Here is a 51928-nt window from a genome sequence, read left to right as displayed (position 1 = left end):
AAAAACCAAACATACTGCTGCAAACTCAATCATTAAAGATCAACACGCCCTACTCAAATAAGCAGCGAGGTGATTCTCGCTGTTTATTTTTATTGGGCGATTACTATTTATGGCTAAAAATTCGCGTTAATAAGTCTGTGTAAATGGCCTCAATTTTAAGTAAATCATCAACCGGAACATGCTCGTTTACCTGATGAATGGTACTATTTTTAACGCCGCACTCAATAACTTGGGTATGCTGGTTTGCAAAAAATCGCCCATCCGAAGTACCGCCACTGGTACTTAACATGGGGTAACTCCCTGTTTGCGCATAAATGGTGTGCTCTAACTGCTGCAATAAACTCCACCCGTTTGTTGGTGGCGTATAATAGGGCTCACACGCTCGCTCCCATTCAACCTCAAGGTGCTGAGCGTATTCACTCAGCGCCGCTGATATACAGTGCTTTATTGCATTGCTTGTATAACCATGGCTATATCGCACATTAAAGGTAATTTCGCATTCACTAGGCACTAAATTATCAACAACATTATTTATATTAATGCCGGTCACTTGCAAGGTGGTTTTAGAGCTTGGCTCATCGTCAGGCCATGTTAAATTACTTAAACAATTTACAATATTACCTGCGATATGCGCAGCGTTTATAGTGTTCTGTGGGTAGGCAACATGTCCGGCCTTGCCGTGAACTTTTATACGAGAAGAAATAGCGCCTCGGCGACCATTTTTAATTGTATCGCCTACGTGTGTAGAGCTTGTCGGCTCACCAACAATACAGCCATCAAGTTGTATGTTATTTTTTGCTAAACGCGCGGCTATTACCTCTGAGCCAAATTCAGCCTCTCCTTCCTCATCGGAGGTAATAAGCCAATAAAAACGCCCTTTTTTACTTTTAGTCTCTTTTAATAGTGCCTTAGTAGCACCAAGCATAGCCGCCACACCGCCTTTCATATCGGCAGCGCCGCGACCATACACGGCATTATTAATAATATTGCCGGCAAAAGGCGGGCTTAGCCAGTCGCTAGACTCTGCGGGCACAACATCAATATGCCCAGAAAACGCAACACAATGTCCTTCTTGTTCAAAACTAACGTAGGCAATTAAATTGGTAACGCCTTCACAAATAAACTGCTCACAGTTAAAGCCAAGCGCAGTTAACTCATTGCTAAGCCAATCTATGGCACCGCCTTGATTAGGCGTTACAGACTCAAACCTAATAAGCGTTTGCGTATTTTTTACCACCGCGCTTAAAGGTTTACTTACACTGTTTTGCGATACTTTTGCAACAGACATAACAACACACTCAATAACCATAAGAAAGATTATTAAAGCGCGAGAATATGACCAAATAATGGCAAAGTTAATACAGTGCGATGACCGTTAAATACATAGCTGTGTCAATTAATTAAAATACTTTTTGCACTGACTTTAATCTAAATCAAGAAAAGGGTTCACATACTTCAAACATTTTTGAAACTTTGATCTAGAACAGGTTTTCAACGCTCGGAGATTGCAATAATAGCGTCAATCAAAAAGTAGTTATTGGAGCACAACATGAAAACCCAAATCAGCATTGCATTACTTACCTCTTTACTTGCTATTACCCCTGCGGCACACGCTAACCTTAGCGTTAATGTTGGCGCTATTAATGTAAATCCAGATAACAGCAGCTCGGCAATTAACGAAGCGCCAACACTGGGTCTCAAAGGCGACTCTGACACGCAGCTAGGTATTACAATCGATTATGCATTTAACGATAAGTGGGTGGTAGAGCTTATTGCCGCTACGCCGTTTTCGCACGATGTAAATGGCGCAGGTGGGTTAGCTGGCAATAAAATTGCCGACATCAAACAGCTTCCGCCATCATTAGTTGCGCAATACCACTTTTTAGATACAAGTTACGCGCTACGCCCGTTTATTGGTGTAGGGTTAAATTACACCACCTTTTTTGACGAACAGCCTTCTCAAGCGCTAAAAGCAACCCTAGGCACAGACGATGTTGAAGTAAAACTCGATGATTCGTTTGGCTTTATTGCACAAGTAGGCGCTAACTATAAAATCGATCAACATTGGGGGCTACATGCCATGGTATCAATGATTGATATAGATACCGATGCCACAGTGTATGCAAACGGTGCAAAAGCCCTTACATCAACCGTTGAGCTTGACCCTGTCGTTGCCATGTTTGGTGTTAGGTACAGCTTTTAATTAAATTTGCAGCACCTATGTTCTATGTGTTTAAGGCCGAAAGGCCTTATTTTATAAAAATTATTTAGGAAGGTTATTCACCTTTTTTTGCTCAAGCATTTCTTTCCAGTGCATAATTTCGCTTGGTAAAATAGGCGCTACACCATCAAACTCGGCTACTTCAAGCATTTCTTCAATACTGACAATGCCTTTTTTGTTTTTAAACACACCGCGCACATACGCTATAGCGTGCAGGCCACGCGCAGAATGAAACTTTTGTTCAATGTAAAAATATTTATGATCCCACCCCACCAGCTTGGTACTAATGGTATAACGCTGCATAGGTTTAATATCGCGAATATAAGTAATGGCTGTAGCATTAACAATAGGAAACCAACGGCGCTTCATTACTTGTTTTAATAGACCAATTCGCTCAATCATCCAAGTGCGCGACAAGTCCATCATAGCCAAATAACGCGAGTTTGTTAGATGCAGGTTTATATCGCAGTCTGTTGGTAGCGCTTTGTAATCAATATCAACAGTATCAAGTAACTGTTGGTAGTCGCGGTTGCGCTTAATTTTAAAAAATAATAAAAGAAGTCTAATATATAAGTTCACGAGAAGGTCTTACCAGTATAAAGTTAACTCAGTGTAACATAGCCACTTGTTAAGGCGAATGTTCTGTTTTAATCTCAAATTATAAATATAAAAAAGTCATAGTATGAAATATAAATTAGCGACACTTTTCACAACCAGTTTATTATGCATTAGCACCAGCGCACTGGCCGATTTTACAATTAAAGGCCCAGGTACGGTAACTTACCCAACAGGTATAGAAAAAACCTTTAATTTTGGCTTTGCATGGCAGCAGCAGCTTGGTAAATTTTCGATAGGTAGCAAAAGCTACGATATGTCGCAATTACCTAACTCATACTCGGTGGCAATCACTTTAGCTAAAGACGAAAGCCAAGTGTGGGTACAAGAATTTAATAATGGCTTTATTGAAGCGTTTGATTGGCAAATAGGTAAACATACTGTCAGTTTAAAAAAGCAGCAATTCAAAGACCCCGTAAAAGGCAATTACGTGATTGAGCTTAATGGCCGCAGTTACTTTTTTACTCGTAATAACGCAAGCATAGTGATTAATTTTGATGAAAATGGCATAGAAACAATCGCCATTGATGGGGTTACTAAAAACATGGGCACTAAGAGCTAGTGCCCAGTAAAGCGGCTATTAAACTTTAACAGTTTTGCGATTAATACCGTAATCTCGTAGTTTATTTGCCACTGCAGTGTGGCTAAGCCCTAAACGCTTAGCTAATTGTCTTGAGCTTGGGTAAGCCGGATACAATTTGCGTAGCAAGGTTGCTTCAAAACGTTTTACCGCTTGATCTAACGACCCTTCAAAATCTGACTCTAAGTAGCCTAAATCATGGGTAAAGGTGGGCAATTGCAAATGCTCTACACGTAGCTCGCTATCATCAAGTAACGACACCGCCCGATAAATTGCATTTTCTAGCTGGCGCACATTACCCGGCCACGGGTATTCTTGTAAAAAGCGTAAGCACTCTTGTGATAAAAGCGGAATTGCGTGGCCGTTTTGCTGTGCGTACTTTTGAATAAAGTGCTCGGCTAATGGGCCCACATCAGCTTTACGGTCTCTCAGTGGTGCAATCTCTAATGTGAGTACATTAATTCGATAGTATAGGTCTTCTCTAAATACGCCCTCTTGCACCATCGCGGGTAAATCTTTTTGTGTGGCTGCAATTATACGCACGTTTACTTTTACTTCGTTTTCGTCGCCCACTTTTCTAAATGTGCCGTCTTGTAAAAAGCGCAGCAGCTTTGTTTGTAGCTGTGTAGACATTTCGCCGACTTCATCTAAAAACACAGTACCGCCATCTGCTTGCTCTAGGACCCCGCGTTTAGGTGCGGTGTTTTCTTCATATCCGGCGTAACCAAATAATTCAGATTCAGCCACATCATCAGGCAAAGATGCGCACGAAAGTGCAATAAACGGCTTAACCGAACGATTAGAGGCATAGTGGCACGCACGAGCAAGGAGCTCTTTACCTGTGCCTGTTTCTCCGGTTATTAAAATGGGTGCTTCTAGCTGCGACATTTTGCGTGCTTCGCGCACTACCCGGCGCATAGCGGTACTAAAGTTATGAATAGTTGCAAAGCTTTCTTGCCCGTAACGTCTAAAGGCACTGACCTGCTGACCAAGGCGGCTTTGCGATTTTATATTTATAACCGCACCAGCTAACACGTCACCTTCACCACCTTGCGGGACGGCAATCGGTAAAATATCGGCAATAAAGTCTTCACCAGCAACATCTACCCGGGTTGTTTGTCCAAGTACTTCTTTGCCTTCTAACCAACGCGTAAAGTTAAACCCTTTTAGTAGGTTATTAATATTGGCCCCTACTACTTCTTTTTCGCTCAACTGTAGGTCTTTACAGGCAGCGTCGTTACACAAGCGTACCCACCCTTTTGCGTCAATCGAAATAACACCATCGGGAAGTGCACGCAGCAGTGTATTTAATTCGTTATGCTCTCGCTCAGAGGGTAAAAAGGCGGTTGTGCGAACATCATGTACGCCATCAATCAAACGAATAGAAGGCATAATTTTTTGAAATTGCTCAAATTCAATTTCAGGAAAGCTTACATACATACGGCAATTTACCGAATCAACCTCAATCCCTTTTAAGTCAACATCGTAGTTTACTAAAATATTTAGGATCTCTTGGGCAATACCTACACGGTCGGCACAATGAATATCTAGACGCATACATCCTCGAATAAGGAAAAACTATATTAGCCGAATAATACGCTAACTCCGTTATTCAATACAGTAAATTGTAAACAAATTTGGACAAACCATTGTCCTTTATCACTATAAACTCACGCCTATAAACATCAAACTGTAATAACGTACAGCTTAAAACTAAAAAACGCAGCGTGTAAGCTGCGTTTTAAAAAAGGTCATGCATATATGCTATTAATTTTGCGGGTATGGGGTCCAGTCTCCGCCATCTAATTGAATATAAGGGCGCTTATTAACATACATCATTATTGTATCGGCGTTTTCGGCTACTTTAGGTGCACGAGGCAGCGTATCAACTAAGTCGGCAATATTGCCATTACCTGCAAAAAAGTTTGTGCTAAGCACGCCACTAATTAGCTCCGATAAACCAAAGTAACTTGTTGATTCGCTTACAAGCGTTTGTGAATAGCTTTGTACATTTTTACCAATAAACTTAATCGCCACCGGAACAGATACAATACTTGGGCTTGGAATCTCACGAAGCCCAGCAAATTGCACTTTATCGCCTTTTAATGCTGCGCCGTGTTCAGGTACTATCATCAGCATGACATTACGACCACGTTTTTCTAGGTTTTTAATAAACCCGTTAATATCGTTAAATAAGTTTTTATGTCTAATTGGGTAACTTTCAAGGCTACTCATGCGGGCTTGATTCGCTAGTTGATTGCCATCATGCAAGCTGGTGGTGTTGTAATACATAGCACATGGCGCGCAGTCTTCACCTTTATCATTTAACCATGAGTTTAGTACTGCCCCGTCTGAATAAATAGGCTTGTTGTCAAACCCGTATTGAGCTACAGGTAAGTTAGTTATATCGTAAGGCTGCTCATCTATTTTACCAAACTTTTTCACCAAACCTTTAAACTCATCAAAGTGGCCGTCGTGGTTCATAACCACATTGCTTTTGTAACCTAAGTTTTCTAAATTTTTAAACAAATGACACTGCTCTGGTGCATTTTCAAATAAGGCAGTTTGGCTTGTTTGACCACAACTTGCTCGTAGAAGGCGAATTGCAGCAGGCCCAGAGTAAGAAGTAGCCGAATTAAAATCAGAAAACACCACATCAAAATCGCTATATAAATCATCAAGGCTTACGCCAATGGCCTCTAGATCAGCCACGGCCATCGAGCAAATATTTAGTACTATGACATCAAATAACTCGCCATTATATTGCTGAGGGAATTGGCTTGCTAGCAAACTTTGCTGCTGATAAAACTCTTTTAATTGCTGATCAGGCGATTTTGCTTCTTGCGTTACCACTTGTGCTTGTGCACGAGGCGCCGCTGTTTGAACATTATTAGCCGCCACTGGCTGTGAAATTAAATTATCCTCGTTGTTTGTGCCCTGCCAAGCTACAAGCATAAGCCCAACAACTGTTACGGTGGTAAAGCGTATCCACTGTGAGCAATACCAAAAGCACACAGTAATAACAAACAGTGCCAATAACATATCAACATTAATAACACGCGCCATGAGCTCTAAAAAGTAGCCAAAGCTAAAGTCTTGCACGTTACCAGCTTGGCGTGTTAAACGGTCTATAGGGGGCAACCACGAATCTTTATAAAGTAAAACAATAGCCATTACCGCGCCTAACCAATGTTTGGCTTTATTTAGTAAAGGGTGCGTGTAAGAAATAGCAAAAAAAGCAGCCAGCGCTGCATTTGCTAATAAGCCAAAGTCGATTGCACCATAATAAAAAAGTGCAAACTTAACTAAAAAATAGAGGTTCCACACCCCTAAGCCTGATAATTTCACTATTTACCCTTCTTTATTCTATTTGGTTTGTAAGGTTCGAGTACTTCATGTTTAAACGTAAGCTGAGCATAGTATTTTTTTATTTTTTTCAGTATCAACGACCCCGACATACATAAAAATACGCCAACTAGCATCGCTAAAATTGCTGTAATCAATAATTGATTGATACTCATACGTTACTCTTTATGGCCATTTTAAACGGCACAGCATCTGCGCGCTCGTTTTTAGTAAACTCTGGTGTTTCTAAATCAGCTGCAACACTTGCATCTATTTTTTGCGAAAATTTATAGCTTTCATTCTCTTTTAATTGGGCAGAGTAATCGGTTATATCTTGGCCCGCATAATAACGCCTAAGCTGTTTACATTCTTGCTGAATATAAAAATGATCGGAAATAATATTTTGCTGCGCAAAAAAATCGTTTGTTTCTAATTTAAACAAGTGCTTTATCGCATTGTTAACATCATTTTCGCGACACGCATGTAAATACAAATACACGGTGTTTTCTACCAAACTGAATACGTCGCCCTCACGCTTTATATGAAATAAATGCAAAGGGTGGATTGGGTCAATCCGAGGCAAAAGCTCTAATTTAACCAACACTCCACTTACCCCTAAATTTACAGCTGAATCGCTGTGAACTTCTACCTGTTTGGTAAATTCTATAAAAGGCAGGTAACCTTTAGAAAAGGTATTTTCGGTAAATTGAAGTACATGTTCAATAGAAGGCGGTAACGGTCTTGAAAATTGAAACCCTTGAATTGACTGCACCTGTGAGAGCAACCTTGAAGGCTCTGAAAAACTATACAAAATAAGATTAACACCTAAGGTCAAAAATAAGCATTCATCTTGATGGCGGATCACCCCATCAACGTTCTGAATCACTAATTTAAGCCAGCGACCACAGTTTTTTCTCAGCTCAAAGCATTGCTTGGCAAGCAGGGCTAAATCGGTATAGCGAGATACTGCAAATACCAATGTTGCCGCCTCTAATTTAGGGCCTTTTGCAAAAAGCGCATTGTTGTCTTTTATTATTTTATATTTTGCAGGAAGCTTGGTCCCTTCAGGAATAGCTCCTTGTACAATCCACACGTCGTCTTCATCTGCAAATACACCCGATGTTGAGGTTTGTTGTTCCGTAATACTATTTTGCTGCACTTTAAAGCAGCCATTTTCAATCATTAATGGATACTGTACAGAGGCGATGATACCTGTACTGTGATGCCAATAATCGTACTCTAGTACGCGCACTGTTGAATCATTTTCAACATATACCAACCCGTCGAGGTCCGAATTTAACCGCCTTAATAAAAAGCGATAGTTAGTCACCTCAGGGCCTGAAACTAAAAATAAAACGGTCGCTCCTGATTGTGTACTAAATTTTTTATAGGTCTGAACACTTTGCATCAGTTGCTTTTGATCCAATGAGGCTAAATCAGTCGTACTAAAGTGAACAATGACTAATGCATTATTTAGCTGTTTATAAGCATTTAGCTCTTTTAGCGTATTGTTAATTATTTGTTGCTTTGGCCAGTCGCGTGTATCTGCCGAAAACCTAAACGGATGCACTTTGTGTTGGTCAAATGCATGATTTAATGCATCGCTAAAAGGGCCTTCAAAAAATGTTTCTATTTGAGAAGAAACAATATAAATATCAGAGGCTGAGGGTTTATTAATTGCATGTAATGCCAGTTCAGTAGCAAAATTGTCTAAAGGGGCTAAAATTGCATATAACGATGCAGGTTTTAGCTCTGCAGCAGAGGGCTGCAAGCCTGAAATGTTAAAGTTTTGCACTGAATTTAGCCTATAAAAAATACTTTTTTACTAGTTTTACCCGCTATTCTATATATAATAGACAAATATTGTCCACTTTAAATAAAAATAATAAACTTCACTATAAAGGCAACAATGCGTAATTTAACGACAAAAAGCTCTGAAACCTTAACATCAAATGACATTGAGAACCTTGCACGGCGTTTTGGCGGCAAAAGTGAAGATTACGTTGAAATTGTTAATAAACAAAAAAATAAACAAACAATAGAAAAATACGCATTACTGAACGAAATACACCGTGCAGTAAATGCGTAAGTAGTAATTAAAACGACAGGTAAACAACCCCTTGCAAAGAATTTTTCTAAAAGGCATTAAAGGCGGCACTGGCGCTACTTCTATGGTTGCCAACTTAGCCTGCGTATTAAAAAAATCGGGCTCTGACGTTATTGCTATAGATTTAGATTCTAAAAGCGATTTGGGCCTGCACTTTGGCCTGCCTTGGCAGTACAACCACGGCTGGAGTAACGAGCAGGACTTTGAACAAGCCCTTGAGCACTTTCATCAAGATAGTGATGGCATAGTGTTTTTACCTTTTGGCGATAAAAGTGTTAGTACCGCCGCGTTATTCGACTTTATTAACAATTGCAATAAACTGGATTATAACAATAATGCTTGGCTTCTTTTTGATTGCCCTGCACATATTGATATCACCCACTATCCGCTCGATAAAAACGACATAGTGATTGAAATAGTTAATTGTGATGCTATTTGCCACAGCTTAATTTATAAAAAACTACAAACGTTAAAACACACTGACAACCAGTGGAAACACTTCTTTTTAGTCAATCGTTATAACTCTGCATCAACACTTGAGTTTGACCTGTTTTCTTTGTGGCAATCTACCTTGCCGCTTATGGCGCCTTTTTTTATAAATAGTGATGAAGTAATTAAAGAGTCTACAGCCTATAGAAATGTAGCGCTTAATTGTGCGCCTTACAGTGTTGCTAACGATGACTTTGAAACACTTGCCGGCTGGCTTGTAAGTAAATCGGCCCTGTAGTTATGAGCTTTTCTTTATTTTATAAGCGCCCAATACACAGTACTTTGTATTTACTGTTAAGCATTATTTTTACTGAAAAACTTGTACGTTATATTTTATTTAAGTTTCATAGTTATTTTAACCAGCACAAAGTAAACGTAATAGAAGCCTTTTTAATGCCTTTTATTACGCTGATTAGTTCATTGTTTATCAATATAAAAGACCACAAAATTAACTTTGAACTTATTTTATATGATTACTACCCGCATCTTCGCTTGCCGTACCGCACGTTTATTTATTCAAATATTTTGCGCTTTATCATTCAAAGCGTTTATTTGTTATTTTTTAAATACAAACCTAAAAATAACTCTGTAAGGGAACGGCTATCAAATCAGTTTTATAATGGGGTAAGTTATTCACTTAAACAGTTGCGTTGGTTTGACTTAAAGCTAGGTAGATTACTAAAGCGTTTGTTATCAAAAAACGTTAAGGGTTCTAAAAAAAGTGCTTTTAAAACCATGGCTGACGCTAAGATATGGCAAAATAAACTAATAAAATATGTGGTTGTAGCCTTTATATTGTTTTTACTGGCTATTTTTATAACCATTCCGTTTAGCCTAGAAGCGCAAGCCGTGTTTATTAGTTTTATTTTGATAGTGGCATACGGGCTCAAGCGCGTTAAAGGGCAAATGGCCACCATTGTAATGATCACCCTATCGGTAACCACTTCATCGCGTTATTTATGGTGGCGCTACACAGAAACCCTCAATTGGGATGACCCTGTTGCGCTTACGTTAGGCGCAGGCTTGCTGCTGGCTGAAACCTATGCGTGGCTAGTGCTCATTTTAGGCTTTTTTCAAACTATAAACCCCCTAGAGCGTAAACCTGTTCCGTTGCCAGAAAACACCGACTTATGGCCAACAGTCGATGTATACATTCCTACTTATAATGAACCATTAAGCGTTGTACAACCTACCACGCTTGCGGCGATGAGCATTGATTGGCCTGCTGATAAGCTCAACGTGTATATTCTTGATGATGGCAAACGCCCAGAGTTTAAAGAATTTGCTCAAAAAGTGGGGGTGGGTTATTTAACACGACCCGATAATAACCACGCTAAAGCCGGTAATATGAATAGCGCCATGCGCTACACTAACGGCGACTACATTGCTATTTTTGACTGTGACCACGTACCTGCCCGCTCATTTTTACAAATGACCATGGGGCAATTTTTAAAAGACAGCAAAGTATGTTTAGTGCAAACACCGCATCACTTTTTCTCAGCAGACCCGTTTGAGCGTAATTTAAATAACCACAGCCAAATCCCTAATGAAAACATGCTTTTTTATGGGTTGATCCAAGATGGTAATGACATGTGGGATGCCACCTTCTTTTGTGGCTCATGCGCCGTTTTAAAACGTGAAGCACTCGACAATATTGGTGGCTTTGCATTTGAAACGGTAACCGAAGATGCCCACACTGCACTGCGTATGCAACGTGCTGGTTACAAAACCGCTTATATAAATATCCCACAAGCTGCAGGCCTTGCCACCGACAGCCTCTCTGCACATATTGGCCAGCGTATTCGTTGGGCTCGGGGTATGGCACAAATATTTAGGCTCGATAACCCAATTTTAGGTAAAGGGCTCGATATACCACAGCGACTGTGCTACTTAAACGCCATGCTGCACTTTTTATCGGGCATTCCGCGTATTGTATTTTTAACCGCGCCACTGGCGCTCATATACTTTAATGCTTACATTATTTATGCGCCGTTTTTAGCTATTTTTATTTATGTAGTGCCTACACTCATACAAATAAAAGCGACCAACTCACGAATTCAGGGTAAATATCGCTACTCTTTTTGGGGTGAAGTGTATGAGTCTGTTCTTGCCTGGTACATATTAAAGCCTACAACCGTTGCGCTAATAAACCCTAATAAGGGTAAGTTTAACGTAACAGAAAAAGGCGGCTTAAATGATAAAGAGCATTACGATTGGGGTATATCTAAACCCTACTTGGTACTTTTACTCATAAACTTAGTTGGCATGCTTGTAGGTGTTTTACGCTTAGGCTTTGGCGATCCTAGCCAAGTGGGCGTTTTGTTAATCAGCATGGGCTGGGCAATTTATAATATTATTATTTTAGGCGCTGCGGTAGCCGTGGCTGCAGAAGCTAGGCAAGTCAGGCAGTCACACCGTATTAAGGCAAACTTTCCGGCGGGCGTGCGCTTAGCAAATGGGCATACGTTAAAAGTTAAAATTACCGATTACTCTGATAATGGAGTGGGTATTGAAACAGAGCACGCTCATTTATGCCGAGTAAACGACAAAATAGAGCTATTAATGAGCCGCGGTAATAAACAGTTTTCGTTTACAACGTATGTATGTAACACCCGAAACAAACAAATAGGCTTAACGTTAAAAGATCTCTCGCTCGAAAAGCAAAAAGCATTTATACAGTGCACCTTTTCAAGAGCGGATGCGTGGCTTGACTGGCAAAATAATTTTCGTCATGACCGCCCTTCATATAGCTTTAAAGAAGTACAAAAAACAAGTTTAAGAGGATTTAGCAATTTATTGTTTCATGCTCCTAAGCCATTACAACCCTTTGTAAAACTAATGACAAAAATTGTTGTATATATAAACTCTTTCACCCCTAAAAAACCAATAGTGCATAATAATTATGATTAAAAATTTGCTTAATACATTTCTAATACTGTTTTTAACATGCAGTGCTTACAAAGCATGTGCTATTGAGCCAATGCACGATAAATCTGTGTTTATAAATGGCTACCCAGAAAGCGCCAACGTGTCTAGTTTAAGATTAGACTTTGCTGCTTTAGGCTTTAATGGCTACAAGCTTGATGGCATAAATAACAACTCAAGAGTGGATTTTACCAACCGCATTGATAAATTAAGCACCGATTTACAGCTTAATTTTTCGTACACAAACTCGCCATCATTGATTGCTAACGTGTCGCATTTAAAAGTGTATTTTAATGAAAACTTAGTCACAGTACTGCCCATAAATGAGCAACTAAGTGTGGTTAAAAATACCGTTAACCATAGCCTAAAACTCAATGCTAAGTATGTACAAGACTACAACCAAGTACGGTTTGAGCTTGTTGGTTATTATGATTTACGTTGCCAAGATTACTTTAGTCGCTCTATTTGGACCGAAATTAATAAATCGAGCAATATCACGCTCAATCAAAAGCAACTGGCAATAGATAGCCGTTTAGAATATTTACCAGAGCCCTTTTTTGATGCCAAAGATTACAATAAGTTAAGCTTACCGTTTGTGTTTGCAAAAACACCTAACACCAAAACGATTGAAGCGGCTGCGACTCTTTCAAGCTGGTTTGGCGCGCAAGCTGACTGGCGTGGTGCTGATTTTCCGGTGGTGATTAACAAATCATTAGATACGCACAGCGTGGTTTTTATTACCAACGATTCAAAGCCTGACTTTTTAAAAGACTATCCCGATGTGGAAAAGCCAACCGTTGAGATTATTTCAAACCCACTACATAGATACAGCAAAATGTTGCTTATTTTAGGGCGTGATGAAGACGATTTAAAAACCGCCGTCACGGGATTGGCCTTTGGCCATAAAGTCATGACCGGCAGAACAGCTAGCATAGAAGCAATTAACCAACTACCGCTTCGCAAAGCGTACGATGCCCCGCGCTGGTTACGCGCTGATAGAGCAGTACACTTTGACGAATTAATTGATTTTGACAATCAGCTACAAGCACAAGGGTTAAATAACGGACCCGTAAAATTAAACGTGCGTTTTGCTCCAGATTTATTTACTTGGCGAGAAAAAGGCATCCCCATTACATTGCAATATCGCAGCACACCCGAGAGCGAGTCTTTGGACTCTCGGTTAAATATGTTGATTAATCAAAAGTTTATTAGTGGATATTTGTTAGATAACGACGATTCTACACTCAATACTACAAAAACATTATTGCCACTTATTGCCAATACCGATACTACACAAAACGCAGAAAACTTTTCACTTAATGGCATAAACTTAGCCACTCGGAACGAGCTAAACTTTGATTTTAGATTTGGTGTGCTGAAAAAAGGTGAGTGTGCAATAGCACCACCTGGTGGTGAGTTTGGTGTTATTGATGGTAATTCTAATATTGATGTAAGTGGTTTTGATCATTACATTGCCCTGCCAGATTTGAATGTATTTGCGAACAGTGGCTTCCCGTACACCAAATATGCCGATTTACAGCAAACACTTGTACTAATTGACCCGCAGCCTTCTGCAAAAGCGTTAACTTTGCTGTTTAATCTTACCGGTCATTTTGGTGCAATAACGGGGTATCCAACCCACAGAATGACAGTGGCCCATTTAAATGAAAATGTTGATTTAGACGACAAAGATATTTTAGTTGTTGCAAAGCCTGGCAGCACAGCTCAGCAACTAGATGAAGATGCGCATACAAACGTACTTTTAACGAATAACCAACGTGAAATAAAGCAAGCTATTTACAACGGTGCATACGATGAGCAAGCCACAGATAAAATACAAGTAAGTGTAAAAAGTAGCGGAGATATGGCGGTAATTACAGCTTATCAATCTCCTTTTGATTCTGAACGCTCTGTTGTATCACTTAATGCCACCACTGAAAAAGCATTTGGCTTAATTGATAAAACCCTTATGGACTCGCAAACATTAAGCCAATTAAAAGGCAGTGCTGCGGTTATAAACTCACAAGGCGTTAAAACAATAAAAACTGAAGAGCAATACTTTGTTGGTCATATTCCTGTACATACGCTGGTGTGGTTCCATTTATCTGACCATCCATTTATTTTAGCTCTGCTTTCAATATTAACGCTGTTACTAATTTCATTTATTTTATGGCGATTACTACAAGCACTCACCCATAAGCGTTTAGCTGAAGGAGATGAATAATGACATTACTTAACCGAGCATTATTAGTAGCCGCTTTTTTAAGTTTTTCTGTGTCAGCGCAAACGCAGCAGTGCGAGCCTTGGCAGGGGTGGCAAGTATTTAAAAATCACTTTATTAGTGATGAAGGCCGCGTAATAGACCTAGGCTCAAAACAAAATATTACCACCTCAGAGGGGCAATCATACGCACTATTTTTTGCGCTAGTAGCAAACGACAAAGCCGCGTTTGATACCATTTTAGATTGGACGCAAGACCATCTCTCTGAAGGCGATTTAAGTACACGTCTGCCTGCGTGGCAATGGGGTGAAACAGGTAATGATACCTATGGGATTATAGACTCAAACCCAGCATCAGATTCTGATTTATGGATAGCATATAGTTTATCGCAAGCAGCTATTTTATGGGACGACCGCCGCTATAGTATTTTAGCTGCTGTATTAGCGCAGCGTATTATGCGAGAAGAAACCGCCTATATTTCAGGCTTAGGGCTTACTTTATTACCTGCCCCTGCTGGGTTTGAATTTGAAAATAACACCTATAAACTCAACCCTAGTTATTCACCGTTATTTATTTATCAGCAATTTAGCAAATTATACCCGCACTCACCTTGGCAGCAATTACATGAAGCGTCTGCAAAGCTTATTTTGGATACCGCTAAAAACGGAGTGAGCCCTGACTGGGTGATGTATAGCCCAGCAAAAGGTTTTTATTACGATAAAAAAGCAACCGATTTAGGCAGTTTTAACGCCATTAGGGTTTACTTATGGGCCAGCATGATGGCGAACGATGCGCCATACAAAGCACAACTAAGCGAGCAGTTTACCCCTTTTGTAGAGGCTATAAACAGCCGTGGCTACGTTCCTTTAAATACCTATGCGCGCTCTGGCAAAATCCAAAAGCGTGGCCCATTAGGCTTTAATGCTGCCCTACTGCCCATGCTAAAAGAAAATGGCGATGATTCTTTGGTTATGGCCATTCAACAAAAGTTAATGGTCGATAAGTCATTCACACAAACACGCTATTACGACAGTGTATTAAATCTGTTTGGTAGTAGTGCGCTTAATAAGCGCTTCTTAATAACAGCAGACGGGACGCTCAAGCCAAGGTGGAGCACTGAATGTCGTTAAAATGGGCTGTTGTTTGTACGTTAGCAGTCAGCGCAAGTGTGCATGCTAAAACAAATAATGACATTGATACACACTCTGTTGAGTGGCTTTTAAGCCAAATCAATATTGGTGAAGTGCAAGAAAATAAAGATTTAATTGCCGATAGCTTACAAAAGTTATTGGCCATTGCCCCTAATCGAATAGAAAGCCAGTGTGCGCTTGCTCGTTTTGAGTTTGCCAATGGTAAGGCTATACAAGCAAATCAAATTTTAAGAAAAATTGATAGTAACAACACACGTACCCACCCTTGTGTAGAACAATTACGATTAATTGCTAGATTAGAAAACGAAGACAAAGCAGATATACAACAAGCTAAATTACTTGCCCGTGCGGGACGTTACGAACAAGCGCGATTAATTTACAGCAGGCTTTTTAAAAACACCTATCCAAGCTTAGCGTTTGAGCTTGAGCATTTAAGTTGGTATGCACAAGAGCAAAGCCAATGGCAAAATGTAAAAAAAGGCTACGAAAGGCTACTACGCAGTTACGAAAACATCGGCGCGGTAGATATTGCATATGCGCGCCACTTACTCAGAAATAACCCCACTGATAGCACCGCGCTAACTATTTTAACTAAATATGGTGCCACCTCTCGCTACAGTAATGAAGTAGAAGCAATCTGGTTAGGTGCTTTATCTAACATGCAATTAAATAGCGCTACAGAAAAGCAATTTCAGCGCTACTTTAGCGTGTATCCGTTTAGCAGCAAAGGCGAATTACAGTATCAAGATTTCAAAAAAGATTTAAAAGCGCGACAAAAATTATTAGCTAACCCGGCCTACCAACTATGGCTTAAAGGTGAGGCGTTGCTTGAAAAAAACAAGCTCGTTGCCGCAGAGCCGCTTTTACTAAAAGCGCTCAAAGGGCGCCCTAACGATGGAGCAATTATGCGCAGCCTTGGCACCCTTTATTTGCGTATGGGTAAAAATCAAACATCTTATAATTATTTTACTAAGGCGTATTCGCATACCGCCGATTTTGCCGAGCGAGAAACGCTAAAAGATTTAGCCGCCACAGCGAAGTTTTGGCTTTACATACGCCAAGCTAAAGAAGCCATTAATAATAGTCAGTTTAAAACGGCGTTGCTTAAATTAAATTTAGCCGACACACTTGAGCAAGACCCTGCTAGCGTTTTGTATAACCGCGGATTGTTACAATTTGCTCAAGGTAATTATTCACAAGCGGCCGCTATTTATCAAACCGTGTTAAAAAATGATCCGCTTAATAATGGCGCTCTAACAGGGTTATTAGAAATTGTTGAATTGGATAACAATGAGCAGTCGTTAATCAAGTTTTATAATGCTTTATCTCAGTCTCAAAAAGCACAGCTAAAACCTGTGTATGCGGCAACGTTAAGTAGCCAGCTTCGCGAAAAAGCACGCCAATATAGTGATGCAGGCGATACAGAGCTTGCTGAGCAAACCTTAAAAGAGGCTATTGAACTGGCCCCTGAGCAGCCTTGGCTTTATTACGATTTAGCGTTTATTTATCAACAAAACGGGTTAACTCAAAAGGCAAAAACGTTATTTAATAATGTGCTTTGGCAGTTTCCGCTCAATCCACAGTTACGTTATAGCCATGCTTTATTTTTACGCTCAATTGATGATTATCAAGGCGCTTTAAACACCTTAGAGTATGTGCCGGTTAATGATCGAAATGACGATATAATTTCTCTTGAGCAACAGCTTAGGCTCAACGAGTCTCTTCGACAAAGCGAGCGACACTTAAATACCAAAAATAGAACCACGGCTATTTTTCATTTAAGTAATTTAGAAGCGCAAAATTTAACTCCAGTAATGAAAGCCGAGCTATCGCGTAGCTGGTATCAAATAGATGAGAAAAAACACGCTCTAAAGTTAATTAATAATGCATTAAATACCGAGCCTACTTTATCACCTTATTGGCATATGCTTTACGCGCAGTGGCTATTAGAACAAAACGAGCGCCCTGCTGTAGAACAATGGTTTTCTCATTACAGCTTGCCTAATAATGCAAGTGCTGGCGAAGTAGAACAGTACGTCAATTTATACACCACGTATATTAATCAGTATTACGAAGGTGGCGAATTATTAGCAAAGCTGAACCAGCTTGATCAAAAGTACCAAAGTACACCCGCCATCACCACGGCATTAATAAATGCTAATTTAGCTCTGGGGCAACAAGAGTCAGCAATTATTGTTTATCAGCAAAAACTGAAAAACAATCAGCCAATTGAACCTCAAGCAATGCTTGCAATAGCAAAAGCTTACAGAGAATTAGGTAACGACTTTCAGGCAAAAGAAGTTACTGAGCGCGCAATAACGCAAACAGATGATCAGCAAGCCTACTTACAACGCCAAATAATGGCCTCGTTAAATGACTTTAATTACGCAGGTGATGCTTTAGTTTTAGCCAATCAATTAATTGCTAAATCACCCAATGATAAAGAGCTTAGTTATTTAGGCGCTGAAGTTGCTCGAAATTTTAATGAACAAGACCAAGCTAAGCAATGGTATTTAAAAACGCTATCAAGCGAGCAACGCCTAAACGATGAATCGTTTTACAAACAAATTGCTCGCATAGATGAAAATGATGCGTGGTATATTAATGGCGCTAAGCGCGAGCTTATTAATGAGCAAAACAAAAACCAAGCATACATTGCTATTGGGGTTAACTTTAGTGGCCAAACAAGCACCGAAAGCGAGGCGACTCTTGGCGCAGGCTTAGTATCTATTGAGGCCTACTTTCCACTTTGGCAAGGCCAAGGGTTTATTAAAATAGACCCAACCACTATTAGCGCACAAACAACTCGCTTTGATGAGCAATTTGCTGGTAGCCGCTACGGCCAAGGTGCACTTTGTATATTTACCTGTGCTATTGATGAAGTAAGCCCTGAGCAAGATGGGGTCGACATAGGTATTGGCTGGCAAAATGAAAATTGGCGTGTTGATGTAGGCACGACCCCACTTGGCTTTTTAATTGAAGACATAGTATGGGGTGTAAATTACGCCAACAGTATTGGCGACTTTGGTTATAGCCTAGAGCTCGAAAAACGCCCTGTAACAAGCTCCGTGCTTTCTTATGCTGGGCTTGAAGATGTAAATACCGGTGAAATTTGGGGCGGCGTGCGCTCAACAGGCCTAACTGCCAACCTATCTCATGACTTAGGTGGCGATTGGGGCTTTTGGTCAAGCGCCGACTTTACGCTCTATAAAGGGCAAAATGTTAAAGATAACCAACGCTATAGAGTAATGGGCGGGTCTTATTATCGCGTTATTAGTAATCAAGAACGCGAATTTACCGTCGGCGCAAGTCTATTGCATTGGGCATATCAGTATAATTTAAGTGAAGAAACATGGGGCCACGGCGGTTACTATAGCCCACAAAACTACGTTGGGTTGTCGGTGCCTTTAAGCTACGATGCGCGCTGGGGCGATGATTTTGTTTATCGCTTAAAAACGGGGATTTCGTATTCGCAAACAAAAACCCAAGCCATTGATTTTTATCCTAACGATAATGACTTGCAGCTACAAGCCTACGATAGAGAATCGATTACCGGGGTAGACCCAGTATTTGAGAGTGATGACAGCTCTGGCGTGTCATACAATCTTGAAGGGAGCTTTGAGTACCGTATAACACCGCATTGGTTTTTTGGTGGTTATTTAGCCATCGATCGCGCTGACTTTTACGAACCAAACTTTGGCCAGCTCTATATTCGCTATTACTTCAATCCTGTGTACGGGACGTTAGAGTTTCCTGGCACCCCAATTATTCCCTATGCAGACTTTTAACGCAGTGCAAGGTGATACATCGCGAATGCTTCCCCTCGCACTAAGGTATATGTATACTTGAGCGCAATTGTAACTAGGATAAGGGTGTGTCTCTTACCTTGTGGTGTTACTACCATTTAGCAAATCATTATCTTAGCTACAAATAATATACAGATGGTCGAGCGTTTTAGTGCCCCATGGCACAAAACAGCTAAAGCAAAAAATTATAAGGCCATTACAACAATTCTTAAAGTTAGGAAGTAAATATGAGTTCAGCTCCAGATAGTGGTTGGTTTGGCCACCCTAAAGGACTTTCGACATTGTTCTTCACTGAGATGTGGGAACGAATGAGTTACTACGGCATGCGAGCGATGCTCGTATTGTTTATGACAGCAAGCCTACAAGAAGAAGGCCTTGCCTTTACGGTTGCATCAGCTGCTGCAATTTACGGTTTATACACAGGTGCCGTTTATTTCTTAGGCTTACCGGGTGGTTGGCTAGCGGATAGATTATTCGGTGGTCAAAAGGCCGTATGGTACGGCGGTATCATCATCATGTGTGGCCATATTATTTTGGCCGTGCCTCATGAGTATTCATTTTTTATTGGTTTGATCTTTGTTGCTACAGGTACTGGTTTGCTAAAACCAAATATCAGCGCAATGGTAGGCCAGTTATACAGCGACGCTGATGAGCGCCGTGATGGCGGTTACGCTATATACTACATGGGTATTAACTTAGGTTCTTTAATTGGTTACTACGTATGTGGTTACTTTATGGAAAACGTAGGTTGGCACTGGGCATTTGGTGCAGCTGCTGTGGGTATGGCTATTGGCTTAATCCAATATAAGCGTACGCTTAACAACCTACCAGAGCACAGTGCATTACCGGCTAACCCATTAAGCGCTAAAGGTGCATCTCGTGCATGGTTTGGTATTGCTGCTTTTGTTGTTATTGCCGCTGGTGTGACCGCTGCAGCAATGACGGGCGCAATTATTATTAACCCAACTGTTGTAGCAGGCTACACAGCTGTTGTGTTTACTATTATATTCTTTATTTATTTCGGGGTTATTTACTTTACAGGTAAATTAACAGCGGGCGAAAAACAAAGAATGTGGGCACTATTTTTAGTGTGTGTTGCCTCTGCGTGTTTTTGGTCTGGCTTTGAGCAAGCGGGTTCATCACTTAACCTATTTGCCCGTGATTACACAGATCGCCTTATTGGCACTTTTGAAATTCCGACTACGTGGTTCCAATCTTTAAACTCACTATTTATTATTGCTTTATCGCCATTTTTTGCCGCGCTTTGGATTAACTTATCTAAAAAGATGGTATCGCCGACTTACAGCGTAAAATGTGCAATGGGCTTAATTATTATGGCTTCTGGCTTTTTAGTTATGTTTATGGCCGCTCACTACGCAGCTGAAGGCTTAAAAGTAGCGCCATACTGGCTAGTAACAACCTACTTTTTACATACAGTGGGTGAGCTTTGTTTAAGCCCTGTAGCATTAAGTGCGGTAAGTAAACTTTCGCCGCGTCGTTACACAGGCCAAATGATGGGTGTATTTGTATTAACTTATTCAATTGGTAACATTATTGCTGGCTTACTGGCTGGTAACTTTGATCCAAATAACGTTGAAGAAATCCCTAACTTATACTTACAAATTGCCTTATTTAGCATTGGCGTAGGTATTGTTTTAGTGCTTATGAGCTTTAAAGCGAAAGTATGGGAAAAACAAGGCCTAGAAGAAAAAGCTGCATAATATTGCACGTTTAATTACGCGTAATACTATTTATAATTTCCCCCATAGCCGCTATGGGGGAAATTTTCTCAAATTTCTATATCACCTCGCTGTAAACTGCTATCATCTGCTGATTAATTTTTAACTAGTCTCAGGGACGCAGTACATGCGCTTGTTAACTTTATCTCACACCCTATTTTTAACCTTAAGCATTGTTTTTTTATCAGCCTGTGGTGGTTCAGACGATCAAGTTACAACTAACCCTAATGATCCCGTTGAGCCTGAGCCTAGCGAGTTAACAGTATCTACAACTACAGGTTTAGATGTCAGCCTTGATGAAGGAAGCTTTTTACTGACTGTACCTGCCAATGCCGTCTCTCAAAACACTGAACTTACACACGAAAAAACAGTATTAGATGATGCAAATGCACTACTAAATATTATCTCAGATATACACCTACTCACCCCAAGTACGCTTTCTTTTAGTGATCCAATTACTATCAGCATAAAAATACCTGATGATTACCAATTAGGAGGCCAGCTATTTATTGCTAGACAATCTGGCGATGGCTGGGAAGTTATTGATAACTCTTTTGTTGCAGATGGGTTTGTAAGTGCGCAAGTAACAACACTAGGAACCTTCGCTATTATGATGCAGCGCAATGAGGCCTTTGCTGCTATAGGCCCAACGTGTGATGCCACAGCCACAGAGCAATCGGTTAGATTTGTTCATGTTGCCGACCTACATGCGCGATTCGGTTATGAGGAGCAATACTTTAGCCGCATAAAAGCCTACTACAACCAAGTACTTGCACAAACGCCGCATACCCTTTTTACCAACGGGGGTGATGACTACGAAAAAGGCACTGTTGCTGAGCAACTATCACAAGGTAGCGCTACAGAAGAAGCCATTAAAGCCATGCAGTTTGATTTACGTGTGGTAGGAAATCACGACTATGCATGGGGGCCAGAAAAATTATTAAGCTACTCGCAAGATGATAACGCCATAGTACTTGCCAGTAATACACGCTATGAAGGCGAACAATTACAAGATTTTGCCGCTGTAGGCTTTGCTAAAGTACAAGTAGGCTGTGTGACCTTAGGTGTATTTGGTATGACCTCAGTACCTTGGAACGAGCTAGACGAACCGATAGATGATGAGCCAATTCCTGATTTTATCAAACAATTTAAAATGAGCTGGCAGTGGCAACAAATAGCACAAAGTATAGTAAACCAATACCAAGGCGACGTTGACTACATGGTAATGCTAAGCCATTTAGGTGAAGGCTTAGACATTGATATGGCAACCGATGTAAGCGGTATTGATTTAGTGTTAGGCGGTCATACCCATGGCGGTGAAAGCTATAATACGCTCGAGAACGGCGCTGTGGTTATTCAGCCAGATTTTTACGCCAAAGGCATCACCGATGTTACTCTTACGTTTAACTTGCAAGATAAAACATCGCCAACAATAGATTACAGCACCATTGAAACTGACAGCATCAGCGAACGTGATGAACCAACTAAACTGGCAATTGACGAAATTATGGGCCGCTATGCGCCTGATGCAAACACAGAAATTGCTATTTCTGAAAACTACCCAAGTAGTTTGGAACTTGCAGAAATAACGGCTTTAGCTGCAGCCCATGCAAGTGATATAACGGCGGCCCTGCTTAACCCAGAATTAGTACAAACAAGGTGGACACCAGGGACCTTAACACAAGAAGACTTTCATAAAGCCTACTATGTTGAGCGCCAGCCCTCTAACACTCCGGGCTTTAATTCGTTATATAGCGTAACGGTTACAGGTAGCGATTTAAACACCATGTTTGCCAGTCAGCCTGATTGGTTTTTACTCAAACCTGATGATATACAAGCTGCGAACACTTATCAGGTTGCTTTATTTAAAGGCGCAGCACTTAATCCTGAGCTATTTTTTAGCGGTGTAACGTTTTCAAACATAGAAGCCATTGACGAAGCATGGTGGTTACTTGATCAATATGCGCGTTTTAGAACAAGCCAATGCTTATACCTAGATACCGATAATCAACTCTTTTCATGTAATGAGCAAAGCAATGTCACAGTGTGGAATTTTGATGATGCAAATAGCCCTTTGGCAGCAGATTATGGCCCTTCAGTATTGAGCTATTTTGACCCAGAACAAACAAACTGGGGCCCTGAAGAAACGCAATATAATACAACTCAAGCACTTGGTATTGCTGATTTTGCTGATGGCAGCTCAGGTGTAATGGCGTTTTCACGCCACGCCCCTACCGAGGGGTTATTAATAACCTTAAATACACCTGCCAATGGTGATTATGCAAGTGAAGGAATGGTTTCTGATTACACCTTAGTAATGGATTTATATTGGCCAGAAGAAGGCAAAGATATTTATCGCGCTATCATGCAAGCAAACACACAAGATTACCTCACTGATGATGCCGATATGTTTATCGACCCAACCGGCGGTTATGGTAAATCAACCAGTGATAGTGGTTACTTTGGACAAACAGAGCCTGAAAACTGGCACCGAGTTGCATTTGTATTTTATACCGCCCCCAGTAATGGGGTATTTGAAGTGTACATAGACGGCGAGCTTGCTGGTGTTAAAGAAGACGGTGAAATAAATAACACCTGGGCATTAACGTCATCTGTTTTACTCTTTACAGATAACAACTTTGAAACAGTGCCCGGTTATTTAAACGCCCTTTTATATGCTGGGCGCGCCCTGACTCGAGACGAAATTAAAAGCATGGGCAGTGCACAATCAAAGCTGACATTTACCCCTACAACACGGGTATTAAACCAAGCTATTGAGCGCCATTACCAAGCAGCTCCAACCGTAACACCTAATCTTTGGCTCGAGCAGCGCAACACGTTTTTTAACAATCGCACACAAAGTGTAAACAATTAAATACAAAAAACATTACGTAGCTACATTTTTAAAAGAGGTTTTATTTTTATAAAACCTCTTTTTTATTTATTTATATCAATATCTTAAACTTTAATAAACTAAAAGCATCAAGCTAATACATGCTTGTTTACCCTAAAGCGTAAGGTATAAACCTATTGACTAAGTAAACGTCTTATTAAATTTACAGTTTGCTCAAATGCTAAATCTGCTCCCCCTCTTCCCCAAACTTAAAATCTAGTTGATTATCTAGCTCAACACGACAACAACACATAATCGCAGTAGCAATATTTATTGCAGGAGTAATAAAAATGAGTGAAGCAAATAATCCACTAGGTTTAGTTGGTATTGAGTTTACTGAATACGCAACACCTGATGCAGACTACATGGATAAAGTGTTTACTGATTTTGGTTTTTCAAAATTAAAAAAATTTAAAGGCAAAGATATTGTCTATTACAACCAAAACGACATTCACTTTTTACTAAATAACGAACGCGATGGTTTTTCGGCTGAATTTGCAAAAAGTCATGGCCCAGCAATTTGCTCTATGGGTTGGCGCGTTGAGGATGCACAGCATGCATTTGAAACAGCTGTAGCACGTGGTGCAAAACCCGCAACCGACTCAACCCATAAAGACTTACCTTATCCCGCCATTTACGGTATTGGCGATAGCCTGATTTACTTTATTGAGCAATTTGGTGATAAAGGGTCTATTTATGAGTCTGACTTTGAAGATTTATCATCACCTAATGTAGTTGAAGATAAAGGCTTTATACGTATAGATCACTTAACTAATAACGTTTACAAAGGCACTATGGAAACATGGGCAAACTTTTACAAAGACGTGTTTGGTTTTACAGAAGTACGCTATTTCGATATTAAAGGTCAAAAAACAGCGTTGCTATCGTATGCATTAAAATCACCCTGTGGCACCTTCTCAATTCCTATTAATGAAGGTAAAGGCAATAACAACAACCAAATTGACGAGTATTTAGGCGAATATAATGGCCCTGGTGTACAACACCTCGCGTTTTTAACTGACGATTTAGTTAGCTCGCTTGATAAGCTTGATAAATCGACCATTGCTACTTTAGACATTATTCCTGAGTATTACGACACTATTTTTGACCGTGTACCGTGGGTTGCAGAAGATAAAGAAAAAATTCGCGAGCATCAAATATTAGTCGATAGCCAAAGTGAAAACTGCTACCTATTACAAATTTTCTCTAAAAACCTATTTGGACCTATTTTTATAGAAATGATCCAACGTGTAGATGATGGTGGTTTTGGTGAAGGTAATTTCCAAGCATTGTTTGAGTCAATTGAGCGAGACCAAGAGCGCCGCGGCGTTTTATAACTTTTATGAGTAAATTAAAAGCAGCGATCTTCGCTGCTTTTTGTCGTTTTAATATTTAAAAAGTAGGGTGCAAGATACAAGTATGCTTAAATAAATGCATGCACCCAACATCAAACCTAAAGGATAAGTAATGAGCCAAATTAACGAAACCCACGACATTAATTTAACTAGCTGGGTAGAGTCGGCCAATATTAAAGGCTGTGACTTCCCGATTCAAAATTTACCTTTTGCAGAATTTCGTACTAAAAATACAAATGAAGAATTCAGAGGCGGGGTTGCTATTGGCGATCAGGTTATTGATTTAGCAAAATTGAGCCACTTAAACATTTTTACCGGTGATGCTAAAACAGCCCTAGATGCAGCAAGCGAATCAACACTAAATACATTTATGGGTTTAGGGGAGCAATACTGGTCAGCACTGCGCTTAGCGCTTTCAAAAGCATTGCGTGAAGGCGCACAGCAACAAAAAGAAATGCAAAGTACCCTTATTGCTCAAGCTGATATAGAGTTTTCACTGCCGTGTCGTATTGGTGATTACACCGACTTTTATACCTCAATTTACCATGCAACCGCCGTTGGTAGCTTGTTTAGACCAGACAACCCGCTTTTACCAAACTATAAATGGGTGCCGATTGGCTATCATGGCCGCTCTTCATCTATTGATGTATCGGGGCAAACGTTTCACCGCCCTAAAGGGCAAACTAAAGCGCCCGATGCAGATACTCCATCATTTGGCCCATGTAAGCGCCTAGATTACGAGTTAGAGCTCGGTATTTACTTAGGCAAAGGCAATGAGCTGGGTGATGCTATCGCCATTGAAAACGCTGAAAACCATGTATTTGGTTTTTGTGTATTTAATGATTGGTCAGCACGGGATTTACAAGCATGGGAATACCAACCATTAGGCCCGTTTTTAGCTAAAAACTTTGCATCAACCGTATCGCCTTGGATTGTCACCACTGAAGCACTTGCACCTTTTAGAACTAGCTGGACACGTGATGAAAACGATCCTCAGCCAATGCCGTACCTAGAATCTGCCGCTAATCGCGAGCTAGGTGCATTTGATATTCAAATGGATGTTAAAATTCAGACTCAAAAAATGCGTGATGAAAACCACCAACCTACGCAGGTCTCTGCCTCAAGCTTCAAACATTCATATTGGACTGTGGCGCAAATGGTGACCCATCACACTGTAAATGGCTGTAACTTTATGCCAGGTGATATGCTCGGCTCTGGCACGCAGTCAGGCCCTACACATGAAGAAGCGGGTTCTTTATTAGAGCTTTCTCGTGGTGGTAAAGAAAAAATAACCCTGAGTAATGGTGAGCAGCGCAGCTTTTTAGAAGATGGCGATAACGTAATTATGCGCGGCTGGTGCGAAAAGCCAGGCTATGCCCGTATTGGCTTTGGTAGTGTAGAAAGCACAGTATTACCTGCTAAATAACTTATTGGTTATTGATATGTCCTAAATAAGCAAACACATTTTGAGGACAACACATAGCAAATAAAAAAGCCACCTAGTTAAACTAGGTGGCTTTTTCGTATCTACAGTACGGGTTGATTAGAGGTCTTTTTCAACCTCATCAAATAGCGCAGTAATATTTTGCGCAGGCTCTTTCGTCGCTAAGCTTACAACGACAATTGCAATGCTTGCTAAAATAAAGCCTGGTACAATTTCGTACATGTAACTGCTTAAGCTTTGTCCATCAATCATAAATGGTGAGTAAATCCAAAACAGAACTGTACCAGCGCCTACAACCATACCTGCTAGTGCGCCTTCAAAGTTCATGCGTTTCCAGTACAGGCTAAATAAAACCAGTGGGCCAAATGCCGCACCAAAACCTGCCCATGCATTACTTACTAAGCTTAATATTGAGCTGTCTCTATCGTACGCTAAGTAAATAGCACATAGAGCAACTGCTGCTACACTAATACGCCCTACAGTAACAAGCTCTGTGTCGCTTGCTTCTTTGCGTAAAAACGTTTTGTAAAAATCTTCAGTTAACGAACTTGAGCTAACAAGTAACTGCGAAGAAATTGTACTCATGATTGCAGCTAAAATAGCCGCCAATAAGAAACCAGCAATTAATGGGTGGAATAATAACTCAGAAAGAATTAAGAAAATGGTTTCTGGGTCTTCAACAACAATGTTGTTTTCGTAAGTGTACGCGGCACCAAATAAACCAGTACCCACAGCACCAATGGCTGCAACTATCATCCATGTCATACCAATACGGCGAGCCGTTGGCATATCTTTTACGCTACGCACCGACATAAAACGTACAATAATATGCGGTTGACCAAAGTAGCCTAAGCCCCACGCCATTGCTGAAATAATCCCTAATGCAGAGCCTGCACCTATCCAATTAAGCATATCGGGGTTAACGCTATGAAGTGTTGACTCTAGCGGTTGATCTAATAAAGAGTAAGCAACGGTCGGTACCAGTATCAAGGCAATAAACATAATACAGCCTTGCACAAAGTCAGTTAAGCTAACTGCTAAGAAGCCACCAAATAAGGTATATAAAACAACAACACCAGTGGTGATGTATAAACCCATTTCGTAACTTAAGCCAAACGAGCTTTCAAACAATTTACCGCCTGCTACAACACCTGATGATGTATAAAGCGTAAAGAACACAATAATTACTACCGCTGAAACTACACGTAAAAGGTTTGATTTATCATTAAAACGATTAGAGAAGTAGTCTGGGATTGTGATTGAGTCGTTTGCTTTTTCAGTGTAAACACGCAAACGAGGCGCAACTAAAAAGTAGTTTAACCACGCACCAATAACCAAGCCTATTGCTATCCATGTGCTACTAAAGCCAGTAACGAACATAGCGCCAGGTAAGCCCATTAAAATCCAACCGCTCATATCCGATGCGCCAGCAGATAATGCTGCAACACTTGGAGATAAGCTACGTCCACCTAGCATATAACCCGATACATCACTTGTAGACTGTTTGTATGCATAAAGTCCAATGCCAAGCATGACTATAAAATACAATGCCAGTGAAATAATCATTCCTGTTTCCAAATTCGCCTCCACAAAGTTGTATAAAACAGGCTTTTAATCCTAATAATGACTCTTAAAATATTATAATAAAGACACTATTGGGGTAAAAACCATCCGTCTTGACTATACCATGCTTAAAGGTGATAACTCCAACTTGTTACACTGAAGTGAACAAAAAACAGCCGTATTGACTATTTAACCCTCAAACACCCGATATACTGTAAATTTATTTACATATATAGCTAATATTTAATAACAATTCATTAAATCAATAATAATTACCTAATGCTATTTCGAACGTTTTGCCATATATTATAACCATTACTAATAATTATTATTTTGTACGGAACTATTTATGTATTTTTATGCTGCACGCCAACCTATTTTAGACCGCGAAAAGGAGCTTGTTGGATACGAGTTATTATTTCGTGATGGCGTTGATAATGTATTTCCAGACATAGACGGTGACGAAGCAACAACGAAGCTAATCGAAGGGAGTCAGTTTAATTTTGGCTTAGAAGATTTAACTGGCAACAAACCCGCCTATATTAACTTTACCCTAGAAACCTTACTTAAAGGTTACCCTACTATGTTAGGGAAAGAGACGGTCGTTGTAGAAATCCTTGAAACAGTGCAACCAGGTAAGCGCTTACTGGCTATTGTTAAAGATTTAAAAGAAAAAGGCTACACCCTAGCGCTTGATGATTACATTCACCAACCAGTATGGCGCCATTTTTACCCGTTTATCGATATTATAAAAATAGACTTTTTAACTACTGATGAAAGTGCAATAAAAACCATAATTAACGATATTAAAGCCTATCCACACATCAAGCTTTTAGCTGAAAAAGTAGAAACCTATGAAGCTTATAATTTAGCTCTTGAGCTTGGGTTTGAATATTTTCAGGGGTTCTTTTTTTCAAAGCCTGAAATGGTACAAAGTAAAGCACTGCCGCCATCAGAAATGGCATTAGCAGAGCTGCTTTACGAAACCTCATCTGTTGAAATGGATCTTAAAAAGATAACCGATGTGTTTGAACGTGACGTAAATCTATCATACAAGTTATTGCGTTATTCAAACTCAGCTGCGTTTGCGCGCAGAGCCGAAATAAACACAATCAAACAAGCACTCATCGTCCTTGGCGCTAACGAAATTAAAAAGCTGTTATCTTTGTTATTTGCAGCGCAAGTTTCTGCCGATAAACCTGTTGAGCTAATTAGGCTTTCGCTAACACGTGCACGATTTGGCGAACTACTTGCTATTTCACACGGGCAGTTTAAAGATACCGGCATGGCCTTTTTAACTGGCATGATGTCGCTTATGGACGCTATTTTAGATGAAACCATGGAAAGCGTTATGCAAAAGCTCCCGCTGTCTGCAGAGATAAAAGCTGCGCTATTGAATGACGAAGGCCTGCTTGCTCAGTATCTAAACTTGGTTAAGTTTTATGAGCACGCAGATTGGGAAGCCGCCAACGAAATTGCTAAACAGTTAAACTTAGGAGAAGAAGTTGCCAATGCATACCATGACGCCTTAACGTGGGTTAATGAGCAAATGCAGCTGATGGTTAAAGAATAATAAACATTAGGGCTTATTTATTTAAGCTCAAAATACACATAAAAAATGCCAGCAATTGCTGGCATTTTTTATAGCTGTTATTTATAAGCTTTCTAAGAAGTCTTCATCAAAATCTTCAGGCTCTTCTTTGATTGGTGGGTTGCCGTCGTATAGCTCATAAAGCTGACGCTGAAAGTATATGTCTTTAACAAACAAATACGGGTCAAGAGAGTCATTAAGTAGGCCTTCTTGCGGGATAAGTGAAGCACGAGCTTCAACCGCTTTAAGCGCAAAAACTAAAATAGTTTGAGGCGTAGTCAGAGCGATTTCTGGTAACACAAAGTTATCAACGACATCGCCTGTTAAGTTACGCGCTGTAGTTGGTCCCATTGCCGGCAGCATAATATATGCGCCATCGCCAACGCCCCACACGCCCAATGTTTGGCCAAAGTCTTCATCTACCAGCTCAAGTCCAAGTGAACTTGCAACATCAAAAATACCAAACACACCTACCGTAGAGTTAACTAAAAAACGCGCTAAACTCACGCCTGCGTTGCCCGCTTTACCTTGTAGCCCTGCGTTTATCATATCAACAGGCGCACTAATATTATCGGTAAAGTTAACAATCCCATTGCGTACAGGCACAGGGGTCACTTCTACATACCCTACAGCCACAGGGCGTAAAATATAAGCATCAAGAATATCCATATTAAAGTCGTACAATGGACGGTTAATGCTTTGTAGCGGGTCGCGCTCATCAACTTTGTTTTCTGGTACTTGTGCACATCCGGCTAGCACCAATAAACATAAAAAAGTAAAACTATGCTTTAACATCTAATGTCCTTAAGGTATTAATGTATCAATTTGAAGTTGGTAGTCACTTACGTTTTCACGTTGTAGTGTCTCAGAGTGACCCTCTAACTCACCACTACTTGGCATAACTGACTCATCGATTGAGATCCGCGCTGTGATCACAATATCTTTAGCACTTGATAAGTTTAACCCATCAACCATTGCATTAGCATCAGTGAGTTGCACCGTTAGCGGAAAGCTGTATTCATTTAGTTTAACAACCGCTAATGGCATAGGAGAGCCTTGAGCAGCCTTGGCAAAAATAAATAAAGTCCCCTGCTGTGGCTGCTTATCGAAAAGCTCATCTGCTAAGCTCACCGTAACACTAATAGCACTATTAGCAGAGACCGGCATTACAGAGCCCTCATTTTGCATTTGTTGCTCTATATCGGAAATACGCTGCGCTATCATTGAATAACGCGTATCGCTTTTATCCATGCTTGCCAGTAATACTTCAAACGCCGCTTTGGCTTGCGGCCAGTCCTTGCGCTCATAGGCAATAAGCGCTAATAAAGAAATAGCATCAAGGTTTGTTGGTTCAACCTTTAGCACTTTAGATAGCATACCCGCTGCACGCGTCATGTTCTCTTCACTGCCTTCAAGCAGTAAAACTTGGCTGTAGCTAATGAGTACTTGCATGTTGTCTGGGTTCATTCGAAGGGCTTTATCAAACGATTGCTGCGCCATATCAAATTCGTTTAACGACATAGCCACACGTCCAAGCAGCATCCACGCAACTTCGTCATCGCCTGACTCACTAAGCTTAGTGCGCAGCGCTAGAGCAAACGCTTGCAACTCGTTTTGAGTTAGAGGCTCACCTTTTTGCATTACCGCACGCTCGCCATAATCTGCAAGGTTATCCATTGCATCATACCACGCTGCTATTTGCTGCTGGCTCCCTGTAAAGGTGTAAAAAACACCGGTGAGGGCTAATAAAAATGCTGCGCCTGTTAAAGCAAAAATACGGTTATTACCTTTGCTATTAAGCGATTTTTCTGGTGAAAGCTCGTTCAATAAACGACGTTTTAGCTCAATAACCGATTCACTGTGGCTTTGTGCATCAATACGTTGATTGTCTAAGTCGTTTTGCAGCTCAACTAAACGCTGCTCGTAAATGCTGATCAATTCTGCATTAGCATTGTGAGTAATGGTTTGCACGCGCTCTTTTTTTAAAAAAGGCAACATAATAAAAGCCAGTGCAATTAGTGTGAGTAAAGCAAAACACGCCCACATTAAAATCATTAATTTTGCTCCTGACGTTTATTTTCTGCAATTAACTTAGCAAGTTTTGCTTCATCATCGCTGTTCCAGGTTTGCTTAACTGACGCCTTACGCTGGCGAATTACAATAAAGCCAAAACCCAAAATAACAATAAGTACAGGTAAAACCCAAAGTACTAATGTGGCTGGTGTTACAGGCGGATCGTAATGAACAAAGTAACCGTATCTGTCTATCATGTAATCGATTACTTCGTCTTTTGTTTTACCTTCTTTTACCAACGCGAGTACCTTGTCGCGTAAATCTTTTGCAACAATGGCATCAGAGTCTGCAATATTTTGGTTTTGACATTTAGGGCACCTGAGCTCTTTGGTTAACTCTTCAAAGCGCACAGCTTGTTGGTTATTGTCAAACTGGTAGCGATCTTGCTCGGCATACACTGCCATACTTATAAAAAAGCTCAGGGTTAATAAAAACACTCGCATTAATTTAGCTCCTGCATAACAGGGGCAAATTTAGCACGCCATACGCGCGGGTTTAGATCCCCTGTATGGTGTAATAAAATTTTACCCGTTTTATCCACTAAAAATGTTTCAGGGGCACCTGATACACCTAAATCAAGTGACAAGGTACGGTGCAAGTCTAAAATATTAAATTGGTATGGGTCGCCAGCACGGCTGAGCATATCGCTCACATCGGTGCGCAAAGCCTGCATATCAAATGGGCCATCAAAATCGGCATCGTACCCTTGTACATAGTACAAACCAATAATTTTTACGCCTTGCTCGCGTAGCTTAGTTAAATACCCTAGTTCAACTAAACATGTAGGGCACCAAGTCCCCCATACATTAAGTAAATAAACTTCGCCTTTTAGGCTTTCATCTGTCCAGCGCTTATCATCTTGCATTAAATCAGGCAGGTTAAACGCAGGCATCGTTTGGCCTAGTCGTCCGGTTTGAATTTCACGCGGGTTGGCAAACAAACCTTGATACAAAAATACACATAAAAATATGAATATTAATAACGGTGCTAAAGCTAAAATTTTACGGTTCATTACGCATTCTCCAACGCTTTTTTGCGTGTACTTGCTGATGTACGGTAGCGTTTATCGAATAAAATCATAAACCCTGCAAGCGATATAAGTACACCGCCTATCCACATCCAACGCACGAACGGTTTGTGATAAATACGCAGTGACCATGCCCCTTTACTTAATTGCTCACCGAGCGCTAAATATAGGTCGCGAGTAAAGCCGGCATCAATTGCCGCTTCGGTCATAAATTGCATACCAATATCGTATTTGCGTTTTTCTGCATGTAACTCAGTCACTAGCTTATCGTTATTGAATACCGACACTACACCAGCATGCCCACTGTAGTTAGGGCCGCGTATTGATTTAACGCCATCAAATCGGTATTCGTATTGGTTAAGCGTGACAATATCGCCTTGCTTCATAGAAACATCACGCTCCACCGAGTACGCCGAAGTAAGTGTTACGCCTGCAATAACAAATGCTAAACCAACGTGACCTAGCACCATAGCCCAGTAGCTAATACCTAAACGTTTAATGCCTTCTTTTAGCGTCCCGTGAACCGACGCCTTGGCGTATAAATCTATGGCAGTAGAGACTGCAACCCATACACCTAATGTGGTTGCTAATAATGTAAGTGGTTTTACGACATCGTAGCTTGAGAACAACCACGCACAGGTAATAACAACACTTATTAACACACCTATTAATACTTTATTTTGTAGTACAGCCCACTTGTTTTGTTTCCAACGAAGAAAAGGCCCTATTCCCATTAATATGGCAAATGGTACTAATAAAATGGCAAACATTTTATTAAAGAACGGTTCGCCAATAGAAATACTGCCTAGGCCCATTTCTTTATGCACCATAGGTAACAAAGTACCTAAAAGAACAATTAATGTGGCTACCACTAAAAATATGTTGTTGAGCCATAAGGCCACTTCGCGTGATACAAACTTGTAACGGCCTTCGCTTTTAACTTGTGATACGCGCAGCGCATACAACGATAAACCGCCGCCAACAACAATGCCTAAAAAGGCTAGAATGAATAAACCTCTATCGGGGTCAGTGGCAAATGCATGCACCGATACAATAATGCCTGAGCGAACAATAAATGTGCCTAATAAGCTTAGGGAAAATGCAGCGATGGCAAGCAGCACAGTCCACGATTTAAATACACCGCGCTTTTCTGTCACGCTCAAAGAGTGCAATAAAGCCGTAGCGACTAGCCAGGGCATAAGCGATGCGTTTTCTACCGGATCCCAAAACCACCAGCCACCCCAGCCAAGCTCAGAGTAAGCCCACCAGCTGCCTATGGTTATTCCTAAACTTAAAAAGCCCCAAGCAGTCATCGTCCATGGGCGAGACCATTTAGCCCAGGTGTTATCAAGTTTACCTGTTAAAAGTGCTGCAATAGCAAATGAAAACGCAACCGATAACCCTACATATCCCATATACAGTAATGGCGGATGAATGATCATACCGGGGTCTTGTAGTAGCGGATTTAAATCACGCCCTTCAACAGGGAAATACGGCAGTAAGCGTTCAAACGGACTTGAAAGCAGTAGTGTGTACATCATAAAACCGACACCTAAAAAGCCAAGCACACCTAAAACGCGTGCACGCAACACCCAAGGTAGGGATTTAGAACGCATAGCAACTACGGCGGTCCACCCTGCTTGCATTACAAGCCACAGTAAAATAGCGCCTTCGTGCCCACCCCACGTAGAGGTAATTTTATAATACCAAGGCAACGTACTACTTGAATGATACGCCACATAAGATACCGTAAAGTCATCTGTTAAGCTGGCATAGATAAGCGCAGCAAACGAGAGAAGTACAAAAGCAAATTGCCCAACGGCTAAAGACGGGGCCGCACGCATTAAACGAAGATTACCGGTATGCGCGCCCCATAGCGGAAAAATACACAGTAAAACGCTTAGCACCATGGCAAGCGTTAAAGAAAAATAACCAAGTTCTGGGATCATATTAGCTACCGCTATCTAGGTTGTATTTTGGTTTTTCGTGTTTAATTCCTTTTACGGCTTCTGCTACTTCTGCTGGCATGTATTCTTCATCATGCTTAGCCAGTACTTCAAAAGCTTCAATCACGTTTGGTTCTACAAGCACACCTTGCGCTACAATACCTTGGCCTTCGCGAAATAAGTCAGGCAAAATGCCTTGGTATTTAATTGTTACTAATGGCCCGGTATCAATCAGTTTAAAGCTGACTTCTAAACTTTGTTCATTACGAATGACAGAACCCGGCACAACCATACCGCCAATACGCAACTTTTGCCCTATTTGCGGTTTTTCTTTATCTGGGCCTTTGCCGTCTATTAGCTCGCTTGGTGTATAAAATAAGTTTATGTTTTCTTGTAGCGCATAAAGCACTAGGCCTACAGAGGCACCAATACCAAACAGTACTGCAATAATTACCAATAGGCGTTTTTTACGTCTTGGGTTCATGAGATTTGTTCCTGCTTCGCTTTTTTAATTCGCGCTTCGCGCGCAACTTGCTGCTCTACTGAGGCCATAATACGTTTTGTATCACGTAAAGAGCTAAATAAAATGCCTAACAAAATTAAGGCGCATGTACCAAATGAAAGCCACACGTAAAACCCGTAGCCTCCCATTGCAATAAAATCAGAAAAAGAGTCAAACTGCATAATTTACCCCTTACTTAACAAGGCTCGAACCCAAGGTCGATGCTTTTCACGTTGTAATATTTCATTTTTAAGGCGAATTAACGTTACAGTGCCCACAAACGCTGCAAACGCTAAAATATTTACCATAAGCGGCCAAAACATACTTGGGTCAATGGCTTTTGTATCAAGCTTTGTGATTGTTGCGCCTTGGTGCAGAGTGTTCCACCACTCTACGGAGTAGTGAATAACAGGTAAATTAATTACCCCTACAATGGCTAAAATAGACGCTGCGCGCCCTGCTGATTTTTTATCTTCAAAGGCATGGTAAAGCGACAGCACGCCTAAGTATAAAAACAATAAAATAAGTTCAGAGGTTAAACGTGCATCCCATACCCACCAAGCACCCCACATAGGTTTACCCCATGCAGCGCCGGTAATTAAGGCAATAGCTGTAACACATGCTCCCACTGGGGCAATCGCAATTACAGCAAGTTCAGCGTTACGTAATTGCCACACTAAAGCGACAATAGCTGCTATAGCCATAGAAGAGTATGCGCCCATAGACAAAATAGCCGATGGAACATGAATGAAAATAATACGGTAGCTGTCTTTTTGTTGATAATCAGCTGGTGCAAAACCTAAGCCCCAAATCCAACCAACAAGCATACTTATAACCGTAACAACGGCAAAATAAGGCAGTAACGTATTACATAATTGATATGCGCGCTCTGCTTTTGCGTAGGGATGTAACCACTTCCACATATTAACTTACACTCACTTTTAATGCTGACGATATGGCGATGGGTGCGCACATAATAGCAACTACTAACATGGCCCCAAGAATGGCAAGCTGCCCGCTATAATCCAGCGACATAGTACTGGTATCAATGGCTGACGTTGCAAAAATTAAAACAGGAATATACAAAGGCAACACTAATAGGCTCATTAAAATGCCGCCTTTTTGTAATCCCACAGTAAGGCCAGCCCCAATTGCACCAATAAAGCTTAATAATGGCGTGCCTAATAATAATGTTAATACGGTCGCTAACAGCGCAGAGCTCTCTAAATTAAGCAATAAAGCAAATAACGGTGTCATTAATACTAATGGTAAACCGGTAACAACCCAATGCGCCGCGACTTTAGCCAACACGGTGAGTGATAGCGGGTACGATGAAGCAATTAACTGCTCTAACGAGCCATCGTTATAGTCGTCTCTGAATAATTTATCGAGTCCAAGCATGGTAGAGAGCAAAGCTGCTACCCAAATAATACCTGGCGCCATTCTGTTTAATAGACCGGGCTCTGGGCCAATTGCTAACGGAAATAAAGAAATAACAATGAGAAAAAACAAGATAGGATTGATAATTTCAGCACGCTGGCGAAACGCAAGCTTTACATCTTTACTAAATACCGCACTAAACAGCAGCCAATATGAATGTTGACGAGTCATCAGTAACGATACTCCAAGGTCACCGTTTGTAGGTTTTCAAACTGTGTTGTTAAATCTTGATGGGTTGTTAGTAAAATAGCGCCACCACTTTTTAAATGCTCAGAAAAACGTTGTTGTAAAAATGCAACGCCATTTTTATCAAGTGCAGTAAAGGGTTCATCAAGCACCCATAGTTTTGCATCGCTTAACCATAATCGCACTAAAGCGACACGACGCTGCTGCCCTGCAGAGAGCATTCTTACCGGCACATCTTCAAGGCCCACTAAGCCAAGCTTAGCTAAAATTGGATATAAGTCGGGCTCATTTGTATAGCCGTTAATGTGTAACCAATGGCGTGCGTTTTCCAATGCGCTGAGCTGCACATTGACACCGGTTTTATGGCCTATAAATAGCAGGTCTGTGGCGTACTCTTCATAATGCTTGGTAATAGCTTGCTGGTTATAAAAAATAGCGCCTTCATCAGGCACACTAAAGCCTGCGACAATACGCAATAATGATGTTTTGCCAGCCCCGTTAGGACCTGCTAATTGCATGATTTGACCGCTATTTAGGCTAAAATTAAGATCCGCAAACAAACAACGTTCTTGCTTGATGCAGGTGACGGACTTAATGTGTAACAAGATGACGTTTCTCTATGCCAAAAATTAGGCGTTAGTCTACCATAATGATAGGGTAATACGAATATTGCTTTAAAATCGATTCACGAAAATTAGCGAAAACTTGATTTAAAATAATGAATAATCCAACGCAAATCACATTATCTAATTCATTGGTTAATAACCAAAGCGCCCCGAGCACTTCGCACGAATTAGTACAATTACCCGAGCAGGTACTTGCGGCTAAAAATATTCAGTTTTCAAAAGGCTCAATTACACTCGATGTTTTAATTGATAAACACTGGCAAACACTACGCTTAGGCATAACGCATGCCCCTCAAAATACAGACAAAATAGCAAGTGCTAACATACAGCTCAGCGCTGATGGAAAGCAGCTAAATATTACTCCCCACAATACCAATATTACACTTAACAACGCATCACAACTGCAGCGTTTTTTAAATTATGTTAGTACCGGTAGTGAAATACAAAGTAAACCCTTGCCAGTCAATGTACAGCTTTCGCCGTCACCGCAACTTATGATACCTAGCCTTAATGCCAGTATCGCAATTAACAAAGAAACCGCACAGCTGTTAAATACCGAGCAGCCATTACAGGTACTTATTAATACAACCAATAAAGGCGCACAAATAAATGTTATTAACCGCTTTGCTGACACTGTTCATACTCAAACTCTCAGCCAGCATAAAATTTCGCAGCTATTAACTAACTTACTGCCCAGCGCGCAACTACAAGCAACGCCTAAATTAGCTATTATTTCGCACCCTCAGCATAGCGGCTCGTTCACAACCCCGATAACCAATAAACAGCTTAGTGAATTGCCTAGCAAGCCCGTGGCAGTCAATATTACCAATCAAGCAGATAAGCTGCTCATTAAAACTAACTTACCTAAAATGCAGGTCGCACTTAATAACTCATTTAGTAAACCCTTTACCGACTTGGTTTTATCACAGCAGCAAAATGCAGCCAGTACCCCCGCTGATAAAACAAGCCCGCAGTTAAGTGCACAAAGCCCTATAAAGTCGTGGTTACAAAGTAGCTTTAGCGATTTAAAAACGCGAATTAACGATGCCGTTAAATACTTTGAAAACAAACCCTTTGCGAGTAAAACGTCACCTTTGCAGGCTCAACAAGCTAAGTTTGATGTAAATAAAACGCCGACACCAATAAACACGCTAACAAACCCTAATTTAAGCAAGCTAAATATAACCGCAGAAGTGGCTAATCATTCTTTTACCCCTAACAGCCCTTTAGCTAAACACTTTGCGCAGCTGCCTCCTTTAGTGCAAATAACCCAGCAATTAAAGGCGAGTGTGACGTTATGGCAATCAGCAAACAATACAGCTCAGCCCCAAGCAGTGAGCGCCCAACCAACAAATGTAAGTACGCAAGGCAACGCTTCTGCGCCGCTGAGTTTAAAAACACTACATGCCACAACTTCACAGGTAAATACTCCCAATCAACCCAGCTTGTCTCACTCGCTTTTTAACACAACTGTAAGTCAGCAGTTAAAACCAACAGAAGCTAAACTTTTAACCTCGCTTTTAAATTTGCCAACAGAGAGTGAGCGCCCAAATAGTGCTTCCAACCCTAAGACATTGTTGAGTAGCCAAATTACTGACATAGCAAGTAAAGCGACACAAAATACACCTGATCTTACGCGTTTAGTAAATCAAGCTTTTAATAGAATGGTCTCCAGTACTAATGTGCACCCAGCCACAATACAGCGAGAGCTTTTAAGTACCTTACAGCCGCTTACTACGCCAAACGACACACTACAAAGTAGCTTTACAAAAGGGCTTGAGCAACTTGCGGTTACTATTTTAGCGGCGCCAATAATAAGCCAACCAAGTACTTCGCTAACGTTTAATAACCACACAGGCGTGGATGCCCTACTTAATGTGCTTTTACCTACTTTTAAAGTAGGTAATGGCGCGGATAAACTATTAGAGCAACTTCAACAAACACAAATACAAGAGCTTGCCCCAGAGCTGCTACAAGTTAAAAATACCCTTAGCCAAGTACAAGTAACTACGCCAAACCAACAAAGCGACACAAACCCGCTAGCACAGTTTTTATTTCCGATGAAACTTCCTCCTGAAGCGGGACAAACAGAGATAACCTTAGGGCAATATAAAAAAGCCAGTGTAGATAAAACCGAAAAAAACGTGTGGTTTGTTAGATTAAATTTTGATTATGCACAGCAAGGGCAATTACAAATAGTGGCTGAGCTTATGGACAAAGCGCTCGATTGCCAGCTGCTTGCCTCTAGCCAAGAAGTAAGTGCAATTGCACACCCTCATTTAGATAGCCTCAGGGCTAAATTAGCTCAGCATGGCTTGCAAGTTGGCGAGCTAAACTTAAAACGCGGAGATGCTAGTCATCAAGCGTTTTATCAATCGCATGCCATTATAAATATTAAGGTTTAACATGACTGACACCTCTAATTTAGCAGCAAATAATAAATCCGCGATTGGCCTGTTGTATGAAGCAGGAAATACCCCCGCGGTAAGTGTAAAAGGGTTTGGCGAGTTGGCCGATGAAATAATCGCAGCAGCGAAACAAAAAGGCATTATGATCCACCAAGATGAAGCACTTGCTAAAACACTCTCTCACTTAGAATTAGGAGAGGAAATACCTAAAGAGCTTTATTATGTTATTGCTGAATTGATTGCTTTTTCGTACGTGCTTCGTGGGCAGTTCCCACCTGGCTGGCAAGACTTTCAAGGTAAGCTAAATGTAAAGGCATAACTAGGTGGATGAATTATATCTCCCCCTTTATTAAGTATTACTGCACATTGGTATTACGTGTAGTTAAAAGCAAAAAAGACGCTAGGCGTCTTTTTGTTTATGTAACGAAAATAATAGTTCAGCCTCAGCCCTAGGAAGCTCGCACTCGCGTATCACCTCATCTAAATCTGCGCCAAGCTCAACCATTTTAACAGCACGAGAATATATTTTTGCGTCTGGGTCATCATATTTTTGGGCAGCTTGTTGTTGCATCAACTCTTGATTTTGTTGCTCAACTTCAAGTACGCGCTTACCAATACTTAAAAGCCCTGTTCTGAGCTCAGACACTTCACTGCGTAATATATGTGTTTGCTCTGAGGTATCTTTTAATTGCTGTGATACCGCATTAAGCTCCGCCGACTGTTTATTTTTTAATGCAACAATTAGCGCCAGCGATATTAAACCTATCCCTAGCGCTGCTATTGCAATACTGAGTAACAACATAATTTTAGTGGTAAAGCTTAAATATCGCTTAACTCATCCCATTCGTCATCGCTAAGTAATTTATTTAAATCGACTAAAATAAGTAATTCGTTATCGCGGTTACATACACCTTGGATAAACTTAGCGCTTTCTTCGGTACCAACATTTGGGGCGCTGTCTATTTCAGAGCTGCGTAAATACACAACTTCAGAAACACTATCAGCTAAAATACCAATTACTTGCTCTTCTGCTTCAATAATTAAAATGCGAGAGTTATCAGTTGCATCTGCAGCAGGCAAACCAAAGCGTGCACGAGTATCAATAACAGTGACTACGTTACCACGTAAATTTATAATGCCAATAACGTATGAAGGTGCACCAGGTACTGGGGCAATTTCGGTATAACGTAAAATTTCTTGCACCTGCATTACGTTTACGCCATACGTTTCTTCTTCAAGCTTAAACGTTACCCACTGTAAAATCTCATCGTTGTTATCTGCGTTTTTATTCGCTGATAATAGTCTATCTTCGCTCATGCTGTTACCCCGTAATGGTCGTTACTACTGACGGCTATCTAAGCCTTTTTCTAATAGTGCATTTAAATTATCTACATCTATTAAAGCACACATTTTTTCTTTAATAACACCGGCAAGCCAAGGGCGTTTGCCACTGTTTTTTCGCCATTTTACATCTTCTTTACTCAATGTAATGTTATTTATTAACTTTTCGGCCAATAAACCCCAGTTGCTATCGCCTAAGGTTATTAAATACTGATAATTAAGAGACGCCTCTAACTTTTCATCGTACTTTTCAGGCATTACCCAACGGGCAGTATCAACTACGTTTAGCTTTTCATCTCTATTAAGCATAACGCCTTTAAACCACTTTGGCTTACCAAATAAATGATTTACTTCACCTAATTGATGAATTCCTCCAAGCGCTTTCAAAGGAACAGCCAATGTTAAGCCAGCCACTTCAAAAAACAGAGCCTGAAATTCACCTTCAAAGTAATCTTCTTGGCTATGTAATAAAGGAGCAGGTTCTGTACTTAACTGGGTTTGCACCTCAGCTGTCTCTACTGGCTCAGGCTCAATAGGTGCCGGTGGCGAAATAGTGGCGTCAGCCTCGCTATTACTCTCTTTTACTTGCTCAGAATAAAGCTGCTCGGTTACTTTTAATTGCGCTTTGGGCTTTAAAAGTACTTCGTCGTTTTGTAAGGCACTAGGTACTTGCTCAAGTAGCTTTGCTACAGGCTCAAGGTTTTCCTCAGGTTCGTCTTCGCATAATAGCGCCCCTAAGTATTGAGTCATTACTTTTTCATTAGCAAATAATTGCTTACTCATTCATTAACCTTGTCCAATTAAATAATCTAATAACGCTTTATAAGCGTAAACCCCACGCGAACGTGGGCAAAACTCTATGGGTACCTTTTGTGCAAGGCTTGCATCTCTAAACTTTGTATCAACGGGGATCACCCCTGGCCATACTTTATCTTTATATGTATTTTGTAACGTTTTGTAGGCTTCAAGCGACGCTTTTGTGCGCTTATCATACATAGTAGGGATTATAGTATATTGGTACTGTTTCGCTTGAGAGCTTTGCATTAATTCCATAGTGCGCATCATTCTATCAAGCCCTTTGAGCGCCAAAAACTCAGTTTGCACAGGCACTAAAATACGTTCGCTGGCGGCTAATGCGTTCACCATTAAAACACCTAAAACTGGCGGGCAATCAAGCAGCGCATAATCGTAATGTTCACTAATTTTTGCAAGTGTTTTTTTTAAAATTAAGCCCATCCCCGTTTTATTACCCATACTTCTATCGAGGGTTGCTATAGCCATCGTCGCGGGCAATATATCTAGGTTTTCCATGGTAGAGGGGCACAATGCTTGAAGTATTTCTTCACTTTGCATTGAGGTGCCGCGAGCAAAAATATCGTACACACTGACTTCTAAATCTTCAGAATCAATACCAAAATAGTACGTTAGTGAGGCGTGAGGGTCGGTATCAATGAGTAATACGCGTTTACCTTGCAAGGCCAAAATACCAGCAAGACTGACAGCCGTTGTGGTTTTACCTACACCGCCCTTTTGATTTGCTACTGTCCAAATCTTCACATTAAGTCCTAATTACTGTTCATTGCGCGTGGTGATTCTGATGCCACCATGAGGTAAACGAATTATTTTAATAGAGTTATCATCAGAGGGAAGTTCGACCTCTGGCTCAGGCGCAGCTTGTTGCACTTGCTCATCAGGCTCAGCTTCATTTTCGGTGGTTTGTTGTACTAAGCCATACTTAGAAAGCGCAATAACAACTTTACGATTCTCTGCTCTACCCGCTGCGGTGTCGTTATCGGCAAAAGGTGAGTATTGCCCATACCCCTCGATTGCCATTCGCGCTGGGTTAATTCCTAACGTTTCTAATTCAACTAAAATAGAGGTCGCCCGTGCAACTGACAACTCCCAGTTAGAGCGAAACATTTCATTGCGAATACTTTCGTTATCTGTGTAACCTCTTACCCTTATGTAGTTATCTACTGGGGCAATAATATCTTTTACAATTTTTACGACTTGCTTAGCTCGCGCATGGGCCACAGAGCTACCACTTGAGAACAGCATTCCTGAACTCAGCTCAATAATAAGCCAATCTTGGTTGAGCTCTAAACTGGCTTCTCCATCACGAATTTCATCAATAAGTGCTGAATGTAGTTTAGTTAACAAACTATCGAGTGGTTTACCTAAATGTTTTTGTTTTATATTGCTTGTATCACTATGTCCATCTAGCAGCTCTGGGCCAGACTCCTGTTTTTGAATGCTCTCACCGTACAATATCTCTTGCTCTGGGGTAACACGGTCAGTAAGTAGCCCTTCGCCTGTCACGCCCTCACCTTGTTGCGATTGTTGTCTTGCTGATTTGTCAAAAACCTGTTCTAGGGAGTCGGAGAGGATTTGAAAACTTTCTTCTTTATTTATGGCAATGGCATACATAACCACAAAAAAGGCAAACATAATGGTCATGTAATCAGCATAAGAGACTAACCAACGTTCTGTATGTTGATTTTTTTCAGCTGATTGACGTAAGCGCCGGCGTAACATAAAAGTTACTCTACCACGACATTAGGGCGCTCTGTGCGATAAGCTTCAAGCTTTAATTCTATGTTAATAGGACTTTCGCCAAGGCTTATAGCAATCACCCCTTCGGCCATCATTTCATGGTAAAGCATTTTTTGCTCCACTCGCTGCTTAAGCTTATTGGCCATAGGTAAAAATAATAAGTTAGCTAAACCCACCCCATATATTGTTGCAATAAATGCGGTGGCGACCCCTGCACCTAGCTTTTGAGGGTCAGTAATAAATGACATTGCTTGAATAAGACCAAGTACAGCCCCTAAAATGCCTATAGTTGGGCTATATCCGCCCATGGCTTCGTACACTCTACTTGCTTCAAGTAAGCGGTCTCGTTCAAGCATTAAATCTATTTCTAAGGTGTCGCGTAGCTTTTGCTCCGAACACCCATCTACTAGTAAACTAAGCCCTTTTGCTGCATAAGGATCTGGGTGACTAAGTGCCTCTTTTTCAAGCGCTAAGTACCCTTCCTGGCGAGCTTTATGCGACCACGTTTTAATTTGCTCTATGGCTTGCTCAATATTGTACTGGGGTGAAAAAAATACCCAATGGCTCATGCTTAGCGTTTTTTTAAAGGTGCTTGTCGCCGTTTGCAACATAACAGCCCCTAAGGTGCCGCCAAGTACAATAATAAGTGCAGGGCCATTAAATAACGCCGTGACAACGCCACCCTCTAAAGAGTAACCAATCGCTATAGCGCCCAGCGCAATGATTAACCCTACAACAGAGAGCTTATCCACAACCAGTCTCTCTTTTTATTCTTGCTGCTACGTCGTTTAACGCTAAATGCTCAGAGGCAAGCCCAGCGTTGGCAATAGCTTGAGGCATACCGTATACCACACAGCTTTTTTCATCTTGCGCCCAAATGGTTGCGCCAGATTGCTTAAGCATTCGCGCGCCATCACGTCCATCAGCGCCCATGCCGGTTAAAACAATAGCAAGTACGTCTCCTTGGTAGCTTTTAGCAACACTTGCAAAAGTCACATCAACGCTTGGTTTGTAGCTTATTCGTTCACTATTATCTTCAAATACACGCAACGTTTTGTTACCACTTCGCCCCTCTACCATCATTTGCTGTCCACCAGGTGCTAAGTAGGCTGTGCCGGCTTCTAGCCTGTCACCTTGTTGCGCTTCTTTAACGCGTATTTTGCAAAGGCTATTTAAACGTGCCGCAAACGCAGGCGTAAATGCCGCCGGCATGTGCTGAATTAACAAAATAGGGTGTGCAAAGTTAGCAGGTAATTGGGTTAATATAGTTTGTAAAGCAACTGGCCCGCCAGTTGAAGTGCCAATAGCCACTATTTGATAGTGTTTACCGCTGGCACGCGTGGGCATACTGGGTGTAGTTGTTGTCTGCACTGGGGCAGCACGTTGAAAGCTTCTATCAGGTTGTTTAAGCGATGAGCTTGTTGTGGCTAGTTTGCTTGCAGGTGGAGCAGTAGTCTTACTTGATGTTAATGGCCTAACAGGGCGTGGTGCACGCCTGCGACCAATTTCCTTCACTTTGGCTTGTAATAACTTGATTGCATCTTCGTTATTTCGTGCAATGTCTTCAAACTTTTTCGGTAAAAAGTCCATAGCTCCGGCATCAAGTGCATCTAAAGTTGCGGTTGCACCGTCGCGGGTTAATGAAGAAAACATAAGTATTGGCGTTGGGTTACTCGCCATAATTTCTTTTACTGCGCTAATACCATCAAGCACAGGCATTTCTACATCCATGGTGATCATATCTGGACGTAACTGCGCTGTTTTTTCTACGGCTTCTCTACCGTTAACAGCAAAACCTATTACTTCAATACCGCTGTCTTGTTCAAGAATTTCGCTTACTCGACGGCGAAAAAAACTGGAATCGTCAACAACTAAAACTTTTACGGCCATTGCGCTCTCTTATTAAATTTATGTGTAGGCATACACAGGTATGCCTACATTTTATCCTGCGTAATGCTTAAGCATATTAGGTACATCCAGAATCAGCGCAATGCCACCGTCAGATGTAATTGTTGCACCAGCCATTCCAGGCGTACCTTGTAATAACGCATCAAGAGGCTTAATAACAACTTCTTCTTGGCCAATTAATGAATCAACCACAAAGCCAACTTGCTGAGTACCTATTTGTACAATTACCACATGACCTTGCGCTTTTCGCTGAGAACAATCAGCACCTTTGACTAGCCAATGCTCTAAGTAAAATAGCGGTATCGCTTTTTTACGAACAATAATTGTAAGCTGACCATCTACCACATTGGTTTTGGTTAAATCTAAGTGGAATATTTCACTCACACCAGCAAGTGGTAACGCAAACGTTTGCTCACCAACAATAACCATCAGCGTAGGTAAAATAGCCAGTGTTAATGGTACTTTTATCTCTAAAATAGTCCCTACGCCCAACTCTGACTGTATACTCACAGAGCCATTAAGCTGCGTAATTTTAGTTTTTACTACATCCATGCCTACGCCACGGCCAGAAATATCAGATATCTCTTCTTTGGTCGAAAAGCCTGGTGCAAATATTAAGTTATACGCTTCTGTATCTGATAAGCGACTTGCCTGATCATGGTCAATAACGCCTTTACTGATCGCTATTTTTTTCAGTTTTTCCGCATCCATACCTGCACCATCATCTTTAATGGTTAACAAAATATGGTCGCCTTCTTGCGAAGCCGATAATGTAACGTTACCAGTTCTAGGCTTACCCGCAGCTTCACGCGCTGCTGGCATTTCAATACCATGGTCAACTGAGTTTCGTACTAAATGCACCAACGGATCGGCCAGTGCCTCAACTAAGTTTTTATCTAAATCGGTTTCTTCACCTACAAGCTGTAAATCAATTTCTTTATTTAAGCTACGGGCTAAGTCACGTACTACGCGAGGGAATCGGCCAAACACTTTTTTGATAGGCTGCATTCGCGTTTGCATTACTGCACCTTGAATATCAGCAGTGACCACATCAAGATTTGATATCGCCTTACCCATCGCTTCACTGTCTGTATTGGTCGCTAAACTGACCAACCTATTTCGTACTAATACCAACTCGCCAACCATATTCATTATTTGGTCTAAACGCTTTGTATCAACACGTACTGTTGTTTCAGCAGGTGGAGGCGTAGCTTTTTTAGGTGCAGCGCTACTCGCTGGTTTTTCAGCCACTTTAGGTGTAGGCGCAGCGGCTTTTGCCGCCGGAGCTTGTTTTGCTGCAGGTGCTGGCGTAGGCTTTTCTGGCGTAGGTTTTACTGGCGTTTGTGCTACAGGTGCAGCCTTAGGTGGCTGCGGTGCAGGTGTGTCAGCTTCTTTTGATTCTGGTGCGGCGCCTTTACCGTGCAGTTCATCAAGCAGTGCTTCAAATTCATCATCGCTGATTTCATCATCACCGCTATCATTTGTAACAGCCGCTGGTGGTGCTGTGTGTTTTACTTCTGGCTCACTACTTGAGGTATCTCCTGCAACAGGACCAAAACTACCTACACCGTGTAATTCATCTAATAAACTGTCAAATTCATCATCGGTAATATCTGAACTTGAATCTGGCTCTGCACTTGCACTTGCACTTGGTTGCGACACCGGGCTTTGGCCTTTGCCGTGTAGCTCATCGAGTAAGCTTTCAAATTCATCTTCTGTAATTTCATCAATTTGCGTGCTATCTGCTGAAGGGCTTGAACCTGCCACATCAAATAGTTCATCAAATGCAAATGGGTCTTCATCATCTTCTGCGCTAACGGGAGCTGCGGGTTCTTGTTCAACAACTTCGGGGGCTGTTTCAGTAAGCTCGTCATCCGTAGGCGGTTGGCCGAGTTTATGAAGGGTTTCTAATAATTGAGGGTCTGCTGGGTCTGGCTGTTCGCGGTTTTGAATAGTGGCAAACATTTCATTAATGGTATCTAGTGCTTGTAAAATCACATCCATTAATTCTGAATTAACAGTTCTAACCCCTTGGCGTAAGAGATCAAATACGTTTTCAGCACCATGACAGGCATCAACAAGCTCAGTCATAGCTAAAAAGCCTGCTCCCCCTTTTACGGTATGAAAGCCCCTAAAAATAGCATTTAGTAACTCAGTATCTTCTGGGTTATTTTCTAGCTCAACTAACTGTTCAGATAAAAGCTCTAGGATTTCTCCAGCCTCTACAAGAAAGTCTTGTAAAATATCTTCATCGACTTCAAAGCTCATGCAGTTACTCTCCTCTTAGAAGCCCAAACTTGATAATAGGTCATCGACCTCGTCTTGGTCAGATACAACATCATTTCGCGACTCTTTATCAATAATAGGGCCTTCAGGACCTGCTAATGTTTGTGCGGCAACCTGTTCTTCTGTTTCTTGTTGTTCTTTACTTTCAGCAATGCTGTCATCTTGTGCAGCAAATGCTGTTAAAAGGTGGATTAAACTTTCTTCTACTTCTCTGACTAATTCAATTACACGGCGGATAACCTGGCCGGTTAAATCTTGAAAATCCTGCGCCATTAGTACATTGGTCATTAAAGTTTGCAACTCATCGGTTTTATGATGAGAGCTGTTCATAAACTTGTCGATGCTGTGGCATAAGGTTTTAAACTCGCCCAGCTCTATCTCACGGTTCATAAGCCTATCCCAAGTAGGCTTAATATGTGCAATTTCATCTGCTAGCTGCTGCGCAATAGGGAGGCTTGCTTCGACCGCATCCATTGTCTTATTAGCTGCATTTTCTGTCATTTCCATGACATAGTTTAAGCGCTTTTTCGCATCCGGAATTGCATCAGTGGTTAAATCGGTTAAACGCGTATCAAGTTCAAAGCTTTTAAGGGCTTCGTGTAATTGGCGTGTTAACTTACCTACTTCAGCAAAAAGCTGCGATTGCTCTTGAGAGGCAGTATCTAAAATTAATTGATCTGCTTTATCTTGCTCACCGTTTTCTAAAAAAACGACGAGCTGACGAGCTTGTTCTAAAGTAATTTGAGGCGCAGCTGGTGCTGACATAAGCCTCTCCTCTCATTAACCTAAGCGTTCAAACACTTTTTCTAATTTAGTTTTCAAAGTACCAGCAGTAAATGGCTTAACAATATAGCCATTAACACCTGCTTGCGCTGCCGCTATTATTTGTTCTTTTTTAGCTTCTGCCGTCACCATTAAAACCGGAATATGTTTTAATTTTTCGTCAGCTCTAATGGCTCTTAGCAAGTCAATACCCTGCATGCCTGGCATGTTCCAATCGGTTACAACAAAGTCAAAAACCTGATTTTGCAACATAGGTAATGCTGTAGAACCATCGTCAGCTTCTTGAACATTCGTGAACCCTAGGTCACGCAACAGATTTTTTATAATACGTCTCATTGTAGAGAAATCATCAACAACAAGAATTTTCATGTTTTTATCCAAAACATCCTCCGGTGAGGTCTTAACCTATAATTTACTTACTACTAGTTTATCCAGTCATTGATTTTTGCTTTGAGCTTAATCATCGCCTGACCATGTATCTGACTTACACGCGATTCACTTACATCGAGTATATGCCCAATTTCTTTTAAATTCATTTCATCGTTGTAATACAAAGAAAGCACCATTGCATCTCGCTCTGGTAAAGACTTTATTGCCTCTAACAATGAATTATTAAACCGTTCATTTTTAACATTATTAAATGGTTTGTCTAGCGCTAAATCTTGACCTGCAGGGCTAATAACATCTTCATCTACCCCTAGGTCTTCTATACCAAGCACTTTACTGGAATTAACATCATTTAAAATATGATGGTATTCTTCTAGCGAAATATCAAGTTTTTCAGCTACTTCAGTATCTTTTGGTTCTCTATTTAAGCTATTTTCTAATTCTGTGATGGTTTCGGCGACTAAACGGCTTTTACGGTGCACCGAACGTGGTGCCCAATCCCCTCTGCGCATTTCATCAAGCATAGCACCGCGAATACGAATACCAGCAAACGTTTCAAAGCTTGCCCCTTTACTGGCGTCAAAGTTTTTTGAGGCCTCGATAAGGCCAATCATTCCCGATTGGATTAAGTCATCAAGCTGAACGCTAGGAGGAAGACGAGCTATTAAATGGCACGCCACTTTTTTGACAAGCGACGCGTGCTTTTCAACAATCACATTTAAATTTTGTGTTGATTGATATCCAATAGCTCTTTTCACCGATGTTGTCATAATCAACCGTTTACTAGCTTCTCAATGAAAAACTCTAAATGTCCTGAAGGTTGATTAGGTATAGGCCATTTTACTGCTTTTGTCGCTAATGTTTTAAACGCAACTGCTGCTGGTGAATTAGGGAAAAGATCGACAATTACTTTTTGTTTACGCGTAGATTTACGCATATTTTCATCATATGGAATAGTCGCAACAAGCTCCATAGACACATCTAAAAAGCGGTCTGTTACTTTTGAGAGCTTTGCAAAAAGCTCTTGGCCCTCGCGCATACTGCGCACCATGTTTGCAACAATTTTAAATTTATAAACGCCATGCTCGCGGCTAAGTACTTTAATAAGCGCGTAGGCATCAGTAATAGAGGTCGGCTCATCACACACCACCACCATGACATCTTGCGCTGCACGAGAAAAACTCAGCACCATGTCAGAAATACCAGCGGCGGTATCTACAATTAAAATATCAAATTCGGTATTAAGCTCACTAAAGGCACGAATTAACCCAGCATGCTCAGATGGGGTTAGCTCCACCATACTTTGCGAGCCTGATGTAGCAGGCACGATTTTAATACCGCCTGGGCCTTCAACTAAAATCTCGTCAAGTTCGCACTCGCCTGAAAGGACATGAGATAAGTTTTTTTCAACACGTAGTCCTAGCATTACATCACAATTAGCTAGGCCTAAATCGGCATCTAATACTAATACACGATTACCCTGCTGCCCTAAAGCAATAGCAGTATTTAAAGAGACGTTGGTTTTACCCACCCCTCCTTTACCGCCGGTGACAGCGATAACTTTTACGCCGTTGTTGTTGTTTTGACTCATTTTGCGCAGGCCGCTTGCTTGATCTAATACTGTGTTAATCATACATCCCTACTGTGCTTGGCGCCACTGCTTGGTGCCTTGAATGTTGTGCTTTTGCTCTTTTTAAATACAATTGCTCAGCTTTTTTTACTAGTTTTTCAGCATTTGCAACGCGAATATCTTCTGGTACGCGCTGACCATTAGTAAGATACCCTATTGGAAGACGATTTTGAATCGCTATACTAATAATCTCACCTAAACTTAATGATTCATCTAACTTAGTGAAAATACAACCGCTTAGCTGAACCTTTTTAAAATGTCTTACGGTTTCTTGCAGTACATTTATTTGTGCTGTGGCACTTAATACTAAATAACTACGTATATCTACTCGCTGGTTGCGCATTAACGTATTTAATTGCTCTGTAAGGCGTAAATCACGTTGGCTCATACCCGCTGTATCAATTAATACTAGACGCTTATTGCGTAAATGATATAAAACTTCAGCTAATTCATTGGCATCTTTTACTTGTTTAACACCACAACCAATAATACGACCATACGTTGCAAGCTGCTCATACGCACCAATTCTGTATGTATCAGTGGTGATTAGGGCAACTTTGTCGGCGCCATACTTTTGTGCGCCTAATGCGGCAAGTTTAGCAACTGTGGTTGTTTTACCTACACCAGTAGGCCCAACAAGGGCATACACACCCCCTTGGCGAAGAATTTCGTTATTGGTGGTTTGCATTTGATCTTCAACCATTTGCAATAATGCTTTCCAACCTTGCTGACGCGATACGTCATCTGGGATAAAACACGCCATTTGCTCTGCAACGTCTTTATCTAT

44 protein-coding genes are annotated in these 51928 nt (G+C 41.0%); 15 read left to right on the top strand and 29 right to left on the bottom strand.

Annotation, left to right across the window (positions count from 1 at the left end; all coding sequences use genetic code 11):
• Positions 1–103: 103 nt before the first annotated feature.
• The gene (gene dapE, locus B4F91_RS08225) at positions 104–1288 is read right to left on the bottom strand and encodes a succinyl-diaminopimelate desuccinylase (protein ID WP_286938818.1); all 1185 of its coding nucleotides are present in this window, start codon (positions 1286–1288) and stop codon (positions 104–106) included.
• Positions 1289–1549: 261 nt separating this feature from the next.
• Between dapE and B4F91_RS08220 the strand changes: the two genes are divergently transcribed.
• Positions 1550–2203, top strand: coding sequence for an OmpW/AlkL family protein (locus tag B4F91_RS08220; protein WP_004588347.1), 654 nt, complete (start codon positions 1550–1552; stop codon positions 2201–2203).
• A 60-nt stretch (positions 2204–2263) separates the two neighbouring features.
• Here the strand turns inward: B4F91_RS08220 and B4F91_RS08215 are convergent, their stop codons facing one another.
• The gene (locus B4F91_RS08215; protein ID WP_004588346.1) at positions 2264–2800 is read right to left on the bottom strand and encodes a thioesterase family protein; all 537 of its coding nucleotides are present in this window, start codon (positions 2798–2800) and stop codon (positions 2264–2266) included.
• A 103-nt stretch (positions 2801–2903) separates the two neighbouring features.
• On the opposite strand from B4F91_RS08215, the gene B4F91_RS08210 reads away from it, so the two are divergent.
• Entirely contained in the window at positions 2904–3398 is a 495-nt protein-coding gene (locus B4F91_RS08210) for a hypothetical protein (protein WP_004588345.1), read from the top strand.
• An 18-nt stretch (positions 3399–3416) separates the two neighbouring features.
• Here B4F91_RS08210 and tyrR read toward each other — a convergent pair whose 3' ends face one another.
• The 3 genes from tyrR to bcsE form a co-directional block, all read right to left on the bottom strand.
• Positions 3417–4973 carry a transcriptional regulator TyrR gene (tyrR, locus tag B4F91_RS08205; protein WP_004588344.1) on the bottom strand — a complete coding sequence of 519 codons (1557 nt, stop codon included), beginning with the start codon at positions 4971–4973 and terminating at the stop codon, positions 3417–3419.
• 210 nt (positions 4974–5183) lie between these two features.
• Positions 5184–6764, bottom strand: a complete 1581-nt coding sequence (gene bcsG / locus B4F91_RS08200; protein WP_286938816.1) for a cellulose biosynthesis protein BcsG — start codon at positions 6762–6764, stop codon at positions 5184–5186.
• Between the two features lie 169 nt (positions 6765–6933).
• Positions 6934–8556 carry a cellulose biosynthesis protein BcsE gene (gene bcsE, locus B4F91_RS08195; protein WP_288635547.1) on the bottom strand — a complete coding sequence of 541 codons (1623 nt, stop codon included), beginning with the start codon at positions 8554–8556 and terminating at the stop codon, positions 6934–6936.
• 114 nt (positions 8557–8670) lie between these two features.
• Between bcsE and bcsR the strand changes: the two genes are divergently transcribed.
• The 10 genes from bcsR to fahA all read left to right on the top strand — a co-directional run bounded on the left by bcsR (position 8671) and on the right by fahA (position 26873).
• The gene (bcsR, locus tag B4F91_RS08190; RefSeq protein ID WP_004588341.1) at positions 8671–8850 is read left to right on the top strand and encodes a BcsR/BcsP family cellulose biosynthesis protein; all 180 of its coding nucleotides are present in this window, start codon (positions 8671–8673) and stop codon (positions 8848–8850) included.
• A gap of 31 nt (positions 8851–8881) precedes the next feature.
• Complete coding sequence (gene bcsQ / locus B4F91_RS08185; RefSeq protein WP_004588340.1) at positions 8882–9595, top strand: cellulose biosynthesis protein BcsQ; 714 nt, start codon at positions 8882–8884, stop codon at positions 9593–9595.
• A gap of 2 nt (positions 9596–9597) precedes the next feature.
• Complete coding sequence (gene bcsA / locus B4F91_RS08180) at positions 9598–12267, top strand: UDP-forming cellulose synthase catalytic subunit (protein ID WP_004588339.1); 2670 nt, start codon at positions 9598–9600, stop codon at positions 12265–12267.
• Positions 12260–14506, top strand: a complete 2247-nt coding sequence (gene bcsB / locus B4F91_RS08175; protein WP_286938808.1) for a cellulose biosynthesis cyclic di-GMP-binding regulatory protein BcsB — start codon at positions 12260–12262, stop codon at positions 14504–14506. The genes bcsA and bcsB overlap by 8 nt, the downstream gene beginning before the upstream one ends.
• Complete coding sequence (gene bcsZ, locus B4F91_RS08170; RefSeq protein WP_286938805.1) at positions 14506–15633, top strand: cellulose synthase complex periplasmic endoglucanase BcsZ; 1128 nt, start codon at positions 14506–14508, stop codon at positions 15631–15633. Before bcsB ends, bcsZ begins: the two co-directional genes overlap by 1 nt.
• Positions 15624–19442: a cellulose synthase subunit BcsC-related outer membrane protein gene (locus B4F91_RS08165; RefSeq protein WP_286938804.1), complete on the top strand. Its 3819-nt coding sequence runs from the start codon at positions 15624–15626 to the stop codon at positions 19440–19442. The genes bcsZ and B4F91_RS08165 overlap by 10 nt, the downstream gene beginning before the upstream one ends.
• A gap of 245 nt (positions 19443–19687) precedes the next feature.
• Positions 19688–21181 carry a peptide MFS transporter gene (locus B4F91_RS08160; protein ID WP_024032295.1) on the top strand — a complete coding sequence of 498 codons (1494 nt, stop codon included), beginning with the start codon at positions 19688–19690 and terminating at the stop codon, positions 21179–21181.
• A gap of 145 nt (positions 21182–21326) precedes the next feature.
• Positions 21327–24074: a metallophosphoesterase gene (locus B4F91_RS08155; RefSeq protein ID WP_286938801.1), complete on the top strand. Its 2748-nt coding sequence runs from the start codon at positions 21327–21329 to the stop codon at positions 24072–24074.
• A 308-nt stretch (positions 24075–24382) separates the two neighbouring features.
• On the top strand, positions 24383–25429 hold the full coding sequence (hppD, locus tag B4F91_RS08150; RefSeq protein WP_004588333.1) for a 4-hydroxyphenylpyruvate dioxygenase: 1047 nt from the start codon (positions 24383–24385) through the stop codon (positions 25427–25429).
• A gap of 130 nt (positions 25430–25559) precedes the next feature.
• Positions 25560–26873: a fumarylacetoacetase gene (gene fahA, locus B4F91_RS08145; RefSeq protein ID WP_286938799.1), complete on the top strand. Its 1314-nt coding sequence runs from the start codon at positions 25560–25562 to the stop codon at positions 26871–26873.
• Between the two features lie 117 nt (positions 26874–26990).
• Here the strand turns inward: fahA and putP are convergent, their stop codons facing one another.
• Positions 26991–28469, bottom strand: a complete 1479-nt coding sequence (gene putP / locus B4F91_RS08140) for a sodium/proline symporter PutP (RefSeq protein ID WP_004588331.1) — start codon at positions 28467–28469, stop codon at positions 26991–26993.
• A gap of 334 nt (positions 28470–28803) precedes the next feature.
• Here putP and B4F91_RS08135 point away from each other — a divergent pair, with 334 nt between their 5' ends.
• On the top strand, positions 28804–30027 hold the full coding sequence (locus B4F91_RS08135; protein WP_064386509.1) for an EAL and HDOD domain-containing protein: 1224 nt from the start codon (positions 28804–28806) through the stop codon (positions 30025–30027).
• An 81-nt stretch (positions 30028–30108) separates the two neighbouring features.
• Here the strand turns inward: B4F91_RS08135 and B4F91_RS08130 are convergent, their stop codons facing one another.
• The 10 genes from B4F91_RS08130 to ccmA are packed head-to-tail and all read right to left on the bottom strand — an operon-like array spanning position 30109 to position 37824.
• Positions 30109–30840, bottom strand: coding sequence for an MlaA family lipoprotein (locus B4F91_RS08130; RefSeq protein WP_004588329.1), 732 nt, complete (start codon positions 30838–30840; stop codon positions 30109–30111).
• 9 nt (positions 30841–30849) lie between these two features.
• Positions 30850–32100: a c-type cytochrome biogenesis protein CcmI gene (ccmI, locus tag B4F91_RS08125; RefSeq protein WP_273587055.1), complete on the bottom strand. Its 1251-nt coding sequence runs from the start codon at positions 32098–32100 to the stop codon at positions 30850–30852.
• The gene (locus tag B4F91_RS08120; protein WP_004588327.1) at positions 32100–32561 is read right to left on the bottom strand and encodes a cytochrome c-type biogenesis protein; all 462 of its coding nucleotides are present in this window, start codon (positions 32559–32561) and stop codon (positions 32100–32102) included. The genes ccmI and B4F91_RS08120 overlap by 1 nt, the downstream gene beginning before the upstream one ends.
• Positions 32561–33130 carry a redoxin family protein gene (locus B4F91_RS08115; RefSeq protein ID WP_029773820.1) on the bottom strand — a complete coding sequence of 190 codons (570 nt, stop codon included), beginning with the start codon at positions 33128–33130 and terminating at the stop codon, positions 32561–32563. Before B4F91_RS08115 ends, B4F91_RS08120 begins: the two co-directional genes overlap by 1 nt.
• Positions 33130–35094, bottom strand: coding sequence for a heme lyase CcmF/NrfE family subunit (locus tag B4F91_RS08110; RefSeq protein ID WP_029773819.1), 1965 nt, complete (start codon positions 35092–35094; stop codon positions 33130–33132). The genes B4F91_RS08115 and B4F91_RS08110 overlap by 1 nt, the downstream gene beginning before the upstream one ends.
• A 1-nt stretch (position 35095) precedes the next feature.
• Positions 35096–35575 (bottom strand): cytochrome c maturation protein CcmE, encoded by a 480-nt coding sequence (gene ccmE, locus B4F91_RS08105; protein ID WP_248450567.1) that lies wholly within the window; start codon positions 35573–35575, stop codon positions 35096–35098.
• Entirely contained in the window at positions 35572–35775 is a 204-nt protein-coding gene (gene ccmD, locus B4F91_RS08100; RefSeq protein ID WP_004588323.1) for a heme exporter protein CcmD, read from the bottom strand. Before ccmD ends, ccmE begins: the two co-directional genes overlap by 4 nt.
• 3 nt (positions 35776–35778) lie before the next feature.
• Positions 35779–36516 (bottom strand): heme ABC transporter permease, encoded by a 738-nt coding sequence (locus B4F91_RS08095; protein WP_004588322.1) that lies wholly within the window; start codon positions 36514–36516, stop codon positions 35779–35781.
• A gap of 1 nt (position 36517) precedes the next feature.
• The gene (gene ccmB, locus B4F91_RS08090; protein WP_004588321.1) at positions 36518–37204 is read right to left on the bottom strand and encodes a heme exporter protein CcmB; all 687 of its coding nucleotides are present in this window, start codon (positions 37202–37204) and stop codon (positions 36518–36520) included.
• Positions 37204–37824 (bottom strand): cytochrome c biogenesis heme-transporting ATPase CcmA, encoded by a 621-nt coding sequence (ccmA, locus tag B4F91_RS08085; RefSeq protein WP_286938653.1) that lies wholly within the window; start codon positions 37822–37824, stop codon positions 37204–37206. The genes ccmB and ccmA overlap by 1 nt, the downstream gene beginning before the upstream one ends.
• A gap of 113 nt (positions 37825–37937) precedes the next feature.
• On the opposite strand from ccmA, the gene B4F91_RS08080 reads away from it, so the two are divergent.
• Together B4F91_RS08080 and B4F91_RS08075 are read left to right on the top strand one after the other, a co-directional pair.
• Positions 37938–40250, top strand: a complete 2313-nt coding sequence (locus B4F91_RS08080) for a flagellar hook-length control protein FliK (protein ID WP_288635546.1) — start codon at positions 37938–37940, stop codon at positions 40248–40250.
• 1 nt (position 40251) lies between these two features.
• Positions 40252–40572, top strand: coding sequence for an EscU/YscU/HrcU family type III secretion system export apparatus switch protein (locus tag B4F91_RS08075; RefSeq protein ID WP_064386709.1), 321 nt, complete (start codon positions 40252–40254; stop codon positions 40570–40572).
• An 81-nt stretch (positions 40573–40653) separates the two neighbouring features.
• On the opposite strand, the gene B4F91_RS08070 is transcribed toward B4F91_RS08075, so the two are convergent.
• From B4F91_RS08070 to flhF, 13 genes are all read right to left on the bottom strand, one after another.
• On the bottom strand, positions 40654–41055 hold the full coding sequence (locus tag B4F91_RS08070) for a DUF2802 domain-containing protein (RefSeq protein WP_004588317.1): 402 nt from the start codon (positions 41053–41055) through the stop codon (positions 40654–40656).
• Between the two features lie 17 nt (positions 41056–41072).
• Positions 41073–41570: a chemotaxis protein CheW gene (locus B4F91_RS08065; protein WP_004588316.1), complete on the bottom strand. Its 498-nt coding sequence runs from the start codon at positions 41568–41570 to the stop codon at positions 41073–41075.
• A gap of 24 nt (positions 41571–41594) precedes the next feature.
• Entirely contained in the window at positions 41595–42377 is a 783-nt protein-coding gene (locus B4F91_RS08060; RefSeq protein ID WP_004588315.1) for a chemotaxis protein CheW, read from the bottom strand.
• Positions 42378–42380: 3 nt separating this feature from the next.
• Positions 42381–43151, bottom strand: coding sequence for a ParA family protein (locus tag B4F91_RS08055; RefSeq protein ID WP_004588314.1), 771 nt, complete (start codon positions 43149–43151; stop codon positions 42381–42383).
• 12 nt (positions 43152–43163) lie between these two features.
• Positions 43164–44129, bottom strand: coding sequence for a flagellar motor protein MotB (locus tag B4F91_RS08050; RefSeq protein ID WP_248450561.1), 966 nt, complete (start codon positions 44127–44129; stop codon positions 43164–43166).
• Between the two features lie 5 nt (positions 44130–44134).
• Complete coding sequence (locus tag B4F91_RS08045) at positions 44135–44899, bottom strand: flagellar motor protein (protein WP_286938651.1); 765 nt, start codon at positions 44897–44899, stop codon at positions 44135–44137.
• Positions 44892–46037 (bottom strand): protein-glutamate methylesterase/protein-glutamine glutaminase, encoded by a 1146-nt coding sequence (locus B4F91_RS08040; protein WP_029773813.1) that lies wholly within the window; start codon positions 46035–46037, stop codon positions 44892–44894. Before B4F91_RS08040 ends, B4F91_RS08045 begins: the two co-directional genes overlap by 8 nt.
• Positions 46038–46088: 51 nt before the next feature.
• Positions 46089–48323, bottom strand: a complete 2235-nt coding sequence (locus tag B4F91_RS08035) for a chemotaxis protein CheA (protein WP_286938650.1) — start codon at positions 48321–48323, stop codon at positions 46089–46091.
• Between the two features lie 15 nt (positions 48324–48338).
• A complete protein-coding gene (locus tag B4F91_RS08030) occupies positions 48339–49106 on the bottom strand; it encodes a protein phosphatase CheZ (RefSeq protein WP_054983004.1) in 768 nt (255 codons plus the stop codon).
• A 15-nt stretch (positions 49107–49121) separates the two neighbouring features.
• Positions 49122–49505, bottom strand: a complete 384-nt coding sequence (gene cheY, locus B4F91_RS08025; RefSeq protein ID WP_004588308.1) for a chemotaxis response regulator CheY — start codon at positions 49503–49505, stop codon at positions 49122–49124.
• A gap of 41 nt (positions 49506–49546) precedes the next feature.
• On the bottom strand, positions 49547–50281 hold the full coding sequence (locus B4F91_RS08020; RefSeq protein ID WP_286938649.1) for an RNA polymerase sigma factor FliA: 735 nt from the start codon (positions 50279–50281) through the stop codon (positions 49547–49549).
• A 2-nt stretch (positions 50282–50283) separates the two neighbouring features.
• Positions 50284–51144 carry a MinD/ParA family ATP-binding protein gene (locus B4F91_RS08015; RefSeq protein WP_054983003.1) on the bottom strand — a complete coding sequence of 287 codons (861 nt, stop codon included), beginning with the start codon at positions 51142–51144 and terminating at the stop codon, positions 50284–50286.
• Positions 51137–51928: flagellar biosynthesis protein FlhF (gene flhF, locus B4F91_RS08010; RefSeq protein WP_288635541.1), on the bottom strand; the 792-nt coding region annotated here is incomplete at its 5' end. The genes flhF and B4F91_RS08015, both read right to left, overlap by 8 nt.

The organism is Pseudoalteromonas sp. UBA6610 (assembly GCF_002433295.1).
Classification (GTDB): Bacteria; Pseudomonadota; Gammaproteobacteria; order Enterobacterales; family Alteromonadaceae; genus Pseudoalteromonas; species Pseudoalteromonas atlantica.
Note: the sequence above shows the minus strand (reverse complement) of the source record. Positions and strands in the feature narration are given on the sequence as shown.

Coding starts and splice junctions, on each gene's coding strand:
- B4F91_RS08075 (WP_064386709.1), top strand. CDS start 40,252: ATGACTGACACCTCTAATTTAGCAGCAAATAATAAATCCGCGATTGGC.
- dapE (WP_286938818.1), bottom strand. CDS start 1,288: ATGTCTGTTGCAAAAGTATCGCAAAACAGTGTAAGTAAACCTTTAAGC.
- B4F91_RS08030 (WP_054983004.1), bottom strand. CDS start 49,106: ATGTCAGCACCAGCTGCGCCTCAAATTACTTTAGAACAAGCTCGTCAG.
- B4F91_RS08110 (WP_029773819.1), bottom strand. CDS start 35,094: ATGATCCCAGAACTTGGTTATTTTTCTTTAACGCTTGCCATGGTGCTA.
- ccmE (WP_248450567.1), bottom strand. CDS start 35,575: ATGAACCCAAGACGTAAAAAACGCCTATTGGTAATTATTGCAGTACTG.
- B4F91_RS08020 (WP_286938649.1), bottom strand. CDS start 50,281: ATGACAACATCGGTGAAAAGAGCTATTGGATATCAATCAACACAAAAT.
- B4F91_RS08065 (WP_004588316.1), bottom strand. CDS start 41,570: ATGAGCGAAGATAGACTATTATCAGCGAATAAAAACGCAGATAACAAC.
- B4F91_RS08220 (WP_004588347.1), top strand. CDS start 1,550: ATGAAAACCCAAATCAGCATTGCATTACTTACCTCTTTACTTGCTATT.
- B4F91_RS08050 (WP_248450561.1), bottom strand. CDS start 44,129: ATGTTACGCCGGCGCTTACGTCAATCAGCTGAAAAAAATCAACATACA.
- B4F91_RS08070 (WP_004588317.1), bottom strand. CDS start 41,055: ATGTTGTTACTCAGTATTGCAATAGCAGCGCTAGGGATAGGTTTAATA.
- ccmI (WP_273587055.1), bottom strand. CDS start 32,100: ATGATTTTAATGTGGGCGTGTTTTGCTTTACTCACACTAATTGCACTG.
- ccmD (WP_004588323.1), bottom strand. CDS start 35,775: ATGCAGTTTGACTCTTTTTCTGATTTTATTGCAATGGGAGGCTACGGG.
- ccmB (WP_004588321.1), bottom strand. CDS start 37,204: ATGACTCGTCAACATTCATATTGGCTGCTGTTTAGTGCGGTATTTAGT.
- B4F91_RS08060 (WP_004588315.1), bottom strand. CDS start 42,377: ATGAGTAAGCAATTATTTGCTAATGAAAAAGTAATGACTCAATACTTA.
- bcsA (WP_004588339.1), top strand. CDS start 9,598: ATGAGCTTTTCTTTATTTTATAAGCGCCCAATACACAGTACTTTGTAT.
- bcsB (WP_286938808.1), top strand. CDS start 12,260: ATGATTAAAAATTTGCTTAATACATTTCTAATACTGTTTTTAACATGC.
- hppD (WP_004588333.1), top strand. CDS start 24,383: ATGAGTGAAGCAAATAATCCACTAGGTTTAGTTGGTATTGAGTTTACT.
- B4F91_RS08130 (WP_004588329.1), bottom strand. CDS start 30,840: ATGTTAAAGCATAGTTTTACTTTTTTATGTTTATTGGTGCTAGCCGGA.
- tyrR (WP_004588344.1), bottom strand. CDS start 4,973: ATGCGTCTAGATATTCATTGTGCCGACCGTGTAGGTATTGCCCAAGAG.
- B4F91_RS08160 (WP_024032295.1), top strand. CDS start 19,688: ATGAGTTCAGCTCCAGATAGTGGTTGGTTTGGCCACCCTAAAGGACTT.
- B4F91_RS08015 (WP_054983003.1), bottom strand. CDS start 51,144: ATGATTAACACAGTATTAGATCAAGCAAGCGGCCTGCGCAAAATGAGT.
- B4F91_RS08120 (WP_004588327.1), bottom strand. CDS start 32,561: ATGCGAGTGTTTTTATTAACCCTGAGCTTTTTTATAAGTATGGCAGTG.
- bcsR (WP_004588341.1), top strand. CDS start 8,671: ATGCGTAATTTAACGACAAAAAGCTCTGAAACCTTAACATCAAATGAC.
- B4F91_RS08210 (WP_004588345.1), top strand. CDS start 2,904: ATGAAATATAAATTAGCGACACTTTTCACAACCAGTTTATTATGCATT.
- B4F91_RS08040 (WP_029773813.1), bottom strand. CDS start 46,037: ATGGCCGTAAAAGTTTTAGTTGTTGACGATTCCAGTTTTTTTCGCCGT.
- B4F91_RS08035 (WP_286938650.1), bottom strand. CDS start 48,323: ATGAGCTTTGAAGTCGATGAAGATATTTTACAAGACTTTCTTGTAGAG.
- B4F91_RS08115 (WP_029773820.1), bottom strand. CDS start 33,130: ATGAACCGTAAAATTTTAGCTTTAGCACCGTTATTAATATTCATATTT.
- B4F91_RS08155 (WP_286938801.1), top strand. CDS start 21,327: ATGCGCTTGTTAACTTTATCTCACACCCTATTTTTAACCTTAAGCATT.
- bcsZ (WP_286938805.1), top strand. CDS start 14,506: ATGACATTACTTAACCGAGCATTATTAGTAGCCGCTTTTTTAAGTTTT.
- B4F91_RS08135 (WP_064386509.1), top strand. CDS start 28,804: ATGTATTTTTATGCTGCACGCCAACCTATTTTAGACCGCGAAAAGGAG.
- B4F91_RS08095 (WP_004588322.1), bottom strand. CDS start 36,516: ATGTGGAAGTGGTTACATCCCTACGCAAAAGCAGAGCGCGCATATCAA.
- fahA (WP_286938799.1), top strand. CDS start 25,560: ATGAGCCAAATTAACGAAACCCACGACATTAATTTAACTAGCTGGGTA.
- B4F91_RS08080 (WP_288635546.1), top strand. CDS start 37,938: ATGAATAATCCAACGCAAATCACATTATCTAATTCATTGGTTAATAAC.
- B4F91_RS08165 (WP_286938804.1), top strand. CDS start 15,624: ATGTCGTTAAAATGGGCTGTTGTTTGTACGTTAGCAGTCAGCGCAAGT.